Source organism: Allobosea sp. BH3, assembly GCF_025499465.1.
Lineage (GTDB): Bacteria > Pseudomonadota > Alphaproteobacteria > Rhizobiales > Beijerinckiaceae > Allobosea.
On sequence record NZ_JAIMCA010000001.1, the window covers coordinates 110,387 to 165,899 of the forward strand.

The following is a 55,513-nucleotide window of genomic DNA, read 5'->3' on the forward strand; positions in this document are numbered from 1 at the left end:
CGCCATCTACATCAACAGAAACATCAACAAAGACAGACCCTTCATCGATGTCGATTTCCTGAAGAAGAGGCTGCTGAGACTATGGCCGCCCTATGCGATGATATTGCTGGCCACATTCATATTCATAAGGACGACAGGCTACGAACCCTCGAACACCTACCATTTCCGGGCCGCCCCGGAATCGATGACGCTGAGCCTGATCGCAAGCCTCCTCTACCTGCATGATCTCATCTTCAATACCTTTCCTCGCCTCTTCCCTCCCGGCTGGTATCTCGAGGCACATCTTCAATTCCTGCTGGTCGCGCCACTGCTCTTCAGGCCCTATGCGAAACTGAAGTCGCCGGAGCTGAAGCTCGGCGTCGCCGTCGCAGCGCTCCTCGTCTCGACCGTGCTCGCGATGATCGCGTCGGAACACGGCAGCCGCGGGATTCAGTATTCGATCATCGCATTCTTCCCATATTTCCTCGTCGGAGCCCTGGTCGCCGAGTTCCGCCACCGCGAGAGCGACCAACGCCTGGCGCAGAGCCTGCAACGGGTCCCGCTAGGCTTGCTCGGCCTGACGATGCTGATCCTTCTCGGCGCTCCCTGGGGTGCGATGTGGTGGCAGCTTCCGGCGCAGCTCCTTGCCATAGCCGCCATCATGACGGCCTGCCTCGTCGGGCAATCGCGCTTCCGGTCCGCGATGAGCGACCGGCATCTGACGCGGATCGGCATTGCCTCGTTCTCGATCTATCTGGTTCATCTCCAGATCCTGCAGATCGTCGTGCCGATCGTCGTCGAGCGCTGCCGGGATCATCCGTTCTTGGCCGTGGTCTTCATCTGCGGCACCATCGGAACAGGCCTCGTGCTGGCGCTGTCTTTCGTCTTCTATTGGGTCGTCGAGCGCCCATTCGTCGCGTTTTCGCTGCAGACGAAGCGGTCATTCCCCACTGCGCCGAGGCCTGCCTAAGGCGAACCCGGCGCACGCCACGCCCGCTATGCGCGGCCCCGGCACGCGCCCACCGGCTCCGTCAAAGCCGCCCCAGCCGCCCCAGCGCCGTCCTGAAAGGTTCGTCCGAAACCCGGATGAAGCCGAGATAGGGATGGTCCATGTCGATGATGAGGACCAGGGCGACGCTGACGGAAAGCGCACAGGCCAACAACGTGAGCACGACCGTCCCGTTACCCGGCGCAAGCAGGCCGAAGGACGCAAAGAGCAAGGTGAACCACAGGATCAGCACGGCGAGGAAAGGCATCGGAAATCCGCCCACCTCCGTCTCCGTGCGCAGCCATCTCGCTTCGGCGATGTCGCCGCTGACCTGGATCGCCCGCGCATGAAGCAGACGCTGCGCCTCGGTCTGCGGGGTCAGGGCTCGGAGCGCATCCTGGATCGCCTCGACATCGAACCCCTCGGCAAGCGGCATGTCGCGGGCCACGTCCTGCTGCTCGGCGCTGAGCCTGGCTTCGACGACCTTGCGAACCGCCAACCGCAGCGGCTGCGCCTCGGGGCCGTAATGCGCCAGGACGCGGTCGAGCAGGAGGATGCGCGCCGCCGATGTTCGCCTCTCCAGGCCTGCATCGTCGAAGGATCGCTTCGCCGAGGCAATGAGCAGGCCCAGCGCAAGGGCCGAAAGCGTGCCGATGATCGCCGTCGCCAGCTTGATGGCCTCCCGGGATTCGGTCGCCAGATGATGGTCGGGCAGGCGCACTCGCAGCGCCATGCCGGCCAGCGCAGCGCCGAATACGCAAAGGAAGGCGATGCAGCCGATAACGATGGGACTCATGGCATGCCCGATGGCTATGGTCCGATGGGGTAAGTCGGCAAGATAAGGCAGCATGACCATAGGTCAAATGCCAGAACACCCCAGGCGTCTCGGACCCGGCTTGCCGTGTTGTTGCAGTCGCGGTAGGCGAACAGAATGCCTCAGCAGATCGAAATCGCCGGCGCCCGCGTTCTCCTTTTCGACCGCTCAGGCCCGCTCCTCGCCAACCCGGGGAACTCCAACGACTTCATTGGCGAGGCCTGGTCCGCGAGCGCCGAGTTGCTCGCGATCCCCGTGGAACGACTGGGCCCTGACGTTTTGAACCTGCGCACCCGCGTCGGCGGCGAAATATTTCAGAAATTCGCCAATTATCGCCTCCGCTGCGCCATCGTCGGAGACATCGGCACAGCCGTCGAAGGCAGCAACGCCCTCCGCGACTTCGTCCGCGAGACCAATGCGGGCTCGGCGCTCTGGTTCGTTGCTGATATGGATGAACTGCGCACCCGGCTGGAAGCCGAGACCACGCCCTGACAAATCAACGACCCGGGCGCCGCGCCGCAAAGCCTGCCCTCACCTCGGCAGCGCTCGCAGGTCGTCCGCCTGCCGCCTCGACCAGCCCGACCGTCTCGGCGATCAGCGCCGCATTGGTCTTCGTGCAGCCGAAAGGCGCATCCTCCAGCCCGCCGCGGACATGGACACCGCGTTGGACCGCCGGAGCGATCAGCCCGGAAAGATCGACGCCGAGCCCGGCGATCATCACCGGCGCCTCGGGCGCGTCTTCCGCCAGCAGCTTCAGATGGGCGTCAAGCGCCCATTCGCGCGGCGGGAACCCCCAGGCGAAGGCGTCCGAGAACATCAGCCGGTAGATCGGCATCGGCATGCCGGGATAGGCCTTCGCCAGGGCGGCGCCCAGGCGCGTGAAGCCCGGCTCGTAGATCGCATAGCTCGGATGGACCTTGTGGCGCTCCGCCACCTCCATCCCCTCGCGGATATGCTCGCCGGGGTTCTGGTAGATGAAGCCGGCCTCGCCCTCGGGGATGCCGGCGAAGGTCGTCCAGTTGCAGGAGCCCGGATCGAGCACGCCCCATTCGGCGAGGCCCCTTTTCGCCAGCTCTTCCAGATGGGTGTAGCGGCCCGAACCGATCATGTCCCCGGCATAGCCGGAGCCGAGGATCGGGATTGTCGGATAGACGATGGCGTCGACCTTGGCGCGAATGCCCTCGATCGCCTGCGCATAGAGTTCCCAATCGTCGCGCTGGCGGCCCGTCGCCTGATCGTAGACATGCAGATGGACGATCGCCGCGCCCGCCTCGACCGCGGCGATGCCGTCCGCGACAATGTCGGGAATGCTGATCGGAATGCCGGGCTGGCGCTCCTTGCCCCAGGGTCCGTTGATGGCGGCTTCGATCCAGATCGGCGTGGTCACAGGCATTTCCTCGTTGGCACTTTGCGGCTTTGCGCAGACCGTAAGCCGCATCGCCCGGGCTTGTCAGCCCGCCCCGCCGCTGTTCAGGATCGGCCGAACGCACGGGAATGAGCGAGGCGGCCCCATGCTGGAGCGCGGCACCACCTATGAGGACACGCTGAGCCGCTTCGCCTGGCGTATACCGGAGCGCTTCAATATCGGCACCGTCTGCTCGGACGCCCATGCCGATGGCAGCCACCGTCCGGCATTGGTCTTCGCGGACGAGGGCGGCGAGGTCGCAACCCTGTCCTTCGACGATCTCGCGCGCGCCTCCAACCGCTTCGCAAACCTGCTCGCCGCCCATGGCATCGGGCCCGGCGAGCGCGTCGGCATCCTCCTCCCGCAATCGCCGCAGACGGCAATCGCCCATCTCGGTACCTACAAGCGCGGTGCTATCGCGCTGCCGCTCTTCATCCAGTTCGGCCCGGAAGCGCTCGAGCATCGGCTGGGCCATAGCGGCGCCAGCGTGCTCGTCACCGACAGCGAGAACATCGGCAAGGTCGAGGCCATCCGCGACGCCCTGCCGAACCTGCGCCGGATTTTTGTCGTCGGCGGCGCCGGCCACGCAGACTTCGAAGTGGAAATGGCGAAGGCCTCCGACCGGTTCACCGCGGCGGACACCCGCGCCGACGACCCGGCGCTGATCATCTACACCTCCGGCACGACGGGAAAACCGAAGGGCGCGCTGCACGCTCACCGCGTGCTGCTCGGCCATCTGCCGGGCGTGCAGATGCCGCAGGAGTTCTTCCCGCAGGCCGGCGACCTGTTCTGGACGCCGGCCGACTGGGCCTGGATCGGCGGCCTGCTCGATGTGCTGCTGCCGAGCCTCTATTGCGGCGTGCCCGTGCTGGCCTCCCGCGCCCGCAAATTCGATCCGGACGCCGCCTTCGCCCTGATGGCGCGGCACAAGGTGCGCAACGCCTTCCTGCCGCCGACCGCGCTCAAGCTGATGCGCCAGGTGCGCGATCCCCGGCGTTTCGGCTACGCGATGCGCTCGATCGGCACCGGCGGCGAGACGCTCGGCGCCGACATGCTGGACTGGAGCCGCGAGACCTTCGGTTTCCCGGTCAACGAGTTCTACGGCCAGACCGAGGCGAACCTCCTCGTCTCGAACTGCGCGAGCCTCTTCGCGGTAAAGCCCGGCTCGATGGGCCGCGCCGTGCCTGGCCACCGCGTCGCCGTGATCTCGCCAGAGGGCGAGGAACTTCCGGCTGGCGAGCAGGGGCTGATCGCCGTGGCAAAGCCCGACCCGGTCATGATGCTGGAATACTGGAACCAGCCGGAGGCGACGGCGGCGAAATTCGTCGGCGACTGGCTGGTCACCGGCGACACCGGCGCCCGCGACGAAGAAGGCTACTTCTGGTTCCAGGGCCGCGACGACGACATCATCTCCTCGGGCTCCTACCGCATCGGCCCCGGCGACATCGAGGACTGCATCATCCGCCACCCGGCCGTGCTGATGGTCGCGGTCATCGGCGTGCCGGACCCGGTCCGCACCGAGATCGTCAAGGCCTTCGTGCTGCCGAAGCCCGATGTCGAGCCGACGGCCGCGCTGGCGGCGGAGATTCAGGCCTTCGTCAGGGACCGGCTGGCAGCGTACCAGTACCCGCGTGCGGTCGAGTTCGTCACCGAGCTGCCGATGACCGCGACGGGCAAGATCAGGCGCAAGGATCTGCGGGATCGGGAGGTCGAGCGGCAGCAGAGGGGCTGACGCCCGCGACCTATCGCGCTTCCAGCACGAGCTCGAAGGTCATCAGCACCGGGTTGTCGCCGCGCGTCAGGCGCCCGCTCGCCAGCGCACCGGTATAGTCCACCAGCGCCACGTCGATCTCGGCCTCAAACCCGTTCGCACCTTTTGCGATCGTCCCATTGGTGATCGCGACCTCGGTGGCGAAGTTCTCTATCCTTCCGCCATCCGTGAAGCGGGCGCCGATGGTCGAGCCGACACCGCCATGGATCGCCGCGGAACGGATGCCCTGCTCGACGCAGAAGGCTTCCAGCGCCCCGCAGAAATCCACGTTCGGCTTGACCCGGAGCGCGAAGAACCGCCCCTCCCGCGTCGCCCCGAGCAGGGGAGCGGCCTGCGGCCCGAACAACTTGAAATTCGTTTCGCTATCCGGCTCGGCGACAAAGGCCGCGCTGTCGAGCCCGACGGCCGGCACGGTGATGGTCTCAGCCACCATCGTCTCATCCGGCAGGATATGCCCGCCGCTCTCCTTGCCGCCGCCTTCCGTCCAGATTGCATGGGCATGGAAGAAGGGCGCGCCGTCGCGCCGGCCGAAAGTCATGGCGCCGACCTTGAGCCGCGCCACGCCGGCCGGCCGGAATGTCCGGCTGTAGAAGGCTGCATGCTCCGGCGTCTCGGAGAGCGCCGGCATGACATAGGCGAAAGGCGAGAGCGCGAGCCCATCGAGCTTGACCACACCGGAGGTGAAGCCAGCCGCCGCGAAGCCTCGCCGCACCGCCTCCAGCAATGGCAGACCGGCCTGCAGCACCATCGGGAAGCGCAGCCCATGGCATTCCGCCCATTGAACACGCTCCGGCGTGCCTTGCCCCGGCTGTTCGATACGCCTCACGAAGCCTTGTCCTTCCTGAGCCAATCCAGTTCGCCGCGCTTCTCGAGTTCGTCCTTGACGAGGCGCTTCGGCACCTTGCCATAGCCCGATTTCGGCAGCGCCTCCCAGAAGAAGAAGCGCTTCGGCATTTTGTAGCGCGCAATCTTCTCGCTGAGGAAGTCCGCGATCTCGGCCTCGCTCGCGCTCTGCCCCGGCCGCGGCACGCAGACCGCGACGCCGATCTCGCCCCAGACCGGGTCCGGCAGGCCAAGCACCGCGACCTCGGCAATGGCGGGATGGGTCAGGATCTTCTCCTCGATCTCTCGCGGATAGATGTTCGAGCCGCCCGAGATGTACATGTCCGACGCGCGGCCGGTAATGTAGACGAACCCCTGCTCGTCCATATGGCCGAGGTCGCCGGTGCGGAACCAGCCATCGCGGAAGGATTTCGCATTGGCCTCCGGATTGTCGTAGTAGCCGGCGAAGACGGCGGGCCCGATCACGCAGATCTCGCCCTGTACGCCCGGCTCGACCTCCTTGCCCTCCTCGTCCTGGATCTGAACCTGCATGCCGGTGCGCTCGAAGCCGCAGGTGCCGATCCGGGCATGCGGCCCGTCCTCCGGTTCGTGCAGCGCCGGTGGCAGCACGGTGATGTTGCCGGTCACCTCGCCCAGCCCGAAATATTGCACGATCACCTTGCCGAGCTTCTTCAGCGCGGCCTTCTGGTCCTCGCGATACATCGGCGCGCCCGCATAGATGATGTAGCGCAGGCTCGAATGATCGTGCTGGTCCACGGCCGGATGCTCGACCAGCATCTTCAGGATCGTCGGAACGGTGAAGATGTTGCTGACGCGGTGCTTCGCGATCAGCCGGTAGGCCTCGTCGATGTCGAAGCGCTCTGTCGACAGTAGGATCGAGGTGGCTCCACGCGCCGACATCATCAGCTGGTGCACGCCGGCGCCATGCGAGAGCGGCGCCACGACCAGCGAGGCGTCCGCCTCTGTCGAGCCCGGGACGAGGTCGCAGAGATGGTTCGTCACGACGAAGCTCATCTGCCCATGGGTCAGCACCGCGGCCTTGGAGCGCCCGGTCGTGCCGGAGGTGAAGAAGAACCAGCACGGATCGTCCCGCTCCACGGCGGCGTTCTCGACCCGCTCGCCGCGATGGCGCGCAATCACTGCGCCTACCTCATCCGCGCCGAAAGCCCCCTCCCCGATCCGCCAGGTGAACGTGGGCGCCGGGCTCGCGGCGGCGACCGCCGCGGCGTGCTCGGGAAAGTCGCCATGGCAGAGGAAACCCTTCGCGCCCGAAGCCGTGGCGAGATAGGCGACCTCGTCCGGCAGCAGGCGGAAATTTGTCGGCACCCAGACCGCACCGAGCCGGAAGGTCGCGAACATCGAGACGAACATCGCGTCGCAGTTCTTGGAGTGGACGAGCAGGCGGTCACCCTTGCCGATGCCGCGCGCCTTAAGCCCTGCCGCAAGAGCCGAAACCTGCGTCTCGATCTCGCGCCAGTCCAAAATCTTCTCGCCCCAGATGAAGGCGGGGTGCGCGGGCAGGCGTCGCGCATTCTGCGTCACGATATGGGCGAGGTTCATCACGCGCCGCGACATCGGCACGACGCCCCCGGTGGGGGCCGTTGTTCCAGCGTTCATTTCGACGCCCTCCCTGTTCCGTTTTGTTGCCGCTGAGCCGGCCCCGCAGGCCCTGCGCCGCGCCGTGATACGAACATCTGCGCGAGCTGCGCCTCCATCCTCACCGCCTCGCGCGCCAGCATCGCCGAGAGTTCGGGCTGCCGGGCCGGGTCCATGCGGCTGTCGATGGCGGCCAGCGAAAAGGCGCCTGCAACGCGGCCGTCCGGATAGCGGAAGGCCCTGCCGATCCCCCATGAGCTCGCGACAAGCCGGCCCGGGTTGAGAGCGAAGCCGCGCAGCCGCGCCTCGGTGACGTCGCCCTTGAGGGCAACCGGCGCGAAGCCGGGATAGCGCTCCGTCAACACAGCCTCGTTGGCCGCGATGATGCGGTCCACATCGTCGTCCGGCAACGCCGCCAGCAGGGCGAGCGAGCCTGCGCCGACACCGAGCGGATGCTGGTCCCCAGCCTGCAGCGCATGGGTGCGGACGGGGTAGGTTCCCTCCTCCCGATGCAGGCAGATCGCGTAGTTCTCGCGCCGCACGGTGAGAAAGCTCGTATCCCGCGTCTCGCCCGAAAGACGGCGCAACCCGTCCATCGCCATTTCGAGCAGGCCGTGGCGTCGCGCCGCCAGCACGCCGAGCACAAAGGCCTCCTCGCCGAGGCAATAACGGCGCGTCTGCACCTCCTGCTCGACAAGGCCGGCCCGCATCAGCGCCAGCAGCAGTCGCCGCACCGTCGGCTTGTTGAGGCCGCTGCCGTAGACGATCTCGCCGAGCGGCAGGCCATCGGCCGGCTCCCGCCCGATCAGCGAGAGCAGCCCCAGCGCGCGATCGACGCTCTGCGAGCCGGACAAGCCGGCTCCGGCAGCGAGACTGAGTGGCGACAAGCGCTCCTCCCAATGGTCCACGATATGGACCTTATTTTTATGGATTGAGCCTAGTTGCCTGCCTTCCCGATTGCAATGCGGTCATGCTCGTGCAAACCTGCCGGCCGTTCCGCTGCCTGATCATTCACAGTGTGGACCGCAATCGACGCCGACAGAAGATCGGCGCGAAGGGAGGATGAACCGATGGCCCCCGAGGCAACCCGCATGGCGGGCGCGCAGATTTTGCGCCCAGCGACCTGCATCTGAGGTCGCGGCATGGTTGATGTCGTCGACACGCTGCATATTCCCGAGAACCTGAGCGAGAACGAGGGCGCGCGCCCCGGCTCGGCCATCATGCGCCCGGTCGAGATCGTCGCGGCCGCCCTGGTCGCTTTCATCATCGGCGTGCTGCTGCTCGGCGTGGTCTCGCGGTACGTCTTCTCGCTGCCCTTCGTCTGGGTCGACGAGGTCGCCTCGATCTCCTTCATCTGGCTCGCCATGCTCGGCGCGGCCATTGCCGTCGATCGCAATGAACATCTACGGCTGACGCTCTTCGTCGGCCTCATGCCGGAGCGCCTGCGCCAATTCGTCGAGACGCTGGCACTCATCGCCGTTGCCGCCTTCCTGGCGGCGATGGTCTACCCTGCGATCGATTACGCGGTGGAAGAGAGCTACGTCACCTCGGCCGCGCTCAACATCCCCGTCAGTTGGCGGGTCTCCGCCATCGCCGTGGGCATCGTGCTGATGCTGCTGCTGACGATCCGTTATGCCTTCAAGACCGCGCGCCCGGTCGACATCGCCGGATCAGTGCTGGTCATCGGCGGGTTCGGCCTCGCCTTCTGGCTCCTCGGGCCGACGCTCAAGGGCCTCGGCTACTACAATATCCTGATCTTCCTGGTCTGTGTCGTCGCCGCCTGCCTTGTCGCGGGCGTCCCGATCGCCTTCTGCTTCGGGCTGGGCACGCTCGCCTTCCTCGCCTTCTCGACCAATGTGCCGATGATTGTGATGGTCGGCCGCATGGACGAGGGCATGTCGAGCCTCATCCTGCTCTCCGTGCCGATCTTCGTGCTGCTCGGCTGCATCCTCGACGCGACCGGCATGGGCAAGGCGATCGTCGATTTCCTCGCCTCCCTGCTCGGCCATGTCCGCGCCGGCATGTCCTATGTCCTGCTCGGCTCGCTCTATCTCGTCTCGGGCATCTCGGGTTCGAAGGTCTCCGACATGGCGACGGTCGCTCCCGCGCTGTTCCCCGAGATGAAGCGGCGCGGCTACAAGCCGAAGGACCTGATCGCGCTGCTGTCCACGGGCGCGGCGATGGCGGACACGGTGCCGCCCTCGATCGTGCTGATCGTGCTCGGCTCCGTTGCCGGCGTCTCGATCGCCGGGCTGTTCAATGCCGGCTTCGTCATCGCGGGCGTCCTGCTCGTCGCGCTCGCCGGGCTCGCCCGCTGGAAGGCGGCGGCGGAAGACATGAAGGGCGTGCGCCGCGCCCCACTCGCGGTGATCGGCAAGGTCGCGCTCGTCGCGGCGCCGGCGCTGGTCCTGCCCTTCATCATCCGCGCCGCGGTCGGTGGCGGCGTCGCCACCGCGACCGAGGTCTCGACCATCGCCGTGCTCTACGCGCTGATCATCGGCATCGTGCTCTATGGCGGCATCAGCCTGCGCAAGTTCTACCAGATGCTGGTCGAGACGGCCGCGCTCTCAGGCGCGATCCTTGTCATTCTCGGCACGGCGCTGGCCATGGCCTGGGCGCTGACGCAGACCGGCTTCGCCCGCGACCTTGCCACCTTCATGGCGAACCTGCCCGGCGGCTGGCTCTCCTTCATGGCGGTCACCATCGTCGTCTTCATGATCCTCGGCTGCGTGCTGGAAGGCCTGCCGGCGATCGTGCTGATGGCGCCGCTGATGTTCCCGATCGCCAAGAACCTCGGCATCAACGACGTGCATTATTCGATGGTCGTCGTCACCGCGATGAACATCGGCCTGATGGCGCCGCCGATCGGCATCGGCTTCTATATCGCCTGCAAGATCGGCAACGTCTCGCCGGACGAGGCGATGGGCGCGATCTGGCCCTATCTCATCGCGCTGATCATCGGCCTCATCGTCATCGCCCTCGTTCCCGGCCTCTCTACCTGGGTGCTCTAAGCCCCACCTGCCTTCACAAACAGAACCGGACAATCCGGACGCTCATCCAAGGAGAAAACGCCCATGACCATTTCACGCCGCACCCTTATCAAGGCGACCGCCGCCGCTTCCGCCATCGGCACCTTCCATATCGGCCGCGCCAACGCCCAGGCGGCCGAGTTCACCTACAAATACGCCAATAACCTGCCCCTCGCGCACCCGATGAACATGCGTGCCAGCGAGGCGGTGGCGAAGATCAAGGAAGAGACCAAGGGCCGCGTCGACATCCAGATCTTCCCGAACAACCAGCTCGGCTCCGACACCGACATGCTGAGCCAGGTCCGCTCCGGCGGCGTCGAGTTCTTCACGCTCTCGCCGCTGATCCTCTCGACGCTGGTCGCCAACGCCTCGGTCTCCGGCATCGGCTTCGCCTTCCCGAACTACGACGCGGTCTGGAAGGCGATGGATGGCGAGCTCGGCGCCTATGTCCGTGGCCAGATCAACAAGGCCAACCTCGTCGTCATGGACAAGATCTGGGACAACGGCTTCCGCCAGATCACCTCGTCCAAGGGCCCGATCAACACCCCTGACGATCTGAAGGGCTTCAAGATCCGCGTGCCGGTCTCGCCGCTCTGGACCTCGATGTTCACCGCCTTCCAGTCGGCCCCGGCCTCGATCAACTTCGCCGAGGTCTACACCGCGCTGCAGACGAAGGTGGTCGACGGCCAGGAGAACCCGCTCGCCATCATCTCCACCGCGAAGCTCTTCGAGGTGCAGAAGTATCTCTCGATCACCAACCACATGTGGGACGGCTTCTGGTTCCTCGCGAACCGCCGCGCCTGGGAGCGCCTGCCGGAAGACCTGCGCACGATCGTCGCGAACAACATCAACGCCGCTGCGCTGCTCGAGCGCGGGGACGTCGCCAAGCTCAATGCCGGCCTGCAGGGCGAGCTCGCCTCGAAGGGCATGACCATCAACGAGACCAAGGCGGACGCCTTCCGCGAGACACTGCGCAAGGCCGGCTTCTACGCCGAGTGGAAGAAGAAGTACGGCGACGAGGCCTGGGCCATTCTGGAGAAGGCCGTCGGCAGCTCGCTGAGCTGATCGGCTGAACGACCGTCATTCTCCGGCGCCGGACAAGAAAAGGCGCGGGGAACCCTCTCCCGGAGGGAGAGGGCAGGGTGAGGGGTAGGCCGTTGGACGTTATGGCTGTGACCTAACCGCTGCCGCCGTTAGCTCAGCTCCTTGCTGGTCCAGGGGCCAACTCCTCACCCCTGCCCCTCTCCTTACAGGAGAGGGGTTCCCCGCGCGTCTGCCTGCACTCTCATCGCATCGAAAGACCAACCACCATGGCCGACCGGCTGAAGGGCAAGATAGCGATCGTCTTCGGCGCCGGCTCGTCGGGGCCTGGCTGGGGCAACGGCAAGGCGGCAGCCGTCGCCTATGCCCGCGAGGGCGCCTCCGTCGCCTGTATCGACCTCAACCAGGCGGCGGCCGACGAGACGGCCGGCATCATCGCAGGCGAGGGTGGCAAGGCGCTGGCGCTTGCCGCCGACGTCACCAAGCTCGATTCCACCGAGGCCTGCGTCGCGGCAGCCGCGCGGCATTTCGGCCGCATCGACATCCTGCATAACAATGTCGGCGTCACCCATATGGGCGGGCCGGTCGAGCTTTCGGAGGAGCAGTTCAACGCCTCGCTCCAGCTCAATCTCGGTTCGGTCTATCGCTGCGCCAAGGCGGTCATCCCGCGCATGCTGGAGGGCGGCGGCGGAGCGATCGTCAACATCTCCTCGCTCGCCGCGATCCGCTGGGTCGGTTATCCGTATTTCGCTTATTACGCCACGAAGGCGGCTGTGAATCAGGCGACGGTGGCGCTCGCCATGCAGTATGCCAAGCGCGGCATTCGTGCGAACTGCATCATGCCGGGCCTGATCGACACGCCTCTGATCTACAAGCAGATCTCGACCCAATACGCCTCGCCCGAGGAGATGGTCGCCGCCCGCGACGCGCTGGTGCCGATGGGCAAGATGGGCACGGCCTGGGACGTCGCCAACGCCGCGGTCTTCCTGGCCTCCGACGAGGCGAAATTCATCACCGGCGTCTGCCTCCCTGTCGATGGCGGCCAGAGCTGCGCCGCCGGTCCGCTGGGCTGAGGATCGACTGTCCGTTCCGCACTGGAACGCTTGCTCCATTTCCCCTTCGCTGCCAGAAAAAGAATCAGGCCTCGCGCTGAGATGCCGGACGAAAACGAGAAGCCGGAGCAGGAACGGACAGGGATGAGCGAGATCTTCACCGAGGAACTGCCGCGCGATTTCGACGGCCTGCGCGCGACCATCCTCGCCCAGCGCGAGCGCCTGCCCAAGCGCATCGCGCAGATTGCAGCCTATGCCCTCGACAACCCCGACGAGATCGCCTTCGGCACTGCCGCGAGCATCGCGGTCTCGGCCGGCGTTCAGCCTTCGACGCTGATCCGGTTCGCCCAGCATCTCGGCTTCGACGGCTTCACCAGCCTTCAGGGGGTCTTTCGCGAGCGGCTGCGCGAGCGCAATTCGAGCTACGAAGACCGGCTCAACACCCTGCGCGCCGGCGAGGGCGCAAGCGGCGGCAACCACCGCATCCTCGATGGCTTCCTGACCGCCTCGCGCAAGTCGCTCGACGTGATGAGCAGAACCCTCGATGAGGCGACGCTGGATCGCGCCATCGCCACGCTCGCCGAGGCCGAAACCATCTACATCCTTGCGCGCCGCCGCTCCTTCCCGATCGCGACCTACCTCGCCTACGCGCTCGGCAAACTCGGTGTCCGCAACCAGCTCGTTGAATCCGCGGCGGGCCTGAGCCCCGAGATCATTTCCTTCGCGACGCCGAAGGACGCGGTTCTCGTCGTCAGCTTCTCGCCCTACGCGCCGGCCACCATCGAGGATGCGCGCGGGCTGGCCGAGCGCGGCGTCCCGCTCGTCGCCATCACCGACAGCGCCTTCTCGCCGCTGGCCAGCGTCGCGCAGATCTGGTTCGAGGTCGCGGAGGCCGATTTCGGCGGCTTTCGCACCCTGTCCTCGACAATGGCACTCGCCATGGCGCTTGCCGTTGGCGTGGGCGACGCCAGGCAGGCGGGGCGACGCCGGCGCCGTCCGCGCGACTAAGCACTTCAAACGAAGTGAGGCTCCGGATCGCGTGAAGAAAAGGCGACAAGCAAAGCCTTGGAGCGCTTCAATGGGTTTCCACACACGGAAGCAACATAGGAACGAGCGTTCCGCATTGACGGCATAATAGAATTATTATTTCATGCCGTCGACGCGTGGCCGTTCGGCCGCGCGCCTAACAAGAGCGGCAGGCCGGGAGGAACATATGACGGAACCGCGCGGCGGCTCGGCGCAGGCGCTCGACGTCATCACCATCGGCCGCGCCTCGGTCGATCTCTACGGCCAGCAGATCGGCTCGCGGCTGGAGGATGTCACCAGTTTCGCCAAGTCGGTGGGCGGCTGCCCGGCCAATATCGCGATCGGCACGGCGCGGCTCGGCCTGCGCTCGGCCCTGCTCACGCGCGTCGGCAACGAGCAGTTCGGCCGCTTCCTGCGCGAGCAGCTCGCCCGCGAAGGAGTGAACCTCGACGGCCTCAAGACCGACCCCGAGCGGCTGACCGCGCTCGCCATCCTTTCCGTCGAGAGCGACAAATCCTTCCCGCTGCTGTTCTACCGCGAGAACTGCGCCGACATGGCGCTGGAGGAAGGTGACATAGACCCGGCCTTCATGGCGCGCGCGCGCGCCCTTGTCGTCACCGGCACCCATTTCGCCCGGCCCGGCCCCGAAGCCGCCCAGCGCAAGGCGATGAAGCTGATGCGCGGGAACGGCGGCCAGGTGGTGCTCGACATCGACTATCGCCCCAACCTTTGGGGACTGGCCGGCCACGATGCCGGCGACAACCGCTACATCGCCTCGCAAACCGTCTCCGAGCGCATGAAGTCTGTCCTCCCGGGCTGCGACCTCGTCGTCGGCACCGAGGAGGAGGTGTTGATCGCCTCCGGCGAGAGCGAGCTGCTGCCGGCGCTGAAGACGATCCGCGCGCTGACGCCAGCCACCATCGTGCTCAAGCGCGGCCCGATGGGCTGCATCGTCTATGAGGGCGCGATCCCAGACGATCTGGAGGACGGCATCGTCGGAAAGGGCTTCCCGATCGAGGTCTATAACGTGCTCGGCGCGGGCGACGCCTTCATGTCGGGCTTCCTGCGTGGCTGGCTCGGCGGCGAGAGCCTGCAGACCGCCGCGACCTGGGCCAATGCCTGCGGCGCCTTCGCCGTCTCGCGCCTGCTCTGTTCGCCTGAGAGCCCGACCTTCGAGGAGCTCCAATACTTCCTCAGGAACGGCAGCCCGCACCGGGCGCTCCGCAAGGATGAGGAGATCAACCACATCCACTGGGCGACGACCCGCCGCCGCGAAATCCCCTCGCTGATGGCGCTCGCCTGCGACCATCGCTCCCAACTCGAGGAGCTGGCGGCGAAGCTCGGCGCCGATCCGGCCCGCGTCCGCGACTTCAAGGTGCTCGCGGTCAAGGCCGCCGCCCGCGTCGCCGATGGCCGGCCGGGCTACGGCATGCTGCTCGACGAGAAGCATGGCCGCGAGGCGATGTTCGAATTCGCCCGCCACCCCTTTTCCTGGCTCGGCCGCCCGGTCGAGCTGCCGGGCTCGCGTCCGCTGCGCTTCGAGATGAGCCAGGACATCGGCTCGCTCCTGCCGGAATGGCCGGTCGACCACTGCATCAAATGCCTCTGCTTCTACCACCCGGACGATCCGGCCGATCTGAAGCAGGCGCAGCAGGAGAAGCTGCGCGCCCTGTTCGAGGCGGCGCGCAAGGTCGGACGCGAACTGCTGGTCGAGATCATCGCCAGCAGGAACGGGCCGCTCGGGCCTGACACGATCGCCCGCGCGCTCGAGGAGATCTACGCGCTCGGCATCAAGCCGGATTGGTGGAAGCTGGAGCCGCAATCCTCTGCCGCCGCCTGGGCCGCGGTCGAGGCCACCATCGCCAAGCACGATCCCTGGTGCCGCGGCGTGCTGCTGCTCGGGCTGGATGCGCCGGCCGAGGAATTGGAAGCTGGCTTCGCCGCCACGGCGGGCACGCCCATCGTCAAGGGCTTCGCAGTCGGCCGCACCATCTTCATGGCCGCCGCCGAGGGTTGGCTATCGGGCAGACTCTCCGATGAAGCCGCCATCGCCGATATCGCGAAGCGCTTCGAGGCCCTGACCGGCCTGTGGCTTGCCACGCGCGGCCGGAAAGCAGCATAGCTTTCGTCTCGGAGACAGGATCATGAGCACCGTCCGCCTCACCATGGCGCAGGCGCTGACGCGCTACCTCGCCGCGCAGATGACCGAGATCGACGGAGAGCGGCTGACGATCTTCGGTGGCGTCTGGGCGATCTTCGGTCACGGCAACGTCGCGGGGCTGGGCGAAGCGCTCTGGCACGAGCGCGAGCGCCTGCCGACGTTCCGCGCCCATAACGAGCAGGCCATGGCCCATGCCGCCATCGCCTACGCCAAGGCGAAGATGCGCCGCCGCTTCATGGCCGCGACCACCTCCATCGGCCCCGGCGCGACCAACCTCGTCACCGCCGCCGCGCTCGCCCATGTCAACCGGCTACCGGTGCTGCTGCTGCCGGGTGACGTCTTCGCCAATCGCATCCCCGACCCTGTCCTCCAGCAGGTCGAGGATTTCGGGGACGGCACGGTTTCGGCCAATGACTGCTTTCGTCCCGTCTCGCGCTATTTCGACCGCATTACCCGCCCCGAGCAGATCATCCCCGCGCTCGCCCGCGCCATGCAGGTGCTGACCGACCCGGCCGAATGCGGCCCGGTCACGCTCGCGCTCTGCCAGGACGTGCAGGCCGAGGCTTATGATTATCCCGAGAGCTTCTTCGCAGAGCGTCTCTGGACGCCGCGGCGCCCGCGCCCGGATCGCGGCGAACTGGCGGCCGCAGCCGCGGCGCTCAAGGCTGCGAGGAAACCGCTGATCGTCGCCGGCGGCGGCCTGCTCTATTCCGGCGCGAGCGACGAACTCGCCCGGTTCTCGGCCGCAACCGGCATTCCCGTCTGCGAGACGCAAGGCGGCAAGTCCGCCATGCCCGACGACGACGCGCTCAACATGGCCGCTGTCGGCGTCACCGGCACTTCGGCCGCCAATCGCCTCGCTGCCGAGGCCGACCTCATCCTCGCCATCGGCACGCGCCTCCAGGATTTCACCACCGGTTCCTGGGCGCTCTTTGCTGCGCAGCAAAAGACGGTCATTGGCCTCAACATCCAACCTTTCGACGCCGGCAAGCATCGGGCGCTGCCGCTCGTCGCCGATGCCCGCGAAGGCCTCGCCGAACTGACTGAGGCCATCGGCAGCTGGAAGGCTCCCGAAAGCTGGACGGCTCATGCTAAGGCCGGCAAGGCCAATTGGCGCAAGGAAGCCGACAAGGCCACCGCCGCAACCAATGCCGCCCTGCCCTCCGACGCGCAGGTCATCGGCGCGGTGCAGCGTGCATTGGGTTCGGACGTGATCCTGCTCCACGCCGCAGGCGGGCTACCGGGCGAATTGCACAAGCTCTGGCAGGCCGGGCCGCCCGGCTCCTATCATGCCGAATACGGCTATTCCTGCATGGGCTACGAGATCGCCGGTGGCCTCGGCGCCAAGATGGCGCGGCCCGACCAGGAGGTCGTCGTCATGGTCGGCGACGGCTCCTATCTCATGCTCAATTCCGAAATCGCCACCTCGGTGATGCTGGGGCTGAAGCTCACCATCGTGCTGCTCGACAATCGCGGCTTCGGCTGCATCAACCGCCTCCAGAACGCGACCGGAGGGCAGAGCTTCAACAACCTGCTCCGAGACGCCCGCCACGAGACGCTGCCGGAGATCGACTTCGTCGCTCACGCCGCGAGCATGGGCGCCATCGCGACCAAGGCCACGTCCATCGCCGAGCTGGAAAGCGCTCTCGCCGCGGCGAAAGGCAACACCCGCACGACCGTCGTGGTGATCGACACCGACCCGCTGATCTCCACCGGCGCCGGCGGCGCCTGGTGGGACGTCGCGGTTCCCGAGGTCAGCGAGCGCGAACAGGTCCGCGCCGCACGGGCGGATTACGACACGCGGCGCAAGCATCAGAACATCGGCAACTGAAGCCGTCCCATAGACGAGAAAGACTCCTGATATGATCCGCATCGGCGCGAACCCCATCGGCTGGTCGAATGACGACATGCTGGAGATCGGCGGCGACATCCCGCTCGAAACCTGCCTGACGGAGGCCCGCGAAGCCGGCTTCACCGGCATGGAGCTCGGCAACAAGTTTCCGCGCGATGCCGCCCGGCTGAAGCCGATCCTCGATGCGCACGGCCACGCCCTGGTTTCGGGCTGGTACTCGACCGAACTGCTCGTGCGCGACGTCGCAGCCGAGATGGAAGCCGTGAAGGCACACGCCACCCTGCTGCGCGACATGGGCTGCGCCGTCCTGATCGCCGCCGAAACCTCGAACGCGATCCATTCCGACATCACCGTACCGCTCTCGGCCCGCCCCGTTCTGCCCAAGGCGCGCTGGGATGAATTCGGCGCGCGCTACACCGACTTCGCTGAGGCACTGAAGGCTGAATACGGCCTCCAGCTCGTCTACCATCATCACATGGGCACGGTGGTGCAGACCGAGGCCGAGATCGACCGTTTCATGGGCGTCACCGGCCCGGCCGTCGGCCTGTTGCTTGACACCGGCCACGCCACATGGGGCGGTAGCGACGCGGCTCGCATCGCCCGCCACTGGAAAGCCCGCATCCACCACGTCCACTGCAAGGATATCCGCGAGGCGGTGATGTGGCGCTCCAATCGCGAGGACTGGTCCTTCCTCGAATCGGTTCTGGCCGGCGTCTACACGGTGCCGGGCGACGGGTTGATCGACTATGTCCGCGTGCTGAAGGAGCTTCAGGGCTATTCCGGCTGGATCGTGGTCGAAGCCGAGCAGGACCCGAAGAAGGCCGAGCCCGCCACTTACGCGAAGCTCGGCCACGCGAACCTGACTCGCTTCATTCGGGAAGCGGGCCTGGGCTGAACGCTCCGTCGTTCCGGGGTGCCGGCAGGGCGAGCCCGGAATGACGGCGAGGTTCCCTCACGCCGATCGCCAAGGAGACCGCCTCAATGTCCCGCCTGAAGATCCGCCCCTCCGGCTCCCACGGCCTCGTCACCCATGTCACGCCACAGAGCGCCGGCTGGCGCTATGTCGGCTTCGATCTCCATCGCCTGAAGGCCGGCGAAACCGTCTCCGCACTGACGGAGGATCGCGAGGCCTGCCTCGTCTTCGTCACCGGCAAGGGCGCGGTCGCGGCCGGCGGACAGGTGCTGGGCGAACTCGGCGGCCGCATGAGCCCCTTCGAGGGCAAGCCCTGGTCGGTTTACATCCCGCAGGATTCCGACTGGGCGGTCACCGCCACGACCGATCTGGAGCTTGCGGTCTGCACCGCGCCCGGCCTGAACGGCGGGCTGCCGCTACGCGTCATCGCCCCTGATGATCTGGGCCAGGAAATCCGCGGCAAGGGCTCCAACACCCGCCACGTCACCAACATCCTGCCCGAAGGCGAGCCGGCCGATTCGCTGCTGGTGGTCGAGGTCATCACGCCCGCCGGCAACACATCCAGCTACCCGCCGCACAAGCACGATCAGGACAACCTGCCGCAGGAATCCTATCTGGAGGAGACCTACTACCACCGGCTCAACCCGCCGCAGGGCTTCGGCTTCCAGCGCGTCTATACGGATGACCGCTCACTCGACGAGGCGATGGCGATCGAGGACGGCGATGTCGTGCTGGTGCCGAAGGGCTATCACCCCTGCGCGACCTGCCACGGCTACGATCTCTACTATCTCAACGTCATGGCCGGGCCGAAGCGGACCTGGAAGTTCCACAACGCGGCCGAGCACGAATGGCTGCTGAAAGAGACGTCATTCTCGGGCGCCGCGCAGCGGTGACCCGAGAATCTCCGGCAGGAGAAGGCGCTGGAGCCTCTTTCGGCATGAGATGCTCGGGTCAAGCCCGAGCATGACGCAGCCGGGCCGGCAGCCTCAACGATTGCCACATTTGTAGACGGTGCCGGAGCTGTCCCCGCCCCTCCACTTGATGTCGGCAACGGGGGCGACGACATGGGTGCCGCCCATCTCGGCTGCATCGATCTTCAGCCGCGTGATGACTGCATCACGATTCTTGTCGAGCGGCATGATCGCTTGCATGCCGGACTGCCCGTCGATCTTGGCCAGGTTGGTGCAGCCCTCGACGACGCTCGCGGCGTCGGTAACGACCACGACGCTGGTGCGCGAGGTGTGATAGGCGCAGCCCCCGAGAATTAGGGCGGGCAAAAGGAAGAGAAAACGCGGCATCGTCGCGGTCCGGCCTGTTTCTGGTGCGGGTCGGCGCATGTTCCGCGGCTGCCCCGCAAATGCAAGCCCGGCTCTGTCGCGAATCTCTGGGGCCGGGCAAGTTTGTCGTAGATCGCCCCCAACAAGTTTAACGTAACGACAGCGTTATTCTTGACCTGCCGTTGCGCCTGCTCTTAAGTCCCTCCACGCCAATGGGAGGCTGAGAGGAAATTAGAATATGCGTAGCATTCTGATCGTGGGCGCCATGGCTGCGCTCCTTGCCGGTTGCCAGACCGCGCAGGAATCGATGGCCGACGCCGAAGTCACTTGTGAGGCTCAGGGTTTCCGCCCCGGCACGCGCGCCTATCAGCAGTGCCGCTCGGCGAACTACGTCGAGAACCGCCGTGCATCCAACGAGGCCGGCAATGCCGTCGCCGCAGGCGTGGCCGCTGGCGTCGTCGGTGGCGCGATCGCAGCGGGCGCTTCGCGCTCCTATTATCGCCGCGGCTACTACGGCCCAGGCTACTGGTATTGAGATCGAGCGTCGCGCCCGTCAGCGGCGTGGCAGTCTCGTAACGACGAAACCCTGCGGCGCTCAGCGCCGCAGGGTTTTTTATTAGCTGGCTTAACGCAGGAAATTTCCCGCTAACCGCTCTGCTCAGCTCCGCTTCGTCCGCTTGCGCGCCGGAGCGCGCGAAGCGCTTCGCGCGGGAGCCGCTTCGCCGGCGGCTGCCGAAGACGAACTCAGCAGCGCGCCAACGACGTAGATGGCCAATCCGACGCCGAGCAGCGCCGCGATAGGCTCGCGTTCCGCCCGCTTGGCGAGCATCCGCCCGCCCACATCTGCATAATCCCGTGCCCGCGCCGCATAGTCGCCCGCGCGATCCGCATAATCGTCAGCGACGTCGCGATGGGCGCCAAGCCATTTGCTGCCCGCATTCAACGCGCGCTGCCCGGCCGCGGCGGCTTCCGAACCGTAGTCGTTCAGCCAGCCCCGCCACCGGCCGTAATCCGGCTGGTGACGCGCCAGGGAGGATTGCCAGGAGGGTTGCGGGCGCATCGTCGCCCAGGCGATCAGCCCAAGGCTGAGCGCGCCGAGGCCCAGCATGGCGAGCGGATGACGTTCCGCGCCACGCACCACCGCCTCCCCGCCTTCTCGGATCGTCTCCAGCGGCTCGGCCTCGTCCCACGCGTCGCGGGCCCGTTCATAGCCTTCCTTCACCGTATCGCTCGCGCGGCCGGCCATATCCGCCGCCTTGTTGCGCAAGGTCCTGACGGTCGCGCCGGCCTCCTCGCGCATCTCCTCGGCATTGCCCGGCACATCCGGTGGAAAGCTGTTGGTCATCGCCATGGCGGCTTCTCCATTTCTCGAAGCTGTGATGGCCAGTGAACGAAGCCCGCCGCCGCATGTTCCCCGGCGCCTTGCCCTGGGTCACGCTTCTTCGGCTATTCGGCCACGACCGTGTCATGATTGGATGCGATCCAGAAGCTCTTAGGGGCCTCAAACGAGAAGGAGACGCTCATGAATATTCAGCACCTCCAGATCGCACATTCCGCAGTGCTCTCGGATCCCGAATGGATCGCTCTGGAGAGCATCGAAGAAGAGACCCGGCACTTTATCTTCGACGATACGATGCTCCATGCCCTGCAGGATCGCGGGTTGGTCGAATCCGACGGCATCGCCTGGCGGGTCACCGAGACCGGACAGAAGCGCTTGAGCGAGCGCGTCTGAGCGCTCGACGCGGCGCGACCTATCGACGCAAGCGAGACTGCCGCAACTCAGAAGCTGAAACCCGCCCGCCCTCCGGCGGGCCTTGTCGGCGGCGCTGTAAAAACCCCGGCGCCGTCGCCATGTCGGGTGTCGGCGTCCCAATCCGTGAGCACCATGGCCAAGCCCGTCACCATCACCGTCTCGCATGATCTCGGCCGGCAGGGCGCCGTGAACCGCCTGCGCGGCGGCGTCGATACGATCCGCGACAGGCTCGGCATAGTGCGGATGCAGCTCGTCGAGGAGGCCTGGGAGGGCGATAGCCTGCGCTTTGGCGTGGCTGCGCTCGGCCACACGGTCCATGGCCGCATCGATGTCGAGGACAGCCTGGTGCGCGTCGAGGTTACCCTGCCCTGGATGCTGGCCATCTTCGCCGAGAAACTGAAGCTCGGTGTCGAGAAGCAAGGCCAGATCATGCTCGACAAGCCGAAAGCCTGAATCGTTCCCGGCGGACGCGGCCAAACGCGAACGCCGCCCATTCGCGATACGTCCACAGGCGCGCGCCCAGCCTCGCGAAAGTCCTACGCCTTAGGTTGAAATCGAAAGCCCCAGCCATCATTCTGCAAATGGCAGGCATTCGCCGCCAACCCCATTGATTCTCTGACCTTTCGGATTTGGGAGACCTATGCACCACGGCCCGCTGATCGCCATCGTCGTTGCGGGCCTCGGCCTTGCCTTCGTCTTCGGGGCGCTCGCCCAGAGGCTCAGAATCTCTCCCCTGGTCGGCTATCTCGTCGCCGGCGTCGCCGTCGGGCCCTTCACGCCGGGCTTTGTCGCCGACCAGAACCTCGCCAACGAACTAGCGGAAATCGGCGTCATCCTGCTGATGTTCGGCGTCGGCCTGCATTTCTCCCTGAAGGACCTGCTTTCGGTGAAGGCGATCGCCGTGCCGGGCGCGGTCGTGCAGATCGGCATCGCGACGCTGCTCGGCCTTGGCCTCGGCACGCTGCTCGGCTGGCCCCTGATCTCGGGCGCCGTCTTCGGCCTCGCCCTCTCCACCGCCTCGACCGTGGTGCTGCTGCGCGCCTTGCAGGAGCGCCGGCTGGTCCAGACCGAACGGGGGCGCATCGCCGTCGGCTGGCTGATTGTCGAGGACATGGCGATGGTGCTGGCGCTGGTCTTGCTGCCGGTGCTCGCCGACATCCTCAACGGCACGCCGAGTTCGAACCCGCCGCTGGCGACCCGGTTCGATCTCGGTGTCTGGGGCGTCCTCGGCCTGACCATCGCCAAGCTGATCGGCTTCCTGGCCTTCATGCTGGTCGTCGGCCGCCGCGTCATCCCCTGGGTGCTGCACTGGGTCGCCCATACCGGCTCGCGCGAGCTGTTCCGGCTTGCCGTGCTCGCCGTCGCGCTCGGCGTCGCCTATTCGGCCGCGACGCTGTTCGGCGTCTCCTTTGCGCTGGGCGCCTTCTTCGCCGGCATGATCCTGTCGGAATCGCCGCTTTCGCAGCGCGCCGCCGAGGAGACTCTGCCGCTGCGCGATGCGTTCGCGGTGCTGTTCTTCGTCTCGGTCGGCATGCTGTTCGACCCCGCCATCGTCGTCAGGGCGCCGGGGCCGCTGCTCGCCACGCTCGCCATCATCCTCTTCGGCAAGTCGATCGCGGCCTGGCTGATCGTACGCGCCTTCGGCCGCTCGAACGCCGTTGCGCTGACGATCTCGGCCTCGCTCGCACAGATCGGCGAATTCTCCTTCATCCTCGCAGGGCTGGGCAGCGCGCTCGGCCTGCTGCCGGCGCAGGGGCGTGACCTCATCCTCGCCGGCGCGATCCTCTCGATCCTGCTCAACCCGGTGATCTTCGCCCTTGCCGACCGCTTCGCGAGCGAGACCCCGGCAGCGAAGCCGAAATCCGTCGAGGCACCGGAGCCGGAAGCCGCGGCCGCCGCGCCGGAACCCGAAACGCCACCGGAGCGCGACATCACGCCGACGCAGCTCAAGGATCACATCGTCGTCGTCGGCTATGGCCGGGTCGGCAGCCTGCTCGGAGCCGGCCTGCTCTCGCAGGGCTCCAGGATTCTGGTGATCGAGGACAATCCCGATGCTGTCGCGACGGCAAAGCGCGACGGCGCCGAGCTACTGGTCGGCAACGCGGCCGATCCCGAGGTGCTCTCCGCTGCGGCGGTGGACCGCGCCATCCGCCTCTTCGTCGCCATTCCCGGCAGCTTCGAGGCCGGTCAGGTCTGCCAGCAGGCGCGGGCTGAGAGCCCGTCCCTGCCCATCGTCGCCCGCGCCCATTCCGACGCCGAGGTCGCGCATCTCACGAAATGCGGCGCGACGCTGACCATCATGGGTGAGGCCGAAATCGCCCGCGCCATGCTTTCGCTCTGCCAGAATCTCGGCGGCGCGGCCAAGCCGGCTGCTGCCCAGACCGACGATGCAAAGCCGGATGAAGCGGCCGAACCGAAGCCACCTGCCCCGGCAAAGGAAAAGCCGCCGGAGGAACCTCCGACGGCAGCTTAAGCGAGGCGTTATCGCGGGCGAAGCGAAACGCAGACCCAGGATGACCGCGCAAGATCGGGGCGCTCCCGCTTACTCCACGAGTTCGAAGCGGATGTCCTGCGCACCCTCGTAGAGCGTCTTGCGGCCGAGCGTGTAGAGGTTCTCCAGCCCCGAGGTGAGGGTGATGAAGTGGTTGCCGGCGAGCTGGCCGACCTTGCTGGCGAAATGCACCCCACCATAGGCAAGCAGGATCTCAGTCTCGCTGATGCCGCCCGGATAGAGGATGATCTGGCCCGGCGCCGGATAGCTGGTGTGGTTCTCGTAGCCGACGCCGAAATCGAGTTCGCCGAGCGGCATCCAGACGCCCTCCCCGCTCCAGCGCACATGAACGATCTGGCTGACGAAGGGCAGGCTCCGCAGAAAGGCGGCGCAGGTCTTCGGCGCAGCCTCCAGCTCGAGCTTCGCATCGAAGTGGTAGGGACCGGCGGTGACGATCAGCTTGCTCATGAAATTCCTGTCTTTCCGAAAAAGGGCCGGACGCGCTGAATGGCATTCCGCGCCGCCGCAGCGCAAGTGTCCCCGGACGGCAGCGCGGCATGGGGGACGAAGGATCGCCCGTCAGTCGAGCCGCGCCGAGGCCGATTCCGCCGGCACATGGCGCACCCGCTCGCGATAGAGCAGGTAGAGGCCCGACGCGATGACGATGCCCGCCCCGACGAAGGTCCAGCGGTCCGGCCACTGGCCGAAGACGAACCAGCCGAGCAGCAGCATCCAGATGATCTGCGAGTAGATGAAGGGCGCCAGCACCATCGCCGGCGCCAGCCTGTGCGCCAGAATCAGGAGCCAGTGCCCGACGCCACCGAACACGCCGATGGCGACGATGACCGCCCAGGCCATCGCCGTCTGCGGCGTCTCCCAGATCCAGGGCAGCAGCGGCAAGGTGGCGAGCGTCCCCGCGGCGCCGGAATAGACCATCGTCGTCTCCGGCGAGTCATGGCCGACGAGCATCCGGGTCGAGATCGCGTAGAAGGCGTAGCAGATGCAGCCAGCCATGCTCAGCAGCGCAGCCGGATGCATGCTTCCGAAACCCGGCCGCGTCACCACCAGCACGCCGATGAAGCCGACGCCGATCGCAGCGAGGCGGCGCGGCCCCGGCCATTCGCCCAGCATCGGACCGGAGGCCAGAGCCACCAGCAGCGGTCCCGCAAACATGATCGAGATCGTCTCAGCAAGCTGGAGATAGATCAGGGCCACGAAATTGAAGGCGGTCGAGCCAAGCAGCAGCAGCGAGCGCACCCATTGCAGGGCGGGCTTCTTGGTGCGCAGCACCCCCGGGCGCGTCCATGGATTGATGAGGATGAACACCAGCACCATGCTGCCCGCATAGCGCGCGAACACCACCTGCAGCGGGTTCATCGACTGGCCGAGCCATTTCGCGCTGGCATCGAGCATGGAGAACAGGAAGACGGCCGCGCAGATCAGGCCGATCGCGACCATCCGCGTTCGTCTCGCCTCGGAAGACGCCTCGGATGGGGACACGTCAGGCTTCGCCATGCTCTGGAGGAATGACGAAACCAGATTTAACCGATTTGGAGGGCTCCGCCACCACGCTGAAGCATGCGCTCCATGCAGAAATCAGGCGTCGCTATCGGCCTCGTCGATATCCGCGTCGAGGTCGTCGGTCTCAGCCCCTGCCTTGGAGAGCCCCTTGGCCGCCTTGCGCAGCAGCTTGCGCAATTGCTTGCGCTCCTTGCCGTCGAGCTTGTCGAGCAGCTCCTCCTCGACATCGTTCCAGAGCGCATCGAGCTCGGCCGCCGTCTTCTGGCCGGCTTCCGTCAGCGCCACCTGGACGAGCCGCCCGTCGCGGCTGCCGCCCTCGCGCGTCACCAGCCCCTGCAGCGAGAGCCGACCGATCGTCTTGGAAACCGTCGGCGGCTTGACGCGCAGCAGCGAAGCCAGTTCGCCCATCGTCATCGGTGCCGCCTGCAACGCCTTCAGGGCTTGCTCCTGTCCGGGAAACAGGCCGAGCCCGTTCAGCCGCTCACCCATCCGTGACCTGTGCAGCCGTGCCGTCACCAACAGGGCACGGCCGACGCTCTTCTCGATAGCCTTGGTCATGGTCAATCCTTCGGGCCGATCCTTGGACGGATAAGGAAGACGCTTCGCCGGCTCTCTGCTCGCGCGCCAACATGACAGAGAAATGACACTCCCGTGTCAGAGAAAAAAGACTTAGCCCTTCACGACGACTTTCTGCAGAAGCGGCGATACCGAGCTGCGTCCGGCCTTTGCTCGGCCGAAGATTGCCGGCAAGGCGAAGCGTCAGCCGGCGATAGCGATCCTGTTGCGGCTCAATATCGCCCCGGCGGCGGGTATACCGCCGAAGCTGCATGAGCCGCCCCCGCGCGCAGGGTTTTCGGGCTTGTCCCTGCCGGCCGGATCGCGCATGAGGGCGACGTCAGCACGAGCAAGAGGTCCGACCATGGCCGGTGAAGCCCGCATCATCGACGGCAAGGCTGCTGCGGCAACACTTCGGGCCGAGATCGGGCGCGAAGTCGCCGCCATCAAAGCTGCGCGCGGGCTCGTGCCCGGCCTGCATGTCGTGCTGGTCGGCGAGGACCCGGCGAGCAAGGTCTATGTCGCCTCGAAGGAGAAGCTCGCCGTCGAGGTCGGCATGAACTCCGTCGCCCATCGACTGCCGGCCGAGACGACGGAGGCCGAACTCCTCGCCAAGCTCGCCGAGCTCAATGCCGACGACAGCGTCGACGGTATCCTCGTGCAACTGCCGCTGCCGAAGCATATCGACACCGGGCGCATCATCGACGCCATCGACCCGGCCAAGGATGTCGATGGTCTGCACCCGATCAACGCCGGCCTGCTCGCCGGCGGCAAGAACGGTCTGGTGCCCTGCACCCCGCTCGGCTGCATGCTGCTGCTCAGGCAGGCCCTGCCCTCGCTCGCGGGTCTGGATGCCGTCGTGATCGGCCGCTCGGAACTCGTCGGCCGCCCGGTCGCGCAACTCCTGCTTCAGGCGGATTGCACCGTCACCATCGCCCATTCCCGCACGCGCGACTTAGCCAGCGTGGCGCGCCGCGCCGACATCGTCATCGCCGCCGTCGGCCGCCCGCACATGGTCAAGGCCGACTGGATCAAGCCCGGCGCGACCGTGATCGATGTCGGCATCAACCGCTTGGAGGACGGCAAGCTCGCCGGCGATGTCGATTTCACCGAAGCGGTGAAGGTCGCGGGCGCGATCACGCCCGTCCCCGGCGGCGTCGGCCCGATGACCATCGCCTGCCTGCTCAAGAACACGCTGACGGCGTTCCGCGCGCGGCGGGGGTAAGCGCCCCTCGCCGCTCCGGCATCGCGCAGCGACGCATCCGGCCTCGTGGCACCAGCCTGAAAAGAAAGGAGCCGCAACGAGTGCGGCTCCTCAGCATTCATGGCTTCCGGGCCCGTATCTTGCGCCCCGGAATGACGGGGCTGCGCGACCCGCTCACATATGGATCTGGCGCTTCTCCACCGCCATCGCGGCTTCCTTCACCGCCTCGGCCAGCGTCGGATGCGCGTGGCAGGTGCGGGCAAGGTCTTCGGACGAGCCGCCGAACTCCATCAGCACCGTCACCTCGGCGATCAGGTCGCCGGCATGCGGGCCGATGATGTGGCAGCCCAGCACGCGGTCGCTCGCCGCATCGGCCAGCACCTTCACGAAGCCGTCCGTATGCCGCATGGCGCGGGCGCGACCATTCGCCGTGAAGGGGAACTTGCCGACCTTGTAGGCGACGCCCGCGGCCTTGAGCTCTTCCTCGGTCTTGCCGATCGCCGCCACTTCCGGCGCGGTGTAGACGATGCCCGGAATGGCGTCGTAGTTCACATGGCCCGCCTTGCCGGCGATGAGCTCGGCGACAGCCATGCCCTCGTCCTCGGCCTTGTGCGCCAGCATCGGCCCGCGCACCACGTCACCGATCGCGTAGATGCCTGCGACATTGGTGCGGAAATGATCGTCGATCACGACGCGGCCGCGCTCGGTGGCGACGCCTGCCTTGTCGAGGCCGAGGCCGTCCGTGTTCGGGCGCCGGCCGATCGCGACCAGCACGATGTCGGCGTTGAGCGTCCTGGCCTCGCCGCCGGCGGCGGGCTCGACGGTGACCGTCGCGCCGCCCTTCTTGCCCGTCTCGACCTTGGTGACCTTGGAGCCCAGCTGGAAGGTGAAGCCCTGCTTCTCCAGGATGCGCTGGAACTGCTTGGCGACCTCGCCATCCATGCCCGGCAGGATGCGGTCGAGATACTCGACGACGGTGACCTTGGCGCCGAGACGACCCCAGACCGAGCCGATCTCGAGGCCGATTACGCCGGCGCCGACCACGACGAGTTCCTTCGGAACGCCCGTCAGCTCGAGCGCGCCGGTCGAGGTCACGACCGTCTTCTCGTCGATCTCGACGCCCGGCAGCGGTGCCGATTCCGAGCCGGTGGCGATGACGATGTTCTTCGCCTCCAGCTCCTGCGTCTTGCCGTCCGCGGCCGTCACGACGACCTTGCCGGGCGCGGGGATCGAGGCCGTGCCGTGGAAGGGGTCGATCTTGTTCTTCTTCAGCAGGAAGGCGACGCCGTTGACGTTGGCGTCGACGGTCTCCTGCTTGTGGGCCATCATCGCCTTGAGATCGAGCTTCGGCTTGCCGACGACGACGCCGAGCTTCTCGAAGGTGTGGCCGGCCTCGTCGAACATCTCGGAGGCGTGCAGCAGCGCCTTGGAGGGGATGCAGCCGACATTGAGGCAGGTGCCGCCATGGGTGGCGCGCTTCTCGACGACGGCGACCTTGAGGCCGAGCTGGGCAGCCCGAATGGCGCAGACATAGCCCCCGGGGCCGGTTCCGATGACGACGAGATCGTAGGCCGCAGCCATGGTGAGTTCCTTCCGTAAATGGTGCGTTTCGGCCCCGCCCTAGCGGGCGCCGGTCACGTTGAGCACAGCGCCGTTGGTGTAGGAGGCTTCGTCCGAAAGCAGCCAGGCGATCGCCTGCGCCACTTCGAGTGCCGAGCCCTCGCGCTTCATCGGCAGCTGGTCGCGCATCTCCGCGACACGGTCAGGCCAGCCGCCGCTGGCATGGATGTCGGTGTCGATGATGCCGGGTCGGACCGCGTTGACGCGGACGCCCTCGGCCGCGACCTCGCGGGCAAGGCCGAGCGTGAAGACATCGATGCCGGCCTTGGCCGCCGCATAGTCGACATACTGGCCCGCCGCGGTCAGCACCGCGGCGGCCGAGGACAGGTTGACGATACCGCCCCCCTGCCCGCCATGCCGCGTCGACATGCGCTTCACCGCCTCGCGGGCACAGAGGAAGCTGCCGATCATGTTGATCCGGAACATCCGCTCCAGACGCTCGACGCTCATCTCGTCGATGCGGGCCGGGGTGTCGATCACCCCGGCATTGTTGACCAGCGCCTTCAGCGGGCCGAGCCTGTCCGCCGCTGCGAAGATCGCAAGGACGTCGTCCTCGACGCCAACATCGCCTTTCACCGCCACGGCCTGGCGGCCCAAGGCGTTGATGGCGTCGACCACCTCAGCCGCAGCCTGCGCATTGGCCTGATAGTTGACGACGACGTCGTAGCCGCGCTCCGCGAGCAGGATCGCGGCCGCCCGGCCAATTCCCCGGCTGCCGCCGGTGACGATGGCAACGCCCGACATGAGCCCGCCCCCTTCTGCCGTGCGATCAGAGATCGAGGACGAGGCGCGCCGGATCCTCCAGCCCTTCCTTGAGGCGGACGAGGAAGGTCACGGCCTCCTTGCCGTCGATGATGCGGTGGTCGTAGCTGACCGCCAGATACATCATCGGGCGGATCTCGATCTTGCCGCCGACGACCATCGGGCGCTCCTGGATCTTGTGCATGCCCAGGATCGCCGACTGCGGCGCGTTCAGGATCGGGGTCGACATCAGCGAGCCGTAGACGCCGCCATTCGAGATCGTGAAGGTGCCGCCCTGCATCTCCTCGATCTTGAGCTGGCCGTCACGGGCCTTCTTGCCGAACACACCGATCTGCTTCTCGACGCCGGCGATGGAGAGTGCGTCCGCATCGCGCACGACCGGAACCACCAGGCCCTTGTCGGTGCCGACGGCGACGCCGATGTGGTAGTAGTTCTTGTAGATGATGTCGGTGCCGTCGATCTCGGCGTTGACGGCCGGGATTTCTTTCAGCGCCTGCACCGCGGCCTTCACGAAGAAGCCCATGAAGCCGAGCTTGACGCCGTGCTTCTTCTCGAAGGCGTCCTTGTACTGGTTGCGCAGCGCCATGACGTTGGTCATGTCGACCTCGTTGAAGGTCGTCAGCATCGCGGCGGTGGACTGAGCCTCCTTGAGGCGGCGCGCGATGGTCTGGCGCAGCTTCGTCATCTTGACGCGCTCTTCGCGCGAGGCGTCGTCCGCCACTGACGGAGCGCGAACCTGGACCGGGGCGGCAGCAGCCGGAGCCGCAGCGCCGCCGGTCGCGATCGCGGCCAGCATGTCACCCTTGGTGACGCGGCCGTCCTTGCCTGAAGCCGCGACATTCGCCGGGCTCACGCCGCTCTCGGCCGCCAGGCGAGAAACGGCCGGGCCGGAATCGGCGGCCTTGGTCGCGGGCTTGATCTCGGTGTCGCCGGCGACGGCGCCGGTCTTCTTCTCGGCTTCGGCGACGCTGCTGGCGCCGGCCTTGCCGGCGGCCTGGGCGACCGCGGTCTCTTCCTTCTTCGGGGCAGCAGCCGCGCCGCCTTCGGCGATCGTGCCGAGCAGCGCGCTGACGCCGACCGTGTCGCCTTCCTTGGCGACGATTTCGCCGAGCACGCCGGCGGCCGGCGCGTTGACTTCGAGCGTCACCTTGTCGGTCTCGAGCTCGACAAGAGGCTCGTCGGCCTTCACCGCCTCGCCGGGCTTCTTGAACCACTTGCCGATGGTGGCCTCGGAAACGGATTCGCCGAGGGTGGGTACGCGGATTTCGGTCGCCATGTCAGGCCTCTGTTGTCTCGTTCTGTGGCGGCCGATGCGGCACCGGCCCGGCTATCAAGGATGGACGGTCAGGCCGCGAAGGCCTCGTCGAGGAAGGCGTTGAGCTGGGCCATGTGCTTGGACATCAGGCCCGTCGCCGTCGCGGCCGAGGCCGGGCGGCCGACATAGCGCGGCCGCTTCGACTTCGAGCCGGCATGGCCCAGAACCCATTCGAGATAGGGCTCGACGAAGGTCCAGGAGCCCATGTTCTTCGGCTCCTCCTGGCACCAGACCACATCGGCGCCCTTGAAGCGCGAAAGCTCCTGCGCCAGCGTCTTCAGCGGGAAGGGATACAGCTGTTCGACGCGCATCAGGTAGACGTCGTCCACGCCGCGCTTCTCGCGCTCTTCCAGCAGGTCGTAATAGACCTTGCCCGAGCAGAGCACGACGCGGCGGATCTTGCCGTCCTTGACCAGCTTGGTGGCCGACTTCCCGCGCTCGGCATCGTCATGCAGCACGCGGTGGAAGGTCGAGCCCTCGGCGAGGTCCGCCAGGTCCGAAACGCAGCGCTTGTGGCGCAGCAGCGACTTCGGCGTCATCAGGATCAGCGGCTTGCGGAAATCGCGCTTCAGCTGCCGGCGCAGGATGTGGAAGTAGCTCGCCGGCGTCGAGCAGTTCGCGACCTGCATGTTGTCCTCGGCGCACATCTGCAGGAAGCGCTCGAGGCGGGCGGAGGAGTGCTCCGGACCCTGGCCCTCATAGCCATGCGGCAGCAGGCAGACGAGGCCGGACATGCGCAGCCACTTGCGCTCGCCCGACGAGATGAACTGGTCGAACACGACCTGTGCCCCGTTGGCGAAGTCGCCGAACTGCGCCTCCCACATCGTCAGCGCGTTGGGTTCCGACAGGGTATAGCCGTATTCGAAGCCGAGCACAGCCTCTTCCGAGAGCATCGAATTGATGACCTCGTAGCGGGCCTGATCGTCGCGGATGTCGTTCAGCGACGTATGGCGGGCTTCCGTCTCCTGGTCGATCAGCACCGAATGGCGCTGCGAGAAGGTGCCGCGCTCGCAATCCTGGCCCGAGAGGCGCACCGGGTTGCCGTCGAGCAGCAGTGAACCGAAGGCCAGCGCCTCGGCGGTCGCCCAGTCGATGCCCTCGCCAGCCTCGACCGCCTTCTTGCGGTTGTCGAGGAAGCGCTGGATCGTGCGGTGGACGTTGAAGCCTGCCGGCACCGAGGTGATCTTGTCGGTGATCTCCTTGAGGGTCGCCGCCGGCACGCCGGTGGCGCCGCGGCGCGGATCGTCCTCGTCGGCGCGGATCGCCTTCATGCCGGCCCAGCGGCCGTCGAGCCAGTCCGCCTTGTTCGGCTTGAAGGTCTGGCCGGCATCGAACTCGATCTCGAGCTTCGCCTTCCAGTCGGCACGGGCCTTGTCGAGCTCGCCCGGCGCCAGAACGCCTTCGGCTTCGAGCTTGGCGCCGTAGAGCTCCAGCGTCGACTTGTGGCCGCGGATCTTGCGGTACATCAGCGGCTGGGTGAAGCCCGGTTCATCGCCCTCGTTATGGCCGAAGCGGCGATAGCAGAACATGTCGATCACGACCGGCTTGTGGAACTTCTGCCGGAACTCGATCGCGACCTTGGCCGCAAAAACCACCGCCTCCGGATCGTCGCCGTTCACATGGAACACCGGCGCCTCGACCATCTTCGCCACGTCGGACGGATAGGGCGAGGAGCGCGAATAGCGCGGATAGGTGGTGAAGCCGATCTGGTTGTTGATGATGAAGTGCAGCGAGCCGCCGGTGCGATGGCCCTTCAGCCCCGAGAGACCGAGGCACTCCGCCACCACGCCCTGGCCGGCGAAGGCCGCGTCGCCATGGATCAGCAGCGGCAGCACCTTGGAGCGCTCGACGATGTCGCCGAACTGGTCCTGCTTGGCGCGCACCTTGCCGAGCACCACGGGGTCGACGATCTCGAGATGCGACGGGTTGGCGGTCAGCGAGATGTGGACGTTGTTGCCGTCGAACTCGCGGTCGGACGAAGCACCGAGATGGTACTTCACGTCGCCCGAGCCCTCGACGTCGTCGGGGGCGAAGGAGCCGCCCTTGAACTCGTGGAAGAGCGCGCGATGCGTCTTGCCGAGCACCTGGGTCAGCACGTTCAGGCGGCCGCGATGGGCCATGCCGAACACGATGTCGCGCACGCCGAGCGCGCCGCCGCGCTTGATGATCTGCTCCAGCGCCGGAACCAGCGCCTCTCCACCATCGAGGCCGAAGCGCTTGGTGCCGGTATACTTGAGATCGATGAACTTCTCGAAGCCCTCGGCCTCGACCAGCTTGTTCAGGATCGCGCGCTTGCCCTCGCGGGTGAAGGCGATCTCCTTGTCCGGTCCCTCGATGCGCTCCTGCAGCCAAGCCTTCTGCTCGGGGTCGGAGATATGCATGAACTCGACGCCGACCGTGCCGCAATAGGTCCGCTGCAGCACCGTGACCATCTCGCGGACGGTAGCGAACTCCATGCCGAGCACGTTGTCGATGAAGATCTTGCGGTCGAGGTCGGCCTCGCCGAAGCCGAAGGCGGCCGGCGACAGCTCCTCGGAATCCTTGACCTGCTCGATGCCGAGCGGGTCGAGGTTGGCATGGAGATGGCCGCGCATGCGATAGGCGCGGATCAGCATGATGGCGCGCACGGAATCGCGCGTCGCCTGCTGAACGTCCGCCGGGGAGAGCGTCGTGCCGGCGGCCTTCGCCTTGGCGCCCAGCTTGTCGGAGACGACCTTCTCGACCACCGCCCAGTTGCCGTCCAGCGCCGAGATCAGGTCGCCATTGGCGACGATCGGCCAGTTCGGCTTCTTCCAAGAAGCACCCTTGGCGTTGTCCAGAACCGACTGCTTGTCGTCCTGCAGCGCGCCGAAGAAGCTCTGCCACTGCTCGTCGACCGACTTCGGGTCGGCCTCGTAGCGGGCGTAGAGATCCTCGATATAGGCCGCGTTGCCGCCATAGAGGAACCCGGTCTGCGCGAGAGCCTCGTTGATGTCCTGGCGAGCCATGATGCTCCTGCCTTCCTTCGCCGCTTGCGATATGCCCGGCCCCTCACCGGACATTCTGCTTAACTCTTCATGCTCGGAGCTTGCCCCGGGCATCCTGTATTCCAACGACGCCCGGCCGGAGCCGGGCTGTTTCTTCGCATGTGGCGACACGCAATGGCCGGCTCGAGGCCGGCCATTGGGCCGCAAGGGCGCCTCAGCCCTTCAACACTTCGACCAAGGTCTTTCCAAGGCGCGCCGGCGAGGGCGAGACCCGGATGCCGGCCGCTTCCATGGCCGCGATCTTGTCCTCGGCACCGCCCTTGCCGCCCGAGATGATCGCGCCCGCATGGCCCATACGGCGGCCGGGAGGAGCCGTGCGGCCGGCGATGAAGCCGACCATCGGCTTCTTGCGCCCGCGCTTGGCCTCGTCCTTGATGAACTGCGCCGCGTCCTCCTCGGCCGAGCCGCCGATCTCGCCGATCATGACGATCGAGGTGGTCTTCGGGTCCGCCAGGAACATTTCGAGCATGTCGATGAACTCGGTGCCCTTGACCGGATCGCCACCGATGCCGACGGCGGTCGTCTGGCCGAGGCCTTCGTTCGAGGTCTGGAACACCGCCTCATAGGTCAGCGTGCCGGAGCGCGAGACGATGCCGACCGAGCCCGGCTTGAAGATGTTGGCCGGCATGATGCCGATCTTCGATTCGCCGGCGGTGACGACGCCGGGGCAGTTCGGCCCGATCAGGCGGGTCTTGGAGCCGACCAGCGAGCGCTTGACCTTGACCATGTCGAGCACCGGGATGCCCTCGGTGATGCAGATCACCAGCGGGATCTCGGCGTCGATCGCCTCGCAGATCGCGTCCGCGGCGCCCGGAGGCGGCACATAGACGACGGACGCGGTGGCGCCGGTCTGGGCCTTCGCCTCGTGCACGCTGTCGAAGACAGGCAGGCCGAGATGCAGCGAGCCGCCCTTGCCCGGCGAGGTGCCGCCGACCATCTGCGTGCCATAGGCGATCGCCTGCTCGGAGTGGAAGGTCCCGTTCTTGCCGGTGAAGCCCTGGCAGATGACCTTGGTGTTCTTGTCGATCAGGATGGACATGTCTGCTCCTCAGGCCTTCTTGACCGCAGCGACGATCTTCTGCGCCGCATCGTCGAGGTCGTCGGCGGGAATGACGTTCAGGCCGGATTCGCGGATGATCTTCTTGCCTTCCTCGACATTCGTACCTTCGAGGCGCACCACCAGCGGAACTTCGAGGCCGACGGCCTTCACAGCCGCGAGCACGCCGCGGGCGATGACGTCGCACTTCATGATGCCGCCGAAGATGTTGACGAGGATGCCCTTCACCTTCGGGTCGGCGGTGATGATCTTGAAGGCCGCGGTCACCTTCTCCTCGGTGGCGCCGCCGCCGACGTCGAGGAAGTTCGCCGGGCTTTCGCCGTAGAGCTGGATGATGTCGAGCGTCGCCATGGCGAGGCCCGCGCCATTGACCATGCAGCCGATCGTGCCGTCGAGCGCGATATAGGCGAGGTCATACTTCGACGCCTCGATCTCCTTCTCATCCTCCTCCGTGACGTCGCGCAGCGCGACGACTTCGGGGTGACGGTAGAGCGAGTTCGAGTCGAACGAGACCTTGGCGTCCAGGCACTTGATCTGGCCCTGCGTCGTCACGATCAGCGGGTTGATCTCGAGCATGTCCATGTCCTTGGCCACGAACGCCGCGTAGATCTGGCCCAGCACGGTGCCGGCCTGCTTGGCGAGGTCGCCCTTCAGACCGAGGATGCGCGCCATGGCGCGGCCGTGATGCGGCATGATGCCGGTGGCGGGATCGACCGAGAAGGTCTCGATCTTCTCGGGCGTGTCATGCGCGACGGCCTCGATGTCCATGCCGCCCTCGGTCGAGATGACGAAGGCGATGCGCGAGGTCTCGCGGTCGACCAGCGCCGAGAGGTAGAACTCCTTCTCGATGTCCGAGCCGTCCTCGATATAGAGGCGGTTGACCTGCTTGCCGGTCTCGCCGGTCTGGATGGTGACCAGCGTGTTGCCGAGCATCTCCTTGGCGTGGCTCTCGACTTCCTCGACCGACTTGGCCAGGCGCACGCCGCCCTTGGCGTCGGGGCCGAGTTCCTTGAACTTGCCCTTGCCGCGACCGCCGGCATGGATCTGCGACTTCACGACATAAAGCGGGCCGGGCAGCTTCTTGGCGGCCTCGACGGCCTCGGCGACGGTCAGCGCCGGGAAGCCGGCGGAGACGGGCGCGCCGAACTCCTTGAGGATGGCCTTGCCCTGGTATTCATGGATGTTCATGTGCTCGGTTTCCCTGACAGCGAATGCGAATGGCGAGGAGCGGGCGGAAGATGGCGGGCGCTCTCAGCGCCGGCGCCATCTCGCCACCCGCTTCATGTCACACCAGCGACGGATCGACGGTCTTGCAGGCGTCGATGAGCGACTGGACGGAGGCGACCGACTTCGCCAGCATCTCCTTCTCGGCGCCGTTGAGGCGGATCTTGACGACGCGCTCGATGCCCTTGGCACCGATCACCACCGGCACGCCGACGAACATGTCCTTGACGCCGTACTGGCCCTTGAGGGCGGCAGCCGCCGGCAGCACGCGCTTCTGGTCCTTGAGATAGCTCTCGGCCATCGCGATCGCCGAGGCCGCGGGAGCGTAGAAGGCGGAGCCGGTCTTCAGCAGGTTGACGATCTCGCCGCCGCCCTTGCGGGTGCGCTCGACGATGGCGTCCAGCTTCTCCTGCGTGGTCCACTTCATCTTGACGAGGTCCGGCAGCGGGATGCCGGCGACACCCGAATAGCGGACCAGCGGCACCATGTCGTCGCCATGGCCGCCGAGCACGAAGGCCGAGACGTCCTTGACCGAAACCTGGAACTCCTCGGCGAGGAAGTGGCGGAAGCGGGCCGAGTCGAGCACGCCGGCCATGCCGCAGATCATGTTCGGCTTGACGCCCGAGAACTTCTGCAGCGCCCAGACCATGGCGTCGAGCGGGTTGGTGATGCAGATCACGAAGGCCTTGGGGGCATACTGCTTGATGCCCTCGCCGACGGCCTTCATGACCTTCAGGTTGATGCCGATCAGGTCGTCGCGGCTCATGCCGGGCTTGCGCGGCACGCCGGCGGTGACGATGACGACGTCGGCGCCCTTGATGTCCTCGTAGGTGTTCGTGCCCTTGTAGCCGGCGTCGAAGCCGTCGACCGGCGCGGATTCGGCGATGTCCAGACCCTTGCCCTGCGGGATGCCCTCGGCGATGTCGAAGAGGACGACGTCCCCCAGTTCCTTCAGGCCGGCGAGGTGGGCGAGCGTGCCGCCGATCTGGCCGGAGCCGATGAGGGCGATCTTCTTACGGGCCATAGCCTAGTCCTTTGTTCTGGCGCTTCGACCGAAGCCGGCTCCAGCCGGTCCGGGCATCCAAATGCCTTGGCATTGCGAGAGGCCGGCGAGCCGGCCAAACCGTGCGTTCCTTTGGCCCAAACCGGGCTTTTGCCGCAACCCTCGCCGGAAAAGCGGCTTTTTCCGGGCTGTCGGGCGCAAGCGCTACGCGCGCGGGCAGACAGATTATTATTTTTCAAAGGCTTGCGCCGAATTCACTAAATTGCGCTCGGCTTCCGGGGCTGGAGCCAGGCTGGAAATCCGCCGATTACAATTTACGAATTTTGTAATTCGTCACCAGATTTTTCACACGATCCCGCTGCCGAGCACTCGCAGGATCACCCGGATCAGGGTGGAGAGCCTCGTATCGACCGAGGTCTGCGGCACGTCCGCCTCCAGCGCCAGCGAGGCCGGATGGATGAAGCGATGCGTGGCGTCGATGACGAAGGCGACGGCCCGGTCGCGGTCGCGCGGCTCGAAGACGCCGGTCGCGATGCCCTCGTCGACGACGCGTTCGAACAGCGCGCGCACGCGGGTGCGGTTGCGCCGGCTGATGGCATGGCGCTTCGCCACGGCCTGCGACAGGGCCGCGAAGAGATGCGGGTCCTCGCTCAGCAGGTCGCGATTGGCCTTGGCGAGCGCCATGATCAGGCGCTCCAGCTTGTCGTCGGCGGGATCGGGACCGTCGGCGATGTCGGCGAGCCGGCGCTCGGTCGCCTTCAGCCAGACATCGACCACCGCATCGACCAGCGCCACGCGCGAAGGGAAATAGCGGTAGACATTGGCGTGGGTCATCCCCGCCTCTTCCGCCACCGCGACGACGGTGAAGCGCTTCAGCCCGAACTTGCGCAGATGCTCGCTGGCGACCGTGAGGATGCGGGTCTCGCTCGGCTCGCGCTGCGGCATGGGTCAGGTCTCGACCAGTCCGGTGGCATCCCCGCTCGCGGTCGAATCCGGCCGGCCATGCGGCATGGCGAGATACTCCTCCGAGCGCATCTCGATCAGCCGTGAGACCGTCCGGTCGAACTCAAAGGCCTCGCGCCCCTGCCTGGCATGGTAGAGTTCGTGCGGCTCGGCCGCCGCGGAGGCGACGAGCTTGACGTGGTGCTCGTAGAGCGTGTCGATCAGGATGATGAAGCGCTTGGCCTCGTTGCGCCGGTCGAAATCGAGGATCGGGATATCGTCGAGCACCAGCGTGTGGAAGCGCTGCGCCAGCGCGATGTAGTCCGAAGCGCCATAGGCCTGGCTGCACAGATCGGCGAAATGCGCCCGCGCCACGCCGCCCGCCGCCTGCGGCACGACGAGGTCGTGCCCCTGCACGTTGAGCACAGCCCTCGGCCCTTCCGCGACGCCGGAAAGTGCCTTGAAGGCAGCGTCGAGCGCGGCCTTCGCCTTCGGATCGGCCGGAACGTGATAGACCGGCGCACCGCCGAGCTTTTCCAGCCGGAAATCGGTACGGGAATCGAGGCGCAGCACCTCGACCTTGACCTGAAGCAGATCGATGAAGGGCAGGAACAGCGCCCGGTTGAGCCCGCCCTCATAGAGCCGCGAGGGCTCGACATTCGAGGTCGCGACCACCACGACCCCGGCCGCGAACAATGCGGTGAAGAGCCGCCCCAGGATCATCGCATCGGCGATGTCGGTGACGGTGAACTCGTCGAAGCAGAGCAGATAGGCTTCTGCGGCGAGATCCGCCGCCACGGGCGCGATCGGGTCGTTCTCCTTGACCTCGCCGCTCTTGATCTTCTGGCGATAGGCATGGACGCGCCCGTGCACATCCGCCAGGAACTCGTGGAAATGCACCCGGCGCTTGCGCTTCACCGGCGCCGCCTCGAAGAACATGTCCATCAGCATGGTCTTGCCGCGGCCGACCGAGCCCCAGATGTAGAGCCCCGTCGGCACCTCGCCGGCGGCAGGCTTCTTGCCGAACAGCCAGCCGAGCGCGCTGCCCTTGCGGGCGAGCCGGCGCGCCGCGAGCGTGGCGCTCAGCGCTTCGAGCTTCTTCACGACAGCGACCTGCGCAGGATCGCGCTCGATGGCTCCCGCCTCGACCTGGGCGGCATAACGGTCGGTGATCGAGGCGGTCATGATGCGGAGAGCGGTGGCGTGGTCGGGAAGGAAGACCTCAACGGGTTACGGCAGCCCCGCCGGCACCGCAAGCCCATGGGGCGAATCCGTCATTGCGAGCAAAGCGAGACAATCCAGGGAGAGGCAGAGCGCTGCCGCCCCTGGATTGCTTCGTCGCATTGCTCCTCGCAATGACGGCTAGCGCGAGGACGCCCGCGCCTCACTCGCCCTGGTTGAGGACAATCGGCTTCAGCGGGTTGTCGACGAGGCCGTACTTGGCGATCAGCGCGTCATAGCCGCCATTGGCCTGGAGCCGGTCGATCGCGCCCTTGACCGCGTCGCGCAGCTGGGTGCCCTCGGCCGTCTTCGAGAACGGCATGCCGCTCAGCGAGCGGGTGAAGGGCTTGCCGAGCGGGATGTAGGTGTTGGGCTCCAGCTTCTGGAAATGGCCCATCGTCTCGCTGCCCTGGACGCCGCCCTGCAGGCGCTGCGTCTTGAGCTGCGTCCGGGCGTCGGCCGAACCTTCGGTGCCGACCACGGTGATCGCCGGCTTGCCCTTGGCGACGCAGTTCGCCTCGCTCCACTCGCCGATCTGGCGCGGCCAGTTGGTCGAGCGGCTGGCGCCGACGCTCTTGCCGCAGAGGTCCTCAACCGACTTCACTTGATCCTTGAAGGCCGACACCGTGTAGAACTGCGCGCCCGAGACCATGTAGTCGACGAAATCGACCTGCTCGCGCCGGGCCGGCAGGTCGCTCATGCCGGCCAGCACGGTGTCGACGCGGCCGGTCTGCAGCGAGGGCAGCATCTGGGCGAAGGCGATCTCCTGCCACTCCACCTTGACGCCGAGTTCCTTGCCGATGGCCTCGCCGAGCTCGATGTCGAAGCCAGAGAGCTGGTTGGTGGCCGGGTCCTTGAAGGAGATCGGCGGGTAGTTCGGCATCGTCGCGATGACGATCTTGCCGGCGGTCTTGACGCGCTCCGGCAGGGCCTGGGCCTGGGCGGCCAGAGCGGTCGCCGCAAGCAGGGCGGAGGCGAGGGTCAAACGAAGCATTGGGTCTCTCCCGGTTATGAAATGATACCGATCGTCACTTCAGGACGGCCGCGATGAAGTCGCGCGTGCGTTGCTGCTGCGGCGCGACGAGAACGGTCTGCGGCGGACCCTGCTCGACGATCTCGCCCTTGTCCATGAACACGACGTCGCCCGCGACCTCGCGCGCGAAGCCGAGTTCATGCGTCACCACGATCATGGTCATGCCCGTCGCGGCGAGATCGCGCATCACGTTCAGCACCTCGCCGACGAGCTCGGGGTCGAGCGCCGAGGTCGGCTCGTCGAAGAGCATCAGCTTCGGCTTCATCGCCAGCGCCCGCGCGATGGCGATGCGCTGTTGCTGCCCGCCGGAAAGCTCGCTCGGATAGGCGTCGCGCTTGTCCGAGAGGCCGACGCGCTCAAGCAGGGCCATGGCTTCCGCGACGATCTCCTTGCGCGGGCGCTTGAGAACGGTGAGCGGCCCCTCGATGATGTTCTGCAGCGCCGTCATGTGGTTGAACAGGTTGAAGCGCTGGAAGACCATGCCGGTCGCCAGACGCTGCTGCGAGACCTCGGGATCGGTCAGCTCATGCAGCGTCTCGCCGACACGGCGATAGCCGATCAGCTCGCCATCGACGGCAATCGCGCCCTCATCGATCTTCTCGAGCTGGTTGATGCAGCGAAGAAGCGTCGACTTGCCCGAGCCCGAGGGGCCGATGATGCACTGAACCGTGCCGGGCTCGATCGAGAGCGAGACATTGTTCAGCGCCTTGAGCGGGCCGAAGAACTTGCTGACATTGGCGACGGTGACGATCGCCGTATCGGACGGAACCATGGTCGCGGCCGCGCTCATGCGGGTTCCTCCTGCACGGTGGCGCGTTTTGCGCGCCGCTCTCCGCGCCCCTTCGAGAAATGGCGCTCGAGGAAATACTGGCCGATCTGCAGCACCGTCACCACGAGGAGGTACCAGCCGGCGGCGACGATCAGCAATTCGATGACGCGCGCATTGGCATAGTAGATCGTCTGCGCATTGCGCAGGATCTCCGCATACTGGATCACGCTCGCCACGGAGGTGAGCTTCACCATGCTGATGACCTCGTTGCCGACCGGCGGGATGATGACCCGCATCGCCTGCGGCAGCACGATCCGGCGCAACGTCGTCAGCCGCGTCATACCGATCGCCTTGGCGGCTTCGGTCTGGCCGGTATCGACGGAGAGGATGCCGCCGCGCACCACCTCGGCGGTATAGGCGCCCTGGTTCATGCCGAGCCCGAGCAGCGTCGCCATGAACGGCCCGATGACGTCGATGGTGCGCCAGGAGATGACGCCGGGAATGCCGATGGTCGGGAAGATCAGCGCCAGGTTGAACCAGAGCAGCAGTTGCAGCAGCAGCGGCGTGCCGCGGAAGAACCAGATGTAGAACAGCGCGACGCTGCGCAGCACCGGGTTCGGCGACATGTACATGATCGCAAAGACAATCCCGAGCACGATGCCGAGCGCCATGGCGCAGGCGGTCATGATCAGCGTGTTGACCAGACCGGCGAGGATCGCCGGCGCCGTGAAGAACTGCGCGACCACCGGCCAGGCGATATCGCCCTGAGCGAAGGCCAGCACCACCCAGGCCAGCGCGAAGGTGATGGCGATGGCGGCGACCCAGCGTCCGTAGAAGCGCCGCGGCACGATCCTGAGGCGGGCGACGGCCGCAAGCTCACGGCTAGTGATCGGCGAGGTGATGGCGCTCATCGCCGCTCCTTCGGGCTTTGGGTGGAAGGACGATCGCGAAACCGCCCGTCCTCGGCGAGATCGCCGTTATAGAAAAGTCTTACGTCCTTCAAGAAGCGGGCCAGCGCGAAACCTCCCCGGTCCCCGCGCGTTCTCACCCGGAGGAGGCTCCATGCTCACAATCCTGCCTGCGCCCGATCATGTCGGCGCCTACCGCTTGTCCGAAACTCTGACGGTCGAGGATCTGGACCGCATCATCGCCGATATCGAATCGCGGCTGGGACGGCACGAGCATGTCGGCATTCTCGCCGATCTCACCGGCTTCACCGACATGACACTCAAGGCCGCCTGGAAGGATGCGCGCTATAGCATCGGCAAGCTCTGGGAGCTGCGCCGCTTCCCGCGCGAGGCGGTGATCACCGACAATGGCTGGCTGTCCGGCTTCGTAAGCCTGGTGAACCCGGCGATCCCCTTCGTCACCGTGCGGGCCTTCAAGCCCGATCAGTTCGAGGAAGCCCTGGCCTGGGCCGGCGACATCGAAGGCGGGCCGAACGCCTGAGCCTGCCGCTATTTGCGCGCGTCAGCTGCGCGCAAACGTCTCGTCGAAGGCGTAACCGGCGCCGCGAACGGTGCGCAGCGGGTCCTTGGTGTTGACGGGCGTGATCGCCTTGCGCAGGCGCCCGACATGCACGTCCACGGTGCGCTCGTCGATATAGACGTCGCGACCCCAGACCGCGTCGAGAAGCTGGGCGCGCGAATAGACCCGCCCCGGCGCCTGCATCAGGAACTCCAGCAGGCGGAATTCCGTGGGGCCGAGATGCAGCTCGCTGCCGGCGCGGCGGACACGCCTTGTCGTGCGGTCGAGTTCGAGATCGCCCGCCTGCAGCAGCCCCGCAACGTGACCGGGCTTTGCCCTGCGAAGAAGCGCCTGGATGCGCGCAATCAGTTCCGGCAGCGAAAAAGGCTTCACCACATAGTCGTCGGCGCCGGTGGCGAGGCCGCGCACGCGCTCGGTCTCCTCGCCCCGGGCCGTCAGCATGATGATCGGCACCCGCTCGGTGTCGCGCCGCGAGCGCAGGCGACGGCACAGCTCGATGCCGGAGAGCCCCGGCAGCATCCAGTCGAGCAGCACGAGATCGGGAGTGTGGTCGCGCAGATGCAGTTCCGCATCATCCCCACGCGCCACACTGTCCACCTCGAAGCCCTCGGCCTCGAGATTGTAGCGCAGCAGCAGGGTGAGCGGCTCTTCGTCCTCCACGATCAGGATGCGTGCGGCCATCTTCGCCTTCCGTTTCTATTCAGCAGCCACACCGTCATGCTCGCCCTTGTGGCGAGCATCCACGTCTCGAACACGGCCTTCGGCTCGCAAAGACGCGGATGGTCGGGACAGCCGTCCGATCGCGCTTACTGCCCGGTGACCGCTTCGACCTCGATATTGGTCGTGTCGAGCTTCGGCCGGTTCACGTCGAGCGTATCGCCGGTGATGAGATAGTGGATCGTCTCGGCGATGTTGGTGGTGTGGTCGCCGATGCGCTCGATGTTCTTGGCGCAGAACAGCAGATGCGTGCAGAAGGTAATGTTGCGCGGATCCTCCATCATGTAGGTCAGGAGCTCGCGGAACAGCGAGGTGTAGAGCGCGTCGATCTCGTCATCGCGGCGCCAGACCTCCAGCGCCTTCTGCTCGTTGCTGGCGGCATAGGCGTCCAGCACGTCCTTGAGCTGGGCCTGGACGAGCCGGCTGATATGCTCGAGCCCGACCACCGCGCGGTGCGGCGGCTGGAACTGGCCGGAGATGGCGACCGCGCGCTTGGCGATGTTCTTGGCGAGGTCGCCGACGCGCTCGACATCGGCGGCGATGCGGATCGCCGAGATCAGCTCGCGCAGATCCTGCGCCAGCGGCTGGCGGCGGGCGATGGTGAGCACCGCCTTCTCCTCGACATCGCGCTGGAGATTGTCCAGGCGCAGGTCGGCAGAGATGATCTTTTGGGCGAGCGCCGTGTCACGGCGCACCAGCGCCACGGTGGAGTCGGCCAGCATGCGCTCGGCCATGCCGCCCATCTCGGCGAGGCTGCGGCGAAGGCCTTCGAGGTCGGTGTCGTAGGAGCGGACGATATGGTCGGTCATGGCGTGGTCCTCAAAGCACTTTCAAGCGAAGTGAGACCGTTTCGCGTGAAGAAAAAGCGATCATACAAAAGGCGCGGGCTCAGCCGAAGCGGCCGGTGACGTAGTCCTGCGTTTGCTTCTTGGCCGGGTTCATGAAGATCGTGTTGGTCGGCGCGAACTCGATGACCTCGCCCAGATACATGAAGGCGGTGTACTGCGAGATGCGCGCCGCCTGCTGCATGTTGTGCGTGACGATGACGATGGTGAAGTCGCTCTTGAGCTGCTCCAGCAGGTCCTCGATCTTGCCGGTCGAGATCGGGTCGAGCGCCGAGGTCGGCTCGTCGAACAGGATCACCTCCGGCTTCTGCGCGATGGTGCGCGCAATGCACAGGCGCTGCTGCTGGCCGCCCGAAAGGCCCATGCCGGAGCTCTTCAGCTTGTCCTTGACCTCGTCCCACAGGGCCGAGCGGCGCAGCGCGCCCTCGACGCGGTCGTCGAGTTCGGACTTCGGCGGCTTCTCGTAGAGGCGGATACCGAAGGCGACGTTGTCGTAGATCGACATCGGGAAGGGCGTCGGCTTCTGGAACACCATGCCGACGCGCGAGCGCAGCTCGTTCACGTCGACATCCTTGGAGATGACGTTGCGCCCGTCGAGCAGCACCTCGCCCTCGGCGCGCTGCTCCGGGTAGAGCGAGTAGATGCGGTTGAAGATGCGCAGCAGGGTCGACTTGCCGCAACCCGAGGGGCCGATCAGCGCCGTGACGTGGCGGTCACGGAAGTCGAGATTGATGTTCTTCAGCGCCTTGTGCTCGCCGTAGTAGAAATCGAGGTTCTTCACCGCGATGCGGATGGGCGCTTCGGCATCGAGCGTCTGCGGGGAGAGTTCAAGGGTCGAAAGCATCGACATGGTCCTTAAGGTCGGTTCGCAGTCGGGTTGGGTCAGCTCTCACTTGCCGCCGGCGACGATGCGCCGGGCGACGATGGAGAGCACGAGGATCGACATGGTGATGATGAGCGAGCCGGCCCAGGCGAGCTGTTGCCAGTTCTCGTAAGGGGCGGAGGCGAACTGGTAGATCGTCACCGGCAGGTTGGAGACGCCGCCGACGAGGCTCGGCGAGAACCAGAAGTTGTTGTTTAGCGCGGTGAAGATCAGCGGCGCGGTTTCGCCGGCGATGCGGGCCAGCGCCAGCAGGATGCCGGTGACCATGCCGGCCTTGGCCGCGCGCCAGGTCACGCTGGTGATGACGACCGCCGGCGGGGCGCCGAGCGCGGCGCCCGCCTCCCGAAGCGGGCTGGGAACGAGGTTCAGCATGTCCTCGGTGGTGCGCACGATGACCGGGATCGCGATGATGCCGAGCGCGACGCCGCCGGCCCAGCCGGAATAGCCGCGGAACGGCTCGACGAGGATCACATAGACGAACAGACCGATCAGGATCGACGGCGCCGAGAGCAGGATGTCGTTGATGAAGCGGATCAGGTTCGCGAGCTGGGATTTCCGGCCGTATTCCGCGAGCCAGGTGCCGGCTAGCACGCCGATCGGTGTCGCCACCGCAATGCCGAGGAAGGTCAGCACGAAGGAGCCGACGATGGCGTTGGCGAGGCCGCCGCCTTCCGAGCCGGGCCCGGGCGTCACCTGCGTGAAGGTCGCCAGCGAGAGCCCGCCGATGCCCTTCACCACCAGCATGCCGAGGATCCAGAACAGCACGAAGATGGCGCAGAAGGTGAAGCCGGTGGCGATCAGCTTCATGGCGCGGTCGGCGGAGCGCCGGCCCTGGCGCACGCGGCCCCAGGGCACATGCGGCAGTTCGCGGGGAGAGGCGGAGGTCGATGTGGTCATGGCGGTTTCTCCGGGCCTCAGTAGCGCTTGACGCGGGAGACGAGCAGCCGCGCGATGCAGAGGACGACGAAGGTGACGAAGAACAGGATGCAGCCCAGCGCGATCAGCGAATTGAGCTGCAGGCCCATGGCCTCGTTGAACTCGTTGGCGATGCGCGAGGCGATGGTCGAGCCGGGGTCGAGGATCGAGGCCGACAGGCGGTTGGCGTTGCCGACCACGAAGGTCACGGCCATGGTCTCGCCGAGCGCGCGGCCGAGGCCGAGCATGATGGCGCCGATGATCGAGACCCCGGCCTGCGGCACCAGCACATGGCGCACGACCTCCCAGGTCGTCGCCCCGATGCCATAGGCGCTTTCGCGCAGCACGGAGGGGATCTGCTCCAGCATGTCGCGGGTGATCGAGGCGATGAAGGGCACGATCATGAAGGCCAGGATGAAGCCGGCCGTGAAGATGCCGAGGCCCGACGGCGAGCGCGAATAGAGGACGGTGCCGAGGATCGGCATGCCCTCGACGACGTTCGACACCGGAATCTGCACATATTGCGCGAAGAGCGGCACGAAGACGAACAACCCCCACATGCCGTAAATGATCGACGGCACGGCCGCGAGCAGCTCGATCGCAGTGCTGACGGGCTTCTTGAACCAGGCTGGCGCGAGCTGGGTCAGGTAGACCGCGATGCCGAGCGAGAGCGGCACGCCGATGACGAGCGCGATCAGCGCGGTCGAGAGCGTGCCGACGATGGCCGGCCAGGCGCCGTATTGCTCGTTCTGGGTGTCCCAGACGGTCGAGGTGATGAAGCCGAAGCCGAACTCGCGGAAGGCCGGCCAGCCGCCGACGACCATCGAGACCATGATGCCGGCGAGCAGCACGAGCACGAGCAAGGCAGCAGTAAAGCTGGCGGTGCGGAAGAGGCGGTCGAAGCCTGCCTTCGGCGCCCTGCGGGTCACCATGCCCCCGGCGGGAAGGCTCGTCATGTCGGTTGCTGCGGTCATCCGCGGAGGCTCCGGTATCGTGGCTGGAACTGTCGGCGTCCGGTCGCCCGGCCCGATCAGCCTCAGCCCTCATCCTGAGGAGCCGCCGCCGGAACGCGCCTCGAGGGCAGCTTCGGCAGATGCTCCGGGATCATCCATCGGGATGCCGCTGTAGCGGCTCCTCAGGATGAGGGCCAGTGTGTCGGCGAGGCGGAAATTCCGCCTCGCCTTCAGTAGATCGGCAGCGATCAGAAGATCGGCTTGCCGGCGTTGTCGGTCACGCCCTTCCAGGCGTTGCGGACCTGGTCCTTCACATTCGCCGGCAGGGCGACGTAGTCGAGGTCGGCAGCCAGCTTGTCGCCGCTCTTGTAGGCCCAGTCGAAGAACTTCAGCGCGGCCTGCACCTCTTCCGGCTTCTCCGGCTTGGCATGGACCAGGATGAAGGTCGCCGAGGTGATCGGCCAGGCTTCCGCGCCCTTCTGGTTGTTGAGCGAGATGCCGAAGCCGGGGGCCTCGTTCCAGTTGGCGTTGGCGGCAGCGGCCTGGAAGGACTTGTCGTCCGGAGCCGGATAATTGCCGTCGGCGTTCTTCACCAGCGTGTGGGAGAGCTTGTTCTGCTTGGCGTAGGCATATTCGACATAGCCGATCGAGTTGGCGACCTGCTTGACCGAGGCCGAGACGCCCTCATTGCCCTTGCCGCCGATGCCGACCGGCCACTGAACGGCGGTGTTGGTGCCAATCTTCGACTTCCAGTCGGACGAAACCTTCGAGAGGTAGTCGGTGAACTGGAAGGTCGTGCCCGAGCCGTCCGAACGGTAGACCGGGTTGATGTTGGCGTCCGGCAGCGTGACGCCGGCGTTGAGCGAAGCGATCTTCGGGTCGTTCCACTTCTTGATGTCGCCCAGGAAGATCTGGGCGATGACGTCGCCCGAGAGCTTGAGCTTGCCCGGCTCGACGCCGGCGATGTTCACGACGGGAACGATGCCGCCCATCACGGAGGGGAACTGGATCAGGCCGTCCTTGGTCAGGTCCTCGCCCTTGAGCGGAGCGTCGGTGGCGCCGAAGGCGACGGTCTTCGCCTTGATCTGACGGATGCCGCCGCCCGAGCCGATCGACTGGTAGTTCAGGCCGGTACCCGTCTCCTTCTTGTAGGCCTCGGCCCACTTCGCATAGATCGGGAAGGGGAAGGTCGCGCCGGCGCCGGTGATATCGGCAGCCTGGGCGGAACCGGCGATCCCGGCGGCCACGGCCGCGAGAACGAGAATCTTGCGCATTGAGATGTCCTCTCTGGTCGCTGTTTACAGCGGCCTGTCAGAACACCCTCTATATGACAGCCACATGACGAGCCGTCACGAAAACTGTCACAATCCCAGGATCGCGCGCACCTGACGCCCCAAGCGAGGCGCTCGACGAGGCGTGATCTCGCATGCTCCTCATCTGTGGAACAGGGGCATGCGAAGCAGTTCTGCGCGCGGATCGGGCTCGGGGGCGAAGATCGCGACGGCCGCCGGATGAACCTTGAAATGGGCTGGCGTCGCCGTGACGATCTCGCCATCGGTGTTCACCGGCATGGGGCGCCTGGTCTCGATGTCGAACTCGACGCAGCGCGCGGTACGGACCTCGCGCCAGGCGCCGTGGGTGCCGGACCGGAACGAACGCAGCATGAGCGCGAGCTTCCAGAGATTCGTGAGTTCGAGGCTGTAGAGGTCGAGATGGCCGTCATCGATCTCGGCGTCGTCCCGGACGACGTTGCCGCCGCCATAATGCCGGCCGTTGCCGATCGCGATCTGGAAAGTGTCGACCTCGGCGGTGCGGCCCTTCTCCGTGATTTTCGCGTGGAAGCGCGAGGCCTTCGTCAGCACCTTCGTCGCCGCCAGCGCATAGCCGAGGCGCCCGAAGCGCTTCTTCAATGTCGGATCGAGCCCCTGCGCGAGCTCGCTGCTCAGGCCGATGCTGGCGACGTTGAAGAAGGCGTGGCCGTTCACCGTCCCCATGTCGACACGCCGCGAATGACCATCGGCGATCACCTTGGCCGCTTCCGTCAGATCCATCGGGATCGCGAGCGTCCGGGCCAGGTCGTTCGCCGTTCCCATGGGCATGATGCCGAGAGGCAGGCCGCTTTCCATCACCGCTAGCGCCCCGGATGAAATCGACCCGTCCCCGCCGCAGATCACGATCAGGTCGGCCATGCTGCGCAGCCGCACGATGTCGCGCGCGATCTCCGGCAGGGCCTCGAACGTCTCGATCGTGACATCGATCCCGCCCTGCGCCAGCTGCTGCAGGGGGCCATCGAGCGCCTCCTGCCCGCGCCGCGCCTTGGGGTTGCGCAACACCAGGGCGCGCTTGCGATCGGACTGCTTCATGGGGGGAACTGTTCTCGTAGAGGGATAGACGGGCTCACTTGGGAGCAGGAGCGCGCGCTTTCAACCGCGCCGGCCGCGGTCTGTTCCGGCTCCCGTCGCCTCAACGCGAAGCCTTGCCCATCGATCGCCGGCACGTCTCCTGAACGGAAGGCCCGCTCACCCTCCCTGCGAGCACGGGGGTGAACGGGCCATCGACGTCGGGGCCTGCTTATTGCCTGGCCTCGATGATCAGGTTGAACGGCGTCGTGCCGGCCCTTCGCACGCTGCCGAACCCCGCCGATGTGAGAAGCGTCTCGAGCTGCTGCGGGCCGGCCTGCGCGCCGAGCACGTGCGTCCCCTTCTCGGAGATCGCGTGAGCGCAGCACATCGTCGTCGACCCGGCATAATAGAGCCGGCCGATGGGGTTGATGTTCTCCTCGACGCGGTCGCCGGCGAAGGGCTCGATCAGCATCAGCGTGCCATCCTCCGCCATGGCCGAGGATGCATAGCGCGCCGCCTCGACCGGCCGGCCCATGTCGTGCAGGCAGTCGAAGAAGCAGACGAGATCGTAGCCGCGCCGCTCATAGCCGTCGGCCTTGGCGATCTCGAACTGCACCCGATCCTCGACCCCTGCCGCCTTCGCGACGCGGCGCGCGATGTCGATGGATTCCTCGTGCGTATCGAAGCCCCAGAAGCGGCTTTCCGGGAAAGCCTTGGCCATCAGCACGGTCGAGTGCCCGTGGCCGCAGCCGACGTCGGCGACGCTCGCCCCCTTCTCGAGCTTGTCCGTCACCCCGTCGAGCATCGGCAGCCACGCATCGATCAGGCTGGCGCTACAGGCATTCCGGTAGAACGCCGCGATCCCGCAGAACAGCCGCTCGTCATGCTCGCCCCAGCTCACGCCCTTGCCGGATCGGAAGGCGGCAAGCGTCTTGGGCTCGTCCGCCCACATCGAGGCGACGATCTGCCAGGCATAGGGCAGGAAGACCGGGCTCAGCTCGTTCGCCAGCACCGCCTCCTGCTCCGGCGACAATTCATAGGTCCGGGACAGCGGATGATAATCGAGATAGCCGCCGGCCACCTGCGAGTTCAGCCATTCGCGGACATAGCGCTCGGCGCAGCCGCTGCGCCGGGCCAGCTCCTGCGAGCTCAGCGGCCCCGCACCCGCCATGGCCTTGTAGAGTCCGAGCTTGTCGCCGAGCGCGACCATCACGCCGCCATATCCCGCCGAGATCTCCGTGATCAGACGCCCGACAAGCGCGTCGAGTTTCTCCTGATTGACCGCCATCTTTCGCTCTTTCCTTGCATTCCCGCGCCCCTTGCGCGGAGATGGCGGCAGGATGGCGAGCGGCCGCCCGGCCCGGCAGTGCGAGTTCGGCCAGGGACGGTCCGTTCGTGCCAGGAGGTCCAGAAATGTCGGCGACGACACGGCCGCTGCATGTCAGCCTCGTCGCGATCCCGGATGCGGTCATCTCGACGCTGAGCGGCATCTACGACGTACTCGGCTCCTTCCGCATGCTCGGCCAGATCGAGCCGGCATTGCCGACGCAGGCCCCCTTCACGGTCGAGATCGTCGCGGCCGAGCGCGGCGCCGTGCAGCTCGCCAGCGGCCTGCCTGTCGAGGCGCATCGCGCGGTCTCCGAGGTCGGCAGGACGGACATCGTGATCGTGCCCTCGATCCTGCTCGGGCCGGATGGCTGGAAGACCGGCCGCTATCCGCAGCTCATCGATTGGGCGCGGCGCATGCATGCCGATGGCGCGCTGCTCTGCTCGGCCTGCTCGGGCGTGTTCCTGCTGGCCGAGACCGGGCTGTTCGACGATCAGGACACGACCGTCCATTGGGCCTATGCCGAGGCCTTCGCCCGCGCCTTCCCGCGCGTGCCACTGAGTCCGGAGCGCGTGCTGATGGTCTCAGGACCGCGCGAGGAGCTCGTCACCTCCGGCGCCTCGATGACCTGGCATGACCTGGTGCTCTATCTCATCGTCCGCCATGTCGGCGCGACGGCGGCCCAGACCGTGGCGCGCTCATTCGCGCTGCAATGGCACCATGACGGGCTCGCGCCCTACATCGTCTTCCAGGGCCGGACCGACCATGGCGACGCCGTGGTCGCGGAAACGCAGAGCTGGCTGGCGAGCCACTTCGCCGTCGCCAGCCCCATCGAGGAGATGGTGCGCCGTTCCGGCCTCGCCGAGCGCACCTTCAAGCGCCGCTTCACCGAGGCGACCGGCTTCTCGCCCATCGACTACGTCCAGCGCCTCAGGATCGAGGACGCCAAGCGCCGCCTTGAACGGACGGACGCCTCCGCCGACGACGTCAGCTGGAAGGTCGGCTATGAGGACGCTGCCTTCTTCCGCCGCCTGTTCAAGCGCGTAACCGGCATGACGCCGGGCGCTTATCGCCGGCGCTTCCAGGTGCCCGCCTTCGCACGCTCGAAGACTTAGCGGCCGCCATGGCGCAGGCGACCTGTGCCGGGCGCCCTAGCCGGCGCGGCCGGCCGCCTCGAAGCGCGGCAGGATCGCCTTGAAGGTCGCGCCCTCCCCCGGCTTGCTCTCGATGGTGAGGCGCCCGCGATGGCGCAGCACGATGTGCTTGACGATGGCGAGGCCGAGCCCTGTTCCGCCGGCCTCGCGGCTCGCGGCGGTGTCGACGCGGTAGAAGCGTTCCGTCAGACGCGGCAGATGCTCGGGCGCGATGCCCGGCCCGTCGTCGCGGACCTGGAAGCTGGCCTCGGTCTCGCTCGCCTCGACGTTGATCCTCACCTCGCCGCTCTGCTTGCCGTATTTGATCGCGTTCTCGACGAGGTTCTCCATCAGCCGCAGCAATTCGTCGCGATCGCCCGGCACCTGCAGCGGCTCGCGTGGCGTGTTGAGCGTCAGCGTCACCTCTCGCTCCCGCGCCAGCAGGGCGAGCGAGTCGATGATCTCGCGCGCGATCCCGGCGAGATCGACCGGCGTGTCGGGCGCGACATGGGCGCGCTGCTCGATGCGCGAGAGCGAGAGCAGGTCGTCGACGAGGCGGGCCATGCGCAGCCCCTGCTCGCGCATGATCCCGAGGAAGCGCTCGCGTGCCTTCTCGTCGTTGCGCGCCGGCCCCTGCAGCGTCTCGACGAAGCCGAGCAGCGAGGCCAGCGGCGTGCGCAGCTCATGGCTGGCATTGGCGACGAAGTCGACGCGCATGCGCTCGATGACGCGCTGCTCGCTCAGATCCTGGAAGGTCAGGAGCGTCGCGCGCCGGCGCCCGCCCTCCAGTGCCGCGATATGGATGCGGTAGGCGCGCTCGAACGGCACGCGCTCGACGAGCTCGACCGTCCTGGCGACACCCTCCTGCGCCACCTGGTCGATGGCGTCGTTGAGGTCCGGGTCCCGCAGCACCATCGCCAGCAGCTTGCCGGTCTCCAGCCCCGGGATCAGCGCCCGCATCGCCGGGCTCAGCGCCAGCGCGACGCCTTGCTCGTCGAGCAGGACGACGGGCGCGCCCAGCGCCTCGATCAGGCTGCGGGTCGTTGTGCCTTCGGGAGAGATCGTGTCGACCATGGCAGGCCCTGGCGGTCTGCCGGCATCGGCCGGCTCGGCGCCCTTCTGGGCGGAACTCGCAGGGGCGTCAATTCCCTTCCGTGACATCGCCGGCTAGAGTCTGGCAAAAGGAGACACCGATGGCCAAGGCGGACGCGAAAGCCGGCAAGAGGTCCGCGAAGGCAGCGGAACGCGCGAAGGCGAAATCGAAGCCGGCCTCGGACGGCGACAGCAGCGCTTACGCAGGCTTCGACATCGAGGCCGAGGAACTGCCGGAGGCCATCGTCGACGCCGCTTATCACAGCGGCGGCTACCCCTATGGCAAGCGGATGAAGCGCAAGCGCTACGAGCGCGAGCTGCTGCCGCTCCAGATCGAGCTGCTCAAGCTGACGCACTGGGCTGTCGAGCATGGCGAGCGGATCGTCATCGTCTTCGAGGGCCGCGACGGTGCCGGCAAGGGCGGCACCATCGCGCGCTTCACCCAGCACCTGCCGCCACGCCAGGCTCATGTCGTCGCCCTGCCCAAGCCCTCCGACACCGAGAAGGGGCAGTGGTATTTCCAGCGCTATGCCGCACAGATGCCGACGGCCGGCCAGATCGTTTTCTTCGATCGCTCCTGGTATAACCGCGCCGGCGTCGAGCGTGTCCTGGGGTTCTGTAAGCCCGAGGAAACCGAGACCTTCCTGCGCGAGGCGCCTGTCTTCGAAGGCATGCTGGCGCGTGACGGTATCCGCCTCGTCAAGCTCTTCATGACGATCGGCCGCGAGATGCAGATGACGCGGCTGCATGCCCGCTGGCACGACCCGCTCAAGCGCTGGAAGCTCTCGCCGATCGACTTCGAGGCCATCCCCCGCTTCGACGATTATTCGCGCGCCTTCGACCAGATGTTCGCCCGCACCTCCTCCGAGGCCGCGCCCTGGTTCATCGTCCGCAGCAACGACAAGCTGCGCGCCCGGCTCAACGCCATCCGGCACGTGCTGCTGGCGATCCCCTACAAGGGCAAGGACGAGGCCGCGATCGGCGCGCTCGACCATGACGTCGTCATTCCGGTCGACCGCTATCTCGACGGTGGCGGCGAGCCGGAGGGCTGACAAGACCGGCCGGCGCGCCCGCTCACTTCCCCATCACCAGATTGGGCAGCCAGGTGGAGAGCGGTGGCCAGAGCGTGATCGCCACCAGCGTCGCGAGCAGTGGGATCAGCCAGGGCATGATCGCCTTCGACATCGCCTCGAAGCTGATATTGGCGATCTTGGCCGTGACGAAGATCACCACCCCCACCGGTGGGTGGATGGTGCCGAGGATGAGGTTGAAGATGAACATCATCCCGAAATGCACCGGGTCGATGCCGTAGCTGTTGGCCGCCGGCACCAGGATCGGGATCAGGATCAGCATGGCGGCAAGCGCTTCCATGAAGCAGCCCACCACGAGCAGCAGGATGTTGCAGACCAGCAGGAAGACCAGCGGGTTCGAGATATTCTCGACGATGGCCGGCGTCAGCGTCTGCGGCACGCGCGAGATCGACATGCACCAGCCGAGCGCGCCCGCCGCCATGACGAGGCACATCACGACGCCAGTCGTCTCCACGGTCTCGACCACGATCTTCGGCAGTTCCGACAGCTTGAAGTCGCGATAGACGAAGAGGCCGAGGATCAGCGCATAGACGGCCGCGACTGCCGCTGCCTCGGTCGGCGTGAAATAGCCGCTCATCATGCCGCCGAACAGGATGACCGGCGCCATCAGCGCCCAGAACGCATCGCGAAAGGCTTTCCAGACCCCCATCAGGCCGGGCCAGGGGTGGCGCGGCAGATTGCGCTTCGCCGCGATGTAGCGGACCATCACCATCATCGCGCCAGCCATGATGATGCCGGGAATGACCCCGGCGAGGAACAGTGCGCCGATCGAGACATCGGCCGAGACGCCGTAAACCACCATCGGCAGCGAGGGCGGGATGATCGGCCCGATCGTCGCGGACGCCGCCGTGATCGCAGCCGCAGTCGGCCGGTCATAGCCCTCGTCGACCATCGCCTTGATCTCGATGGTGCCGACGCCCGCCGCATCCGCCACGGCCGAGCCCGACATGCCGGAGAAGATCACGCTCGCAATGATGTTGGCGTGGCAGAGCCCGCCGCGCATCCAGCCGACCACAGCCGTGGCGAAGGCGAAGATCTTCTCGGTGATGCCGGCCGAATTCAGGATGTTGCCCATCAGGATGAACAGCGGCGCCGCCAGTAGCGGAAAGGAATTGGCCGTCTGGGCGATCTTCTGCGGGACGATGGAGAGCGAGAGATCGGCCAGTGCGACGAAGGCAAAGGCGGCGAGCCCCATCGAGGCGAAGAGTGGCATGCCGGCGAGCATGGCCAGGAACCAAACGCCGGTGATCTGGAACATCAGGGTGGTCATTCGATCACCTCGGTCACGATCTCGGGGACGCGCATGCGCCCGGCCAGCGCCTGGGCCGCCTCGGCCAGCGCCTGCAGCGCCACGAAGGCGCCGATGAGGATCAGCGGCAGATAGAGCCAGGCGACCGAGATCGACATCGAGGTCGCCTCGAGGTCGTGGTTGCGCTCCACCAGCTCGGCGCCTTGCCAGATCAGCATCAGGCCGAACAGCGCCA

52 protein-coding genes (2 of these 52 cut by a window edge) are annotated in these 55,513 nt (G+C 66.6%); 19 read left to right on the top strand and 33 right to left on the bottom strand.

Annotation, left to right across the window (positions count from 1 at the left end; translation table 11 throughout):
- On the top strand, nt 1–949 hold the 3' portion of the coding sequence (locus BoBH3_RS00560; RefSeq protein WP_262328804.1) for an acyltransferase family protein. 272 nt of this gene lie to the left of the window's left edge; 949 of the gene's 1,221 nt are visible here — the last part of the coding sequence; its start codon lies beyond the left edge, outside the window; it ends in the stop codon at nt 947–949.
- 61 nt (nt 950–1,010) lie between these two features.
- On the opposite strand, the gene BoBH3_RS00565 is transcribed toward BoBH3_RS00560, so the two are convergent.
- Nucleotides 1,011–1,763: a bestrophin-like domain gene (locus BoBH3_RS00565; RefSeq protein ID WP_262328805.1), complete on the bottom strand. Its 753-nt coding sequence runs from the start codon at nt 1,761–1,763 to the stop codon at nt 1,011–1,013.
- Between the two features lie 135 nt (nt 1,764–1,898).
- On the opposite strand from BoBH3_RS00565, the gene BoBH3_RS00570 reads away from it, so the two are divergent.
- Nucleotides 1,899–2,273 carry a DUF4180 domain-containing protein gene (locus BoBH3_RS00570; protein WP_262328806.1) on the top strand — a complete coding sequence of 125 codons (375 nt, stop codon included), beginning with the start codon at nt 1,899–1,901 and terminating at the stop codon, nt 2,271–2,273.
- 4 nt (nt 2,274–2,277) lie between these two features.
- On the opposite strand, the gene BoBH3_RS00575 is transcribed toward BoBH3_RS00570, so the two are convergent.
- Complete coding sequence (locus BoBH3_RS00575; protein ID WP_262328807.1) at nt 2,278–3,168, bottom strand: beta-keto acid cleavage family enzyme; 891 nt, start codon at nt 3,166–3,168, stop codon at nt 2,278–2,280.
- A 124-nt stretch (nt 3,169–3,292) separates the two neighbouring features.
- Here BoBH3_RS00575 and BoBH3_RS00580 point away from each other — a divergent pair, with 124 nt between their 5' ends.
- A complete protein-coding gene (locus BoBH3_RS00580) occupies nt 3,293–4,918 on the top strand; it encodes an acyl-CoA synthetase (RefSeq protein ID WP_262328808.1) in 1,626 nt (541 codons plus the stop codon).
- A gap of 10 nt (nt 4,919–4,928) precedes the next feature.
- Here BoBH3_RS00580 and BoBH3_RS00585 read toward each other — a convergent pair whose 3' ends face one another.
- Genes BoBH3_RS00585 through BoBH3_RS00595 form a run of 3 tightly spaced genes read right to left on the bottom strand, consistent with a single transcriptional unit; the run spans nt 4,929 to nt 8,283 of the window.
- Nucleotides 4,929–5,783: a DNA-binding protein gene (locus tag BoBH3_RS00585; protein ID WP_262328809.1), complete on the bottom strand. Its 855-nt coding sequence runs from the start codon at nt 5,781–5,783 to the stop codon at nt 4,929–4,931.
- A complete protein-coding gene (locus tag BoBH3_RS00590) occupies nt 5,780–7,417 on the bottom strand; it encodes an acyl-CoA synthetase (protein ID WP_262328810.1) in 1,638 nt (545 codons plus the stop codon). The genes BoBH3_RS00585 and BoBH3_RS00590 overlap by 4 nt, the downstream gene beginning before the upstream one ends.
- On the bottom strand, nt 7,414–8,283 hold the full coding sequence (locus BoBH3_RS00595; protein WP_262328811.1) for an IclR family transcriptional regulator: 870 nt from the start codon (nt 8,281–8,283) through the stop codon (nt 7,414–7,416). Before BoBH3_RS00595 ends, BoBH3_RS00590 begins: the two co-directional genes overlap by 4 nt.
- 255 nt (nt 8,284–8,538) lie before the next feature.
- Between BoBH3_RS00595 and BoBH3_RS00600 the strand changes: the two genes are divergently transcribed.
- From BoBH3_RS00600 to iolB, 8 genes are all read left to right on the top strand, one after another.
- Nucleotides 8,539–10,407, top strand: coding sequence for a TRAP transporter large permease (locus BoBH3_RS00600; protein WP_262328812.1), 1,869 nt, complete (start codon nt 8,539–8,541; stop codon nt 10,405–10,407).
- Nucleotides 10,408–10,470: 63 nt separating this feature from the next.
- On the top strand, nt 10,471–11,490 hold the full coding sequence (locus tag BoBH3_RS00605; protein WP_262328813.1) for a TRAP transporter substrate-binding protein: 1,020 nt from the start codon (nt 10,471–10,473) through the stop codon (nt 11,488–11,490).
- A gap of 245 nt (nt 11,491–11,735) precedes the next feature.
- Entirely contained in the window at nt 11,736–12,539 is an 804-nt protein-coding gene (locus tag BoBH3_RS00610) for an SDR family NAD(P)-dependent oxidoreductase (protein WP_262328814.1), read from the top strand.
- 123 nt (nt 12,540–12,662) lie between these two features.
- Nucleotides 12,663–13,526: a MurR/RpiR family transcriptional regulator gene (locus tag BoBH3_RS00615; RefSeq protein ID WP_262328815.1), complete on the top strand. Its 864-nt coding sequence runs from the start codon at nt 12,663–12,665 to the stop codon at nt 13,524–13,526.
- Between the two features lie 205 nt (nt 13,527–13,731).
- Entirely contained in the window at nt 13,732–15,666 is a 1,935-nt protein-coding gene (locus tag BoBH3_RS00620; RefSeq protein WP_262328816.1) for a bifunctional 5-dehydro-2-deoxygluconokinase/5-dehydro-2-deoxyphosphogluconate aldolase, read from the top strand.
- Between the two features lie 19 nt (nt 15,667–15,685).
- Complete coding sequence (gene iolD, locus BoBH3_RS00625) at nt 15,686–17,536, top strand: 3D-(3,5/4)-trihydroxycyclohexane-1,2-dione acylhydrolase (decyclizing) (protein WP_262329644.1); 1,851 nt, start codon at nt 15,686–15,688, stop codon at nt 17,534–17,536.
- Nucleotides 17,537–17,567: 31 nt separating this feature from the next.
- A complete protein-coding gene (iolE, locus tag BoBH3_RS00630) occupies nt 17,568–18,452 on the top strand; it encodes a myo-inosose-2 dehydratase (RefSeq protein WP_262328817.1) in 885 nt (294 codons plus the stop codon).
- Nucleotides 18,453–18,538: 86 nt separating this feature from the next.
- On the top strand, nt 18,539–19,363 hold the full coding sequence (gene iolB / locus BoBH3_RS00635) for a 5-deoxy-glucuronate isomerase (RefSeq protein ID WP_262328818.1): 825 nt from the start codon (nt 18,539–18,541) through the stop codon (nt 19,361–19,363).
- A 93-nt stretch (nt 19,364–19,456) separates the two neighbouring features.
- Here the strand turns inward: iolB and BoBH3_RS00640 are convergent, their stop codons facing one another.
- Nucleotides 19,457–19,768, bottom strand: coding sequence for a hypothetical protein (locus BoBH3_RS00640; protein WP_262328819.1), 312 nt, complete (start codon nt 19,766–19,768; stop codon nt 19,457–19,459).
- Nucleotides 19,769–19,985: 217 nt separating this feature from the next.
- Here BoBH3_RS00640 and BoBH3_RS00645 point away from each other — a divergent pair, with 217 nt between their 5' ends.
- Nucleotides 19,986–20,282 carry a hypothetical protein gene (locus BoBH3_RS00645; protein WP_262328820.1) on the top strand — a complete coding sequence of 99 codons (297 nt, stop codon included), beginning with the start codon at nt 19,986–19,988 and terminating at the stop codon, nt 20,280–20,282.
- A gap of 123 nt (nt 20,283–20,405) precedes the next feature.
- Here the strand turns inward: BoBH3_RS00645 and BoBH3_RS00650 are convergent, their stop codons facing one another.
- A complete protein-coding gene (locus BoBH3_RS00650) occupies nt 20,406–21,098 on the bottom strand; it encodes a hypothetical protein (RefSeq protein WP_262328821.1) in 693 nt (230 codons plus the stop codon).
- A gap of 171 nt (nt 21,099–21,269) precedes the next feature.
- Between BoBH3_RS00650 and BoBH3_RS00655 the strand changes: the two genes are divergently transcribed.
- The 3 genes from BoBH3_RS00655 (at nt 21,270) to ybaL (ending at nt 23,973) form a co-directional block, all read left to right on the top strand.
- Nucleotides 21,270–21,479, top strand: coding sequence for a hypothetical protein (locus BoBH3_RS00655; RefSeq protein ID WP_262328822.1), 210 nt, complete (start codon nt 21,270–21,272; stop codon nt 21,477–21,479).
- A gap of 153 nt (nt 21,480–21,632) precedes the next feature.
- Complete coding sequence (locus BoBH3_RS00660) at nt 21,633–21,953, top strand: polyhydroxyalkanoic acid system family protein (RefSeq protein WP_262328823.1); 321 nt, start codon at nt 21,633–21,635, stop codon at nt 21,951–21,953.
- A 187-nt stretch (nt 21,954–22,140) separates the two neighbouring features.
- Nucleotides 22,141–23,973 carry a YbaL family putative K(+) efflux transporter gene (gene ybaL / locus BoBH3_RS00665; protein WP_262328824.1) on the top strand — a complete coding sequence of 611 codons (1,833 nt, stop codon included), beginning with the start codon at nt 22,141–22,143 and terminating at the stop codon, nt 23,971–23,973.
- Nucleotides 23,974–24,042: 69 nt separating this feature from the next.
- On the opposite strand, the gene BoBH3_RS00670 is transcribed toward ybaL, so the two are convergent.
- The 3 genes from BoBH3_RS00670 to BoBH3_RS00680 all read right to left on the bottom strand — a co-directional run bounded on the left by BoBH3_RS00670 (nt 24,043) and on the right by BoBH3_RS00680 (nt 26,070).
- Nucleotides 24,043–24,459, bottom strand: a complete 417-nt coding sequence (locus tag BoBH3_RS00670) for a DUF3830 family protein (RefSeq protein WP_262328825.1) — start codon at nt 24,457–24,459, stop codon at nt 24,043–24,045.
- A gap of 111 nt (nt 24,460–24,570) precedes the next feature.
- Nucleotides 24,571–25,449 (bottom strand): DMT family transporter, encoded by an 879-nt coding sequence (locus tag BoBH3_RS00675; protein ID WP_262328826.1) that lies wholly within the window; start codon nt 25,447–25,449, stop codon nt 24,571–24,573.
- Between the two features lie 138 nt (nt 25,450–25,587).
- Nucleotides 25,588–26,070: a MarR family winged helix-turn-helix transcriptional regulator gene (locus BoBH3_RS00680; protein WP_262328827.1), complete on the bottom strand. Its 483-nt coding sequence runs from the start codon at nt 26,068–26,070 to the stop codon at nt 25,588–25,590.
- A 361-nt stretch (nt 26,071–26,431) separates the two neighbouring features.
- Between BoBH3_RS00680 and folD the strand changes: the two genes are divergently transcribed.
- Nucleotides 26,432–27,292, top strand: coding sequence for a bifunctional methylenetetrahydrofolate dehydrogenase/methenyltetrahydrofolate cyclohydrolase FolD (gene folD / locus BoBH3_RS00685; protein WP_262328828.1), 861 nt, complete (start codon nt 26,432–26,434; stop codon nt 27,290–27,292).
- Between the two features lie 153 nt (nt 27,293–27,445).
- Here folD and lpdA read toward each other — a convergent pair whose 3' ends face one another.
- The 12 genes from lpdA to BoBH3_RS00745 all read right to left on the bottom strand — a co-directional run bounded on the left by lpdA (nt 27,446) and on the right by BoBH3_RS00745 (nt 42,154).
- Nucleotides 27,446–28,852, bottom strand: a complete 1,407-nt coding sequence (gene lpdA / locus BoBH3_RS00690) for a dihydrolipoyl dehydrogenase (RefSeq protein WP_262328829.1) — start codon at nt 28,850–28,852, stop codon at nt 27,446–27,448.
- Between the two features lie 39 nt (nt 28,853–28,891).
- Complete coding sequence (locus BoBH3_RS00695) at nt 28,892–29,635, bottom strand: SDR family oxidoreductase (RefSeq protein WP_262328830.1); 744 nt, start codon at nt 29,633–29,635, stop codon at nt 28,892–28,894.
- A 25-nt stretch (nt 29,636–29,660) separates the two neighbouring features.
- Complete coding sequence (odhB, locus tag BoBH3_RS00700; protein ID WP_262328831.1) at nt 29,661–30,929, bottom strand: 2-oxoglutarate dehydrogenase complex dihydrolipoyllysine-residue succinyltransferase; 1,269 nt, start codon at nt 30,927–30,929, stop codon at nt 29,661–29,663.
- 68 nt (nt 30,930–30,997) lie between these two features.
- On the bottom strand, nt 30,998–33,955 hold the full coding sequence (locus BoBH3_RS00705) for a 2-oxoglutarate dehydrogenase E1 component (protein WP_262328832.1): 2,958 nt from the start codon (nt 33,953–33,955) through the stop codon (nt 30,998–31,000).
- Nucleotides 33,956–34,148: 193 nt separating this feature from the next.
- On the bottom strand, nt 34,149–35,033 hold the full coding sequence (gene sucD, locus BoBH3_RS00710) for a succinate--CoA ligase subunit alpha (protein WP_262328833.1): 885 nt from the start codon (nt 35,031–35,033) through the stop codon (nt 34,149–34,151).
- A gap of 9 nt (nt 35,034–35,042) precedes the next feature.
- Nucleotides 35,043–36,239 carry an ADP-forming succinate--CoA ligase subunit beta gene (sucC, locus tag BoBH3_RS00715; RefSeq protein ID WP_262328834.1) on the bottom strand — a complete coding sequence of 399 codons (1,197 nt, stop codon included), beginning with the start codon at nt 36,237–36,239 and terminating at the stop codon, nt 35,043–35,045.
- Nucleotides 36,240–36,336: 97 nt separating this feature from the next.
- Complete coding sequence (gene mdh, locus BoBH3_RS00720) at nt 36,337–37,299, bottom strand: malate dehydrogenase (RefSeq protein ID WP_262328835.1); 963 nt, start codon at nt 37,297–37,299, stop codon at nt 36,337–36,339.
- A gap of 324 nt (nt 37,300–37,623) precedes the next feature.
- The gene (locus tag BoBH3_RS00725; protein WP_262328836.1) at nt 37,624–38,223 is read right to left on the bottom strand and encodes a TetR/AcrR family transcriptional regulator; all 600 of its coding nucleotides are present in this window, start codon (nt 38,221–38,223) and stop codon (nt 37,624–37,626) included.
- A gap of 3 nt (nt 38,224–38,226) precedes the next feature.
- Nucleotides 38,227–39,405 carry a cell division protein ZapE gene (gene zapE, locus BoBH3_RS00730; RefSeq protein WP_262328837.1) on the bottom strand — a complete coding sequence of 393 codons (1,179 nt, stop codon included), beginning with the start codon at nt 39,403–39,405 and terminating at the stop codon, nt 38,227–38,229.
- Between the two features lie 199 nt (nt 39,406–39,604).
- Complete coding sequence (locus BoBH3_RS00735; RefSeq protein ID WP_262328838.1) at nt 39,605–40,435, bottom strand: ABC transporter substrate-binding protein; 831 nt, start codon at nt 40,433–40,435, stop codon at nt 39,605–39,607.
- A gap of 34 nt (nt 40,436–40,469) precedes the next feature.
- A complete protein-coding gene (locus BoBH3_RS00740) occupies nt 40,470–41,264 on the bottom strand; it encodes an amino acid ABC transporter ATP-binding protein (protein WP_316045071.1) in 795 nt (264 codons plus the stop codon).
- On the bottom strand, nt 41,261–42,154 hold the full coding sequence (locus BoBH3_RS00745; RefSeq protein ID WP_262328839.1) for an amino acid ABC transporter permease: 894 nt from the start codon (nt 42,152–42,154) through the stop codon (nt 41,261–41,263). The genes BoBH3_RS00740 and BoBH3_RS00745 overlap by 4 nt, the downstream gene beginning before the upstream one ends.
- Before the next feature lie 151 nt (nt 42,155–42,305).
- On the opposite strand from BoBH3_RS00745, the gene BoBH3_RS00750 reads away from it, so the two are divergent.
- Nucleotides 42,306–42,692: a SpoIIAA family protein gene (locus tag BoBH3_RS00750; protein WP_262328840.1), complete on the top strand. Its 387-nt coding sequence runs from the start codon at nt 42,306–42,308 to the stop codon at nt 42,690–42,692.
- 21 nt (nt 42,693–42,713) lie between these two features.
- Here the strand turns inward: BoBH3_RS00750 and phoB are convergent, their stop codons facing one another.
- From phoB to BoBH3_RS00790, 8 genes are all read right to left on the bottom strand, one after another.
- Nucleotides 42,714–43,412: a phosphate regulon transcriptional regulator PhoB gene (gene phoB, locus BoBH3_RS00755; RefSeq protein ID WP_262328841.1), complete on the bottom strand. Its 699-nt coding sequence runs from the start codon at nt 43,410–43,412 to the stop codon at nt 42,714–42,716.
- A gap of 125 nt (nt 43,413–43,537) precedes the next feature.
- Nucleotides 43,538–44,257: a phosphate signaling complex protein PhoU gene (phoU, locus tag BoBH3_RS00760; protein WP_262328842.1), complete on the bottom strand. Its 720-nt coding sequence runs from the start codon at nt 44,255–44,257 to the stop codon at nt 43,538–43,540.
- A gap of 79 nt (nt 44,258–44,336) precedes the next feature.
- Nucleotides 44,337–45,143 (bottom strand): phosphate ABC transporter ATP-binding protein PstB, encoded by an 807-nt coding sequence (gene pstB, locus BoBH3_RS00765; RefSeq protein WP_316045072.1) that lies wholly within the window; start codon nt 45,141–45,143, stop codon nt 44,337–44,339.
- 39 nt (nt 45,144–45,182) lie between these two features.
- A complete protein-coding gene (gene pstA / locus BoBH3_RS00770; protein WP_262328844.1) occupies nt 45,183–46,073 on the bottom strand; it encodes a phosphate ABC transporter permease PstA in 891 nt (296 codons plus the stop codon).
- A 17-nt stretch (nt 46,074–46,090) separates the two neighbouring features.
- Nucleotides 46,091–47,065: a phosphate ABC transporter permease subunit PstC gene (gene pstC / locus BoBH3_RS00775; RefSeq protein WP_262328845.1), complete on the bottom strand. Its 975-nt coding sequence runs from the start codon at nt 47,063–47,065 to the stop codon at nt 46,091–46,093.
- A 227-nt stretch (nt 47,066–47,292) separates the two neighbouring features.
- Complete coding sequence (pstS, locus tag BoBH3_RS00780) at nt 47,293–48,318, bottom strand: phosphate ABC transporter substrate-binding protein PstS (protein ID WP_262328846.1); 1,026 nt, start codon at nt 48,316–48,318, stop codon at nt 47,293–47,295.
- 159 nt (nt 48,319–48,477) lie between these two features.
- Complete coding sequence (locus BoBH3_RS00785) at nt 48,478–49,407, bottom strand: lipid kinase (RefSeq protein WP_262328847.1); 930 nt, start codon at nt 49,405–49,407, stop codon at nt 48,478–48,480.
- A 208-nt stretch (nt 49,408–49,615) separates the two neighbouring features.
- Nucleotides 49,616–50,674 (bottom strand): class I SAM-dependent methyltransferase, encoded by a 1,059-nt coding sequence (locus BoBH3_RS00790; protein ID WP_262328848.1) that lies wholly within the window; start codon nt 50,672–50,674, stop codon nt 49,616–49,618.
- Nucleotides 50,675–50,799: 125 nt separating this feature from the next.
- Between BoBH3_RS00790 and BoBH3_RS00795 the strand changes: the two genes are divergently transcribed.
- A complete protein-coding gene (locus BoBH3_RS00795) occupies nt 50,800–51,828 on the top strand; it encodes a GlxA family transcriptional regulator (RefSeq protein ID WP_262328849.1) in 1,029 nt (342 codons plus the stop codon).
- A 36-nt stretch (nt 51,829–51,864) separates the two neighbouring features.
- On the opposite strand, the gene BoBH3_RS00800 is transcribed toward BoBH3_RS00795, so the two are convergent.
- A complete protein-coding gene (locus BoBH3_RS00800) occupies nt 51,865–52,920 on the bottom strand; it encodes an ATP-binding protein (RefSeq protein ID WP_262328850.1) in 1,056 nt (351 codons plus the stop codon).
- A 119-nt stretch (nt 52,921–53,039) separates the two neighbouring features.
- Between BoBH3_RS00800 and ppk2 the strand changes: the two genes are divergently transcribed.
- Nucleotides 53,040–53,990, top strand: a complete 951-nt coding sequence (gene ppk2 / locus BoBH3_RS00805; protein ID WP_262328851.1) for a polyphosphate kinase 2 — start codon at nt 53,040–53,042, stop codon at nt 53,988–53,990.
- A gap of 22 nt (nt 53,991–54,012) precedes the next feature.
- Here the strand turns inward: ppk2 and BoBH3_RS00810 are convergent, their stop codons facing one another.
- Nucleotides 54,013–55,299 carry a TRAP transporter large permease gene (locus BoBH3_RS00810; RefSeq protein WP_262328852.1) on the bottom strand — a complete coding sequence of 429 codons (1,287 nt, stop codon included), beginning with the start codon at nt 55,297–55,299 and terminating at the stop codon, nt 54,013–54,015.
- Nucleotides 55,296–55,513, bottom strand: the 3' end of a protein-coding gene (locus tag BoBH3_RS00815; protein WP_262328853.1) for a TRAP transporter small permease. It continues 283 nt past the right edge of the window; only the last 218 of its 501 coding nucleotides appear in the window; its start codon lies beyond the right edge, outside the window; its stop codon occupies nt 55,296–55,298. The genes BoBH3_RS00810 and BoBH3_RS00815 overlap by 4 nt, the downstream gene beginning before the upstream one ends.

Excerpts from the sequence above, each read along its gene's own strand:
- BoBH3_RS00565 (WP_262328805.1), bottom strand. The coding sequence starts at position 1,763 with ATGAGTCCCATCGTTATCGGCTGCATCGCCTTCCTTTGCGTATTCGGC.
- BoBH3_RS00570 (WP_262328806.1), top strand. The coding sequence starts at position 1,899 with ATGCCTCAGCAGATCGAAATCGCCGGCGCCCGCGTTCTCCTTTTCGAC.
- BoBH3_RS00580 (WP_262328808.1), top strand. The coding sequence starts at position 3,293 with ATGCTGGAGCGCGGCACCACCTATGAGGACACGCTGAGCCGCTTCGCC.
- BoBH3_RS00590 (WP_262328810.1), bottom strand. The coding sequence starts at position 7,417 with ATGAACGCTGGAACAACGGCCCCCACCGGGGGCGTCGTGCCGATGTCG.
- BoBH3_RS00600 (WP_262328812.1), top strand. The coding sequence starts at position 8,539 with ATGGTTGATGTCGTCGACACGCTGCATATTCCCGAGAACCTGAGCGAG.
- BoBH3_RS00605 (WP_262328813.1), top strand. The coding sequence starts at position 10,471 with ATGACCATTTCACGCCGCACCCTTATCAAGGCGACCGCCGCCGCTTCC.
- BoBH3_RS00610 (WP_262328814.1), top strand. The coding sequence starts at position 11,736 with ATGGCCGACCGGCTGAAGGGCAAGATAGCGATCGTCTTCGGCGCCGGC.
- BoBH3_RS00615 (WP_262328815.1), top strand. The coding sequence starts at position 12,663 with ATGAGCGAGATCTTCACCGAGGAACTGCCGCGCGATTTCGACGGCCTG.
- BoBH3_RS00620 (WP_262328816.1), top strand. The coding sequence starts at position 13,732 with ATGACGGAACCGCGCGGCGGCTCGGCGCAGGCGCTCGACGTCATCACC.
- iolE (WP_262328817.1), top strand. The coding sequence starts at position 17,568 with ATGATCCGCATCGGCGCGAACCCCATCGGCTGGTCGAATGACGACATG.
- iolB (WP_262328818.1), top strand. The coding sequence starts at position 18,539 with ATGTCCCGCCTGAAGATCCGCCCCTCCGGCTCCCACGGCCTCGTCACC.
- BoBH3_RS00640 (WP_262328819.1), bottom strand. The coding sequence starts at position 19,768 with ATGCCGCGTTTTCTCTTCCTTTTGCCCGCCCTAATTCTCGGGGGCTGC.
- BoBH3_RS00645 (WP_262328820.1), top strand. The coding sequence starts at position 19,986 with ATGCGTAGCATTCTGATCGTGGGCGCCATGGCTGCGCTCCTTGCCGGT.
- BoBH3_RS00650 (WP_262328821.1), bottom strand. The coding sequence starts at position 21,098 with ATGGCGATGACCAACAGCTTTCCACCGGATGTGCCGGGCAATGCCGAG.
- BoBH3_RS00655 (WP_262328822.1), top strand. The coding sequence starts at position 21,270 with ATGAATATTCAGCACCTCCAGATCGCACATTCCGCAGTGCTCTCGGAT.
- BoBH3_RS00660 (WP_262328823.1), top strand. The coding sequence starts at position 21,633 with ATGGCCAAGCCCGTCACCATCACCGTCTCGCATGATCTCGGCCGGCAG.
- ybaL (WP_262328824.1), top strand. The coding sequence starts at position 22,141 with ATGCACCACGGCCCGCTGATCGCCATCGTCGTTGCGGGCCTCGGCCTT.
- BoBH3_RS00670 (WP_262328825.1), bottom strand. The coding sequence starts at position 24,459 with ATGAGCAAGCTGATCGTCACCGCCGGTCCCTACCACTTCGATGCGAAG.
- BoBH3_RS00675 (WP_262328826.1), bottom strand. The coding sequence starts at position 25,449 with ATGGTCGCGATCGGCCTGATCTGCGCGGCCGTCTTCCTGTTCTCCATG.
- BoBH3_RS00680 (WP_262328827.1), bottom strand. The coding sequence starts at position 26,070 with ATGACCAAGGCTATCGAGAAGAGCGTCGGCCGTGCCCTGTTGGTGACG.
- folD (WP_262328828.1), top strand. The coding sequence starts at position 26,432 with ATGGCCGGTGAAGCCCGCATCATCGACGGCAAGGCTGCTGCGGCAACA.
- lpdA (WP_262328829.1), bottom strand. The coding sequence starts at position 28,852 with ATGGCTGCGGCCTACGATCTCGTCGTCATCGGAACCGGCCCCGGGGGC.
- BoBH3_RS00695 (WP_262328830.1), bottom strand. The coding sequence starts at position 29,635 with ATGTCGGGCGTTGCCATCGTCACCGGCGGCAGCCGGGGAATTGGCCGG.
- odhB (WP_262328831.1), bottom strand. The coding sequence starts at position 30,929 with ATGGCGACCGAAATCCGCGTACCCACCCTCGGCGAATCCGTTTCCGAG.
- BoBH3_RS00705 (WP_262328832.1), bottom strand. The coding sequence starts at position 33,955 with ATGGCTCGCCAGGACATCAACGAGGCTCTCGCGCAGACCGGGTTCCTC.
- sucD (WP_262328833.1), bottom strand. The coding sequence starts at position 35,033 with ATGTCCATCCTGATCGACAAGAACACCAAGGTCATCTGCCAGGGCTTC.
- sucC (WP_262328834.1), bottom strand. The coding sequence starts at position 36,239 with ATGAACATCCATGAATACCAGGGCAAGGCCATCCTCAAGGAGTTCGGC.
- mdh (WP_262328835.1), bottom strand. The coding sequence starts at position 37,299 with ATGGCCCGTAAGAAGATCGCCCTCATCGGCTCCGGCCAGATCGGCGGC.
- BoBH3_RS00725 (WP_262328836.1), bottom strand. The coding sequence starts at position 38,223 with ATGCCGCAGCGCGAGCCGAGCGAGACCCGCATCCTCACGGTCGCCAGC.
- zapE (WP_262328837.1), bottom strand. The coding sequence starts at position 39,405 with ATGACCGCCTCGATCACCGACCGTTATGCCGCCCAGGTCGAGGCGGGA.
- BoBH3_RS00735 (WP_262328838.1), bottom strand. The coding sequence starts at position 40,435 with ATGCTTCGTTTGACCCTCGCCTCCGCCCTGCTTGCGGCGACCGCTCTG.
- BoBH3_RS00740 (WP_316045071.1), bottom strand. The coding sequence starts at position 41,264 with ATGAGCGCGGCCGCGACCATGGTTCCGTCCGATACGGCGATCGTCACC.
- BoBH3_RS00745 (WP_262328839.1), bottom strand. The coding sequence starts at position 42,154 with ATGAGCGCCATCACCTCGCCGATCACTAGCCGTGAGCTTGCGGCCGTC.
- BoBH3_RS00750 (WP_262328840.1), top strand. The coding sequence starts at position 42,306 with ATGCTCACAATCCTGCCTGCGCCCGATCATGTCGGCGCCTACCGCTTG.
- phoB (WP_262328841.1), bottom strand. The coding sequence starts at position 43,412 with ATGGCCGCACGCATCCTGATCGTGGAGGACGAAGAGCCGCTCACCCTG.
- phoU (WP_262328842.1), bottom strand. The coding sequence starts at position 44,257 with ATGACCGACCATATCGTCCGCTCCTACGACACCGACCTCGAAGGCCTT.
- pstB (WP_316045072.1), bottom strand. The coding sequence starts at position 45,143 with ATGTCGATGCTTTCGACCCTTGAACTCTCCCCGCAGACGCTCGATGCC.
- pstA (WP_262328844.1), bottom strand. The coding sequence starts at position 46,073 with ATGACCACATCGACCTCCGCCTCTCCCCGCGAACTGCCGCATGTGCCC.
- pstC (WP_262328845.1), bottom strand. The coding sequence starts at position 47,065 with ATGACCGCAGCAACCGACATGACGAGCCTTCCCGCCGGGGGCATGGTG.
- pstS (WP_262328846.1), bottom strand. The coding sequence starts at position 48,318 with ATGCGCAAGATTCTCGTTCTCGCGGCCGTGGCCGCCGGGATCGCCGGT.
- BoBH3_RS00785 (WP_262328847.1), bottom strand. The coding sequence starts at position 49,407 with ATGAAGCAGTCCGATCGCAAGCGCGCCCTGGTGTTGCGCAACCCCAAG.
- BoBH3_RS00790 (WP_262328848.1), bottom strand. The coding sequence starts at position 50,674 with ATGGCGGTCAATCAGGAGAAACTCGACGCGCTTGTCGGGCGTCTGATC.
- BoBH3_RS00795 (WP_262328849.1), top strand. The coding sequence starts at position 50,800 with ATGTCGGCGACGACACGGCCGCTGCATGTCAGCCTCGTCGCGATCCCG.
- BoBH3_RS00800 (WP_262328850.1), bottom strand. The coding sequence starts at position 52,920 with ATGGTCGACACGATCTCTCCCGAAGGCACAACGACCCGCAGCCTGATC.
- ppk2 (WP_262328851.1), top strand. The coding sequence starts at position 53,040 with ATGGCCAAGGCGGACGCGAAAGCCGGCAAGAGGTCCGCGAAGGCAGCG.
- BoBH3_RS00810 (WP_262328852.1), bottom strand. The coding sequence starts at position 55,299 with ATGACCACCCTGATGTTCCAGATCACCGGCGTTTGGTTCCTGGCCATG.